The sequence below is a fragment of the Paraburkholderia rhizosphaerae genome (assembly GCF_004366595.1).
Lineage (GTDB): Bacteria > Pseudomonadota > Gammaproteobacteria > Burkholderiales > Burkholderiaceae > Paraburkholderia > Paraburkholderia rhizosphaerae.
On the sequence record NZ_SORE01000002.1, the window covers coordinates 114612 to 172282 of the forward strand.

General features: G+C 62.6%; 54 protein-coding genes (2 of these 54 cut by a window edge). 37 read left to right on the forward strand and 17 right to left on the reverse strand.

Features of this window, described 5'->3' with window-relative positions:
* The 3 genes in view from hpnJ to BX592_RS02645 are tightly spaced (each overlapping or abutting the next) and all read left to right on the forward strand, a layout consistent with a single transcriptional unit that may run on beyond the window.
* A protein-coding gene (gene hpnJ, locus BX592_RS02635; protein WP_377681603.1) for a hopanoid biosynthesis associated radical SAM protein HpnJ crosses the window boundary here: on the forward strand, positions 1–465 show its final stretch. The gene continues 999 nt to the left of window position 1, outside the view; the window shows 465 of its 1464 coding nt (coding positions 1000–1464); the start codon falls outside the window, past its left edge; it ends in the stop codon at positions 463–465.
* A complete protein-coding gene (gene hpnK, locus BX592_RS02640) occupies positions 462–1331 on the forward strand; it encodes a hopanoid biosynthesis-associated protein HpnK (RefSeq protein WP_134190104.1) in 870 nt (289 codons plus the stop codon). Before hpnJ ends, hpnK begins: the two co-directional genes overlap by 4 nt.
* Positions 1328–2371: a lysylphosphatidylglycerol synthase domain-containing protein gene (locus BX592_RS02645; protein ID WP_134190105.1), complete on the forward strand. Its 1044-nt coding sequence runs from the start codon at positions 1328–1330 to the stop codon at positions 2369–2371. Before hpnK ends, BX592_RS02645 begins: the two co-directional genes overlap by 4 nt.
* A 28-nt stretch (positions 2372–2399) precedes the next feature.
* Here BX592_RS02645 and BX592_RS02650 read toward each other — a convergent pair whose 3' ends face one another.
* Genes BX592_RS02650 through BX592_RS02660 form a run of 3 tightly spaced genes read right to left on the reverse strand, consistent with a single transcriptional unit; the run spans position 2400 to position 6870 of the window.
* Positions 2400–3566: a lipocalin-like domain-containing protein gene (locus tag BX592_RS02650; RefSeq protein ID WP_166676296.1), complete on the reverse strand. Its 1167-nt coding sequence runs from the start codon at positions 3564–3566 to the stop codon at positions 2400–2402.
* A gap of 12 nt (positions 3567–3578) precedes the next feature.
* Positions 3579–6170: an FtsX-like permease family protein gene (locus BX592_RS02655; RefSeq protein WP_134190106.1), complete on the reverse strand. Its 2592-nt coding sequence runs from the start codon at positions 6168–6170 to the stop codon at positions 3579–3581.
* A gap of 10 nt (positions 6171–6180) precedes the next feature.
* Positions 6181–6870 carry an ABC transporter ATP-binding protein gene (locus BX592_RS02660; protein WP_134190107.1) on the reverse strand — a complete coding sequence of 230 codons (690 nt, stop codon included), beginning with the start codon at positions 6868–6870 and terminating at the stop codon, positions 6181–6183.
* Positions 6871–7171: 301 nt separating this feature from the next.
* Here BX592_RS02660 and BX592_RS02665 point away from each other — a divergent pair, with 301 nt between their 5' ends.
* From BX592_RS02665 to glnA, 4 genes are all read left to right on the forward strand, one after another.
* Entirely contained in the window at positions 7172–7768 is a 597-nt protein-coding gene (locus tag BX592_RS02665) for a short chain dehydrogenase (protein WP_134190357.1), read from the forward strand.
* Positions 7769–7840: 72 nt separating this feature from the next.
* On the forward strand, positions 7841–8239 hold the full coding sequence (locus BX592_RS02670; protein ID WP_134190108.1) for a DUF2784 domain-containing protein: 399 nt from the start codon (positions 7841–7843) through the stop codon (positions 8237–8239).
* A gap of 108 nt (positions 8240–8347) precedes the next feature.
* Positions 8348–8554 carry a hypothetical protein gene (locus BX592_RS02675; protein WP_134190109.1) on the forward strand — a complete coding sequence of 69 codons (207 nt, stop codon included), beginning with the start codon at positions 8348–8350 and terminating at the stop codon, positions 8552–8554.
* 105 nt (positions 8555–8659) lie between these two features.
* Positions 8660–10165, forward strand: a complete 1506-nt coding sequence (gene glnA, locus BX592_RS02680) for a type I glutamate--ammonia ligase (RefSeq protein WP_134190110.1) — start codon at positions 8660–8662, stop codon at positions 10163–10165.
* A gap of 69 nt (positions 10166–10234) precedes the next feature.
* Here the strand turns inward: glnA and BX592_RS02685 are convergent, their stop codons facing one another.
* A complete protein-coding gene (locus BX592_RS02685) occupies positions 10235–10561 on the reverse strand; it encodes an acyl-CoA dehydrogenase family protein (protein ID WP_134190111.1) in 327 nt (108 codons plus the stop codon).
* 623 nt (positions 10562–11184) lie between these two features.
* Here BX592_RS02685 and BX592_RS02690 point away from each other — a divergent pair.
* Together BX592_RS02690 and BX592_RS33705 are read left to right on the forward strand one after the other, a co-directional pair.
* Positions 11185–12360, forward strand: a complete 1176-nt coding sequence (locus tag BX592_RS02690) for a porin (protein WP_134190112.1) — start codon at positions 11185–11187, stop codon at positions 12358–12360.
* A gap of 179 nt (positions 12361–12539) precedes the next feature.
* Positions 12540–12707 carry a hypothetical protein gene (locus tag BX592_RS33705; protein WP_166676297.1) on the forward strand — a complete coding sequence of 56 codons (168 nt, stop codon included), beginning with the start codon at positions 12540–12542 and terminating at the stop codon, positions 12705–12707.
* Positions 12708–12789: 82 nt separating this feature from the next.
* Here the strand turns inward: BX592_RS33705 and BX592_RS02695 are convergent, their stop codons facing one another.
* Together BX592_RS02695 and BX592_RS02700 are read right to left on the reverse strand one after the other, a co-directional pair.
* Positions 12790–13200 carry a DoxX family protein gene (locus tag BX592_RS02695; RefSeq protein ID WP_134190113.1) on the reverse strand — a complete coding sequence of 137 codons (411 nt, stop codon included), beginning with the start codon at positions 13198–13200 and terminating at the stop codon, positions 12790–12792.
* Positions 13201–13251: 51 nt separating this feature from the next.
* Positions 13252–13977, reverse strand: coding sequence for a pirin family protein (locus tag BX592_RS02700; RefSeq protein WP_134190114.1), 726 nt, complete (start codon positions 13975–13977; stop codon positions 13252–13254).
* A 159-nt stretch (positions 13978–14136) separates the two neighbouring features.
* Here BX592_RS02700 and BX592_RS02705 point away from each other — a divergent pair, with 159 nt between their 5' ends.
* Complete coding sequence (locus BX592_RS02705) at positions 14137–15027, forward strand: LysR family transcriptional regulator (RefSeq protein WP_134190115.1); 891 nt, start codon at positions 14137–14139, stop codon at positions 15025–15027.
* Here the strand turns inward: BX592_RS02705 and BX592_RS02710 are convergent.
* On the reverse strand, positions 15016–15954 hold the full coding sequence (locus tag BX592_RS02710) for a DUF72 domain-containing protein (RefSeq protein ID WP_134190116.1): 939 nt from the start codon (positions 15952–15954) through the stop codon (positions 15016–15018). The two genes, BX592_RS02705 and BX592_RS02710, sit on opposite strands and share 12 nt — an antisense overlap.
* Before the next feature lie 250 nt (positions 15955–16204).
* On the opposite strand from BX592_RS02710, the gene BX592_RS02715 reads away from it, so the two are divergent.
* The 4 genes from BX592_RS02715 to BX592_RS02730 all read left to right on the forward strand — a co-directional run bounded on the left by BX592_RS02715 (position 16205) and on the right by BX592_RS02730 (position 21456).
* Positions 16205–16702 carry a hemerythrin domain-containing protein gene (locus BX592_RS02715; RefSeq protein WP_134190117.1) on the forward strand — a complete coding sequence of 166 codons (498 nt, stop codon included), beginning with the start codon at positions 16205–16207 and terminating at the stop codon, positions 16700–16702.
* 232 nt (positions 16703–16934) lie between these two features.
* The gene (locus BX592_RS02720) at positions 16935–17132 is read left to right on the forward strand and encodes a DUF3311 domain-containing protein (protein ID WP_134190118.1); all 198 of its coding nucleotides are present in this window, start codon (positions 16935–16937) and stop codon (positions 17130–17132) included.
* On the forward strand, positions 17129–18616 hold the full coding sequence (mctP, locus tag BX592_RS02725; RefSeq protein WP_134190119.1) for a monocarboxylate uptake permease MctP: 1488 nt from the start codon (positions 17129–17131) through the stop codon (positions 18614–18616). The genes BX592_RS02720 and mctP overlap by 4 nt, the downstream gene beginning before the upstream one ends.
* A gap of 248 nt (positions 18617–18864) precedes the next feature.
* A complete protein-coding gene (locus BX592_RS02730; RefSeq protein ID WP_377681602.1) occupies positions 18865–21456 on the forward strand; it encodes a penicillin-binding protein 1A in 2592 nt (863 codons plus the stop codon).
* 66 nt (positions 21457–21522) lie between these two features.
* Here the strand turns inward: BX592_RS02730 and BX592_RS02735 are convergent, their stop codons facing one another.
* A complete protein-coding gene (locus BX592_RS02735) occupies positions 21523–22452 on the reverse strand; it encodes a DUF72 domain-containing protein (RefSeq protein WP_134190120.1) in 930 nt (309 codons plus the stop codon).
* Between the two features lie 202 nt (positions 22453–22654).
* Here BX592_RS02735 and BX592_RS02740 point away from each other — a divergent pair, with 202 nt between their 5' ends.
* The 3 genes from BX592_RS02740 to BX592_RS02750 all read left to right on the forward strand — a co-directional run bounded on the left by BX592_RS02740 (position 22655) and on the right by BX592_RS02750 (position 25468).
* The gene (locus BX592_RS02740; protein ID WP_134190121.1) at positions 22655–24061 is read left to right on the forward strand and encodes a DUF2252 domain-containing protein; all 1407 of its coding nucleotides are present in this window, start codon (positions 22655–22657) and stop codon (positions 24059–24061) included.
* Between the two features lie 108 nt (positions 24062–24169).
* Positions 24170–24421, forward strand: coding sequence for a GlsB/YeaQ/YmgE family stress response membrane protein (locus BX592_RS02745; RefSeq protein WP_134190122.1), 252 nt, complete (start codon positions 24170–24172; stop codon positions 24419–24421).
* Positions 24422–24673: 252 nt separating this feature from the next.
* On the forward strand, positions 24674–25468 hold the full coding sequence (locus tag BX592_RS02750; RefSeq protein ID WP_134190359.1) for an SDR family oxidoreductase: 795 nt from the start codon (positions 24674–24676) through the stop codon (positions 25466–25468).
* A gap of 106 nt (positions 25469–25574) precedes the next feature.
* On the opposite strand, the gene BX592_RS02755 is transcribed toward BX592_RS02750, so the two are convergent.
* The 5 genes from BX592_RS02755 to tssC are packed head-to-tail and all read right to left on the reverse strand — an operon-like array spanning position 25575 to position 29788.
* Positions 25575–25886, reverse strand: coding sequence for a PAAR domain-containing protein (locus BX592_RS02755; protein WP_341803111.1), 312 nt, complete (start codon positions 25884–25886; stop codon positions 25575–25577).
* Between the two features lie 3 nt (positions 25887–25889).
* Positions 25890–26321 (reverse strand): type VI secretion system baseplate subunit TssE, encoded by a 432-nt coding sequence (gene tssE / locus BX592_RS02760; protein ID WP_134190360.1) that lies wholly within the window; start codon positions 26319–26321, stop codon positions 25890–25892.
* 13 nt (positions 26322–26334) lie between these two features.
* Positions 26335–27012, reverse strand: coding sequence for a DotU family type IV/VI secretion system protein (locus BX592_RS02765; RefSeq protein ID WP_134190124.1), 678 nt, complete (start codon positions 27010–27012; stop codon positions 26335–26337).
* Positions 27009–28355 carry a type VI secretion system baseplate subunit TssK gene (tssK, locus tag BX592_RS02770; RefSeq protein WP_134190125.1) on the reverse strand — a complete coding sequence of 449 codons (1347 nt, stop codon included), beginning with the start codon at positions 28353–28355 and terminating at the stop codon, positions 27009–27011. Before tssK ends, BX592_RS02765 begins: the two co-directional genes overlap by 4 nt.
* A 41-nt stretch (positions 28356–28396) precedes the next feature.
* On the reverse strand, positions 28397–29788 hold the full coding sequence (tssC, locus tag BX592_RS02775; RefSeq protein WP_134190126.1) for a type VI secretion system contractile sheath large subunit: 1392 nt from the start codon (positions 29786–29788) through the stop codon (positions 28397–28399).
* 246 nt (positions 29789–30034) lie between these two features.
* On the opposite strand from tssC, the gene BX592_RS02780 reads away from it, so the two are divergent.
* The 16 genes from BX592_RS02780 (at position 30035) to BX592_RS02855 (ending at position 50634) form a co-directional block, all read left to right on the forward strand.
* Positions 30035–32359, forward strand: a complete 2325-nt coding sequence (locus tag BX592_RS02780; RefSeq protein WP_134190127.1) for a type VI secretion system Vgr family protein — start codon at positions 30035–30037, stop codon at positions 32357–32359.
* 17 nt (positions 32360–32376) lie between these two features.
* Complete coding sequence (locus BX592_RS02785; protein ID WP_134190128.1) at positions 32377–35163, forward strand: muramidase; 2787 nt, start codon at positions 32377–32379, stop codon at positions 35161–35163.
* The gene (locus BX592_RS02790) at positions 35117–35866 is read left to right on the forward strand and encodes a hypothetical protein (protein WP_134190129.1); all 750 of its coding nucleotides are present in this window, start codon (positions 35117–35119) and stop codon (positions 35864–35866) included. The genes BX592_RS02785 and BX592_RS02790 overlap by 47 nt, the downstream gene beginning before the upstream one ends.
* A gap of 274 nt (positions 35867–36140) precedes the next feature.
* Positions 36141–36494 carry a hypothetical protein gene (locus BX592_RS02795; protein ID WP_134190130.1) on the forward strand — a complete coding sequence of 118 codons (354 nt, stop codon included), beginning with the start codon at positions 36141–36143 and terminating at the stop codon, positions 36492–36494.
* A gap of 219 nt (positions 36495–36713) precedes the next feature.
* Positions 36714–37250, forward strand: a complete 537-nt coding sequence (locus tag BX592_RS02800) for a hypothetical protein (protein WP_134190131.1) — start codon at positions 36714–36716, stop codon at positions 37248–37250.
* Positions 37251–37520: 270 nt separating this feature from the next.
* Positions 37521–38615 (forward strand): hypothetical protein, encoded by a 1095-nt coding sequence (locus tag BX592_RS02805; protein WP_134190132.1) that lies wholly within the window; start codon positions 37521–37523, stop codon positions 38613–38615.
* Entirely contained in the window at positions 38612–42199 is a 3588-nt protein-coding gene (locus tag BX592_RS02810) for an ImcF-related family protein (protein ID WP_341803117.1), read from the forward strand. The genes BX592_RS02805 and BX592_RS02810 overlap by 4 nt, the downstream gene beginning before the upstream one ends.
* Before the next feature lie 73 nt (positions 42200–42272).
* Entirely contained in the window at positions 42273–44093 is a 1821-nt protein-coding gene (gene tssF, locus BX592_RS02815; RefSeq protein WP_134190133.1) for a type VI secretion system baseplate subunit TssF, read from the forward strand.
* 71 nt (positions 44094–44164) lie between these two features.
* On the forward strand, positions 44165–45151 hold the full coding sequence (tssG, locus tag BX592_RS02820) for a type VI secretion system baseplate subunit TssG (protein WP_134190362.1): 987 nt from the start codon (positions 44165–44167) through the stop codon (positions 45149–45151).
* A 64-nt stretch (positions 45152–45215) separates the two neighbouring features.
* Complete coding sequence (gene tssJ, locus BX592_RS02825) at positions 45216–45842, forward strand: type VI secretion system lipoprotein TssJ (protein ID WP_243849298.1); 627 nt, start codon at positions 45216–45218, stop codon at positions 45840–45842.
* Between the two features lie 216 nt (positions 45843–46058).
* Positions 46059–46214 (forward strand): oxidoreductase-like domain-containing protein, encoded by a 156-nt coding sequence (locus BX592_RS02830; RefSeq protein WP_243849266.1) that lies wholly within the window; start codon positions 46059–46061, stop codon positions 46212–46214.
* A gap of 45 nt (positions 46215–46259) precedes the next feature.
* Complete coding sequence (locus BX592_RS02835; protein WP_134190136.1) at positions 46260–47117, forward strand: NAD-dependent protein deacetylase; 858 nt, start codon at positions 46260–46262, stop codon at positions 47115–47117.
* 110 nt (positions 47118–47227) lie between these two features.
* Positions 47228–47833 (forward strand): pyridoxamine 5'-phosphate oxidase family protein, encoded by a 606-nt coding sequence (locus tag BX592_RS02840; RefSeq protein ID WP_134190363.1) that lies wholly within the window; start codon positions 47228–47230, stop codon positions 47831–47833.
* A gap of 24 nt (positions 47834–47857) precedes the next feature.
* On the forward strand, positions 47858–48472 hold the full coding sequence (locus BX592_RS02845) for a DUF938 domain-containing protein (protein WP_134190137.1): 615 nt from the start codon (positions 47858–47860) through the stop codon (positions 48470–48472).
* A 165-nt stretch (positions 48473–48637) separates the two neighbouring features.
* On the forward strand, positions 48638–50050 hold the full coding sequence (gndA, locus tag BX592_RS02850; RefSeq protein WP_134190138.1) for an NADP-dependent phosphogluconate dehydrogenase: 1413 nt from the start codon (positions 48638–48640) through the stop codon (positions 50048–50050).
* 245 nt (positions 50051–50295) lie between these two features.
* Complete coding sequence (locus tag BX592_RS02855) at positions 50296–50634, forward strand: DUF4148 domain-containing protein (protein ID WP_134190139.1); 339 nt, start codon at positions 50296–50298, stop codon at positions 50632–50634.
* Between the two features lie 132 nt (positions 50635–50766).
* Here BX592_RS02855 and BX592_RS02860 read toward each other — a convergent pair whose 3' ends face one another.
* Positions 50767–51507: a DUF2968 domain-containing protein gene (locus BX592_RS02860; RefSeq protein ID WP_134190140.1), complete on the reverse strand. Its 741-nt coding sequence runs from the start codon at positions 51505–51507 to the stop codon at positions 50767–50769.
* Between the two features lie 90 nt (positions 51508–51597).
* Positions 51598–51918: a hypothetical protein gene (locus BX592_RS02865; RefSeq protein WP_134190141.1), complete on the reverse strand. Its 321-nt coding sequence runs from the start codon at positions 51916–51918 to the stop codon at positions 51598–51600.
* Positions 51919–52104: 186 nt separating this feature from the next.
* Between BX592_RS02865 and BX592_RS02870 the strand changes: the two genes are divergently transcribed.
* From BX592_RS02870 to ltaE, 3 genes are all read left to right on the forward strand, one after another.
* Positions 52105–52416 (forward strand): cupin domain-containing protein, encoded by a 312-nt coding sequence (locus BX592_RS02870; protein ID WP_134190142.1) that lies wholly within the window; start codon positions 52105–52107, stop codon positions 52414–52416.
* A 290-nt stretch (positions 52417–52706) separates the two neighbouring features.
* Complete coding sequence (locus BX592_RS02875) at positions 52707–53453, forward strand: peptidoglycan DD-metalloendopeptidase family protein (RefSeq protein ID WP_134190364.1); 747 nt, start codon at positions 52707–52709, stop codon at positions 53451–53453.
* 135 nt (positions 53454–53588) lie between these two features.
* A complete protein-coding gene (gene ltaE, locus BX592_RS02880; RefSeq protein ID WP_134190143.1) occupies positions 53589–54593 on the forward strand; it encodes a low-specificity L-threonine aldolase in 1005 nt (334 codons plus the stop codon).
* Positions 54594–54697: 104 nt separating this feature from the next.
* Here ltaE and BX592_RS02885 read toward each other — a convergent pair whose 3' ends face one another.
* Both BX592_RS02885 and BX592_RS02890 read right to left on the reverse strand, forming a co-directional pair.
* Complete coding sequence (locus BX592_RS02885; RefSeq protein WP_134190144.1) at positions 54698–56116, reverse strand: MFS transporter; 1419 nt, start codon at positions 56114–56116, stop codon at positions 54698–54700.
* Positions 56117–56479: 363 nt separating this feature from the next.
* Entirely contained in the window at positions 56480–56707 is a 228-nt protein-coding gene (locus BX592_RS02890) for a hypothetical protein (protein WP_134190145.1), read from the reverse strand.
* Positions 56708–57012: 305 nt separating this feature from the next.
* Between BX592_RS02890 and BX592_RS02895 the strand changes: the two genes are divergently transcribed.
* A protein-coding gene (locus BX592_RS02895) for a glycogen/starch/alpha-glucan phosphorylase (protein WP_134190146.1) crosses the window boundary here: on the forward strand, positions 57013–57671 show its beginning. It continues 1795 nt past the right edge of the window; 659 of the gene's 2454 nt are visible here — the first part of the coding sequence; its start codon is at positions 57013–57015; its stop codon lies beyond the right edge, outside the window.

The following is a 57671-nucleotide window of genomic DNA, read 5'->3' on the forward strand; positions in this document are numbered from 1 at the left end:
GTTCGCACGGACTTCGCGCGCCGCTTCAGCGCGGACTGCAAGAAGCTCGGCATCAAGATCCACGGCACCTTCATTCTGGGTCTGCCGGGCGAGACGCAGGAAACCATCAGGAAGACCATCGAGTACGCGAAGGAAATCAATCCTCACACCATCCAGGTGTCGCTCGCGGCGCCGTATCCGGGCACGACGCTCTACAAGCAGGCGGTCGAGAACGGCTGGATGGAAGAGAACAAGGTGATCAACCTCGTCAGCAAGGAAGGCGTGCAGCTGGCGGCGATCGGCTATCCGCACCTGTCGCGCGAAGAGATTTATCACCATCTCGAGCAGTTCTACCGCCAGTTCTACTTCCGCCCGTCGAAGATCTGGGAAATCGTCCGCGAAATGCTGATGAGCTGGGACATGATGAAGCGGCGTCTGCGCGAAGGCGTCGAGTTCTTCCGTTTCCTGAGGGCGCACGAGGCGTGAGCGCCGCTACGCCGCCCTCCGGCCGCGCGCTGATCCTGACTGCCGACGATTTCGGCCTTCATCAGCGTGTCAACGACGCGGTCGAGCATGCGCATCTACACGGTGTGCTGACCGCGGCGAGCCTGATGGTGGGTGCGCCGGCCGCGCGCGACGCGGTCGAGCGCGCGCATCGTTTGCCGGGGTTGCGTGTGGGTCTGCATCTGGTGCTCGCGGACGGCGCGGCGACACTGCCGCGCGACCGGATTCCCGCACTCGTCGACGCGCATGGCCGTTTCGGCGACAACATGGTGCGCGACGGCTTTCGTTTCTTCTTCCTGCCTTACGTGCGCGCGCAACTCGCGCGGGAAATTCGCGCGCAGTTCGAAGCTTTCAAAGCGACGGGTTTGCCGCTCGATCACGTCAACACTCACAAGCATTTTCATCTGCATCCGACCGTGCTGTCGCTGATCCTCGAAATCGGACGCGACTATGGCATGCGCGCCATGCGGCTGCCGTACGAAGCGCATTCGCCCGCATGGATTCGTCCGTGGATGGCGAGCGTGCGCTCGCGGCTGCGGCGCGCGGGCATTGCGCACAACGACTACGTGGTCGGCATCGCGCACACCGGCGGCATGGATGAAGCGGTGCTGCTCGACACGATCGCGAACCTGCCGCACGGCGTCGGCGAAATTTATTGCCACCCGGCAACCGCGGGCGACGATGCGCTGTCCGACGGGATGCGCAGCTATCGCCATACCGATGAACTGAATGCGCTGTTATCGCCGCGTGTCGCGTCGGCGCTGCATGCGGCCGGCGCGCGGCGCGGCGGTTTCGGCGATGTGCTGCTTGCGATGCCGCGGATGCCGCACGAGGTGGCGCTGTCATGAAGTGGCTGCGCTTGCTCGGCTTGCCGGTCGGCATCGCGATCCTGATCGCGCTGACGCTGCATATGCAGGTCGGCGACGCGATCCGGATGATCCGGCAGGCCGGTTTCGCGTTGTTGCTGCTCGTGCCATTGCATCTGCTGCCGCTGCTGCTCGACGCGCAGGCGTGGCGGCTGCTGCTCGACCGGCGCGCGTCATTGGGCTTTCTGTTGTGGGTCGCGACGGTACGCGAAGCGGTGAACCGCTTGCTGCCGGTCGTCGGGATCGGCGGCGAAGTGATCGGTATCCGGCTTGCGCAATGGCGAGTCGCCGATGGCAGCGCGGTTAGCGCGACGGTGATCGTCGAAGTGCTGATTACGCTCGCGGTGCAGTATGCGTTCTCGGCGATCGGCGTCGTGCTGATCGTCGCGTCCGCGCAAACCGCGGGTTCATGGCACGCGGTCGCGCTCGGCCTGCTGCTGTCGATGCCGCTGCCGGCCGCGGCGATCGTCTTCGTGCGGCGCGGTGGCATTTTCCACGCAATCGAGCGCTGGTCGAAGAGACTGTTTGGCGACACGCATCCGCTCGTGCAACGGATCGACGGCAAGCGCCTCGATGCCGATATCGACGCGCTGATGGTGCGTACGGGGCTGCTATTCCGCGCGTTCCTGTGGCAACTGGCCGGCTATGTGCTCGGCGCGCTGGAAGCGTATGTGGCGCTTGCGCTGCTTGGACATCCGGTGTCGATCGGCGGTGCGATCGCGATCGAAGCGATTACGCAAGCGGTGCGGCACGCGGCATTCTTCGTGCCGTCCGGTCTCGGCGTGCAGGAGGCCGCTGTCGTGCTGCTCGCGCAGATGTTCGGCGTCGGCCACGATGCGGCGCTGTCGCTCGCGCTGGTCAAGCGGATGCGCGAGGTCATCTTCGGCTGCCTCGCGCTGGTGTCATGGCAAGGCGCGGAGTGGTACCGTCGCGATGCGGGAAAGCGGGTGCGCGTACTGGTGCCGGTGCGCGTTCCGAAAAAGCGCGTCGATACGCCCGATCCGGTGACGTCCGAAAGCTGAAGCAGGCGGATGCGCGTGACCGACGCGCTCACAGTTCGAGCCGCGCGACATAACCCGTCAATTCCAGATAGCCACGCGCGACTGGCGTCGCGACCTGGTCCGCGCGTGCGGCGTCATGCCGCGTTTGCGTGACGGTTACCGCGCCTTCCCAATAGACCGCTCCGGTGCTGGCGCGGCTGTCCACTTCCTGATCGTCGAACAGCGGCGTCAACGTCAGACGCAGGTCGCCAGCGTCGACCCGCATCGCGACTGGATAGCGCGCGTTGGTATGCGGCGATTGCCACCAGCGCAGCGGCGTGAATACGACGTCGTCCGGTGCAAACTCCTGCGTCGAATCGTCGTCGCGTCGCAGCGTGCCGCCCGCCCAGAACTTGCGGCCCGCTTTGTCGCGAATCTGGAACGCCATCAACGCACTGCCGTCGTCGAAGTTGATGCCGATCCAGTCCCAGCCGACTGCGTCATCGGCGAGGTACGCCGATGACCATTCATGATCGAGCCACGCGATGCCATGCACCGGCTCGGGCTTGCCGCCCGACGCGCGATTGCGCGTCAGCATGCCGGTCACGCGCAACGCCGGCTGGCTGTAGTAGTAGCTTGCCTCGCTTGCAAGCGGCCCTTTGCGGCTATAACCTTGCGCGCCGTTTAGCAGTACCGGCTGCGTCGGTTGCATCGCGAACGCCATCGCGAAGTCCGCGGCGCCGATGTCGACCTGATAGCGGCCGTCGTGCGCGTCGCGCGTCAGCGACCACGCGCCGATCTGCACGCTGGTATCCGTTTCGCTCGCTTGCGCGAGGCCAAAGCCGGTGCGGGCCGAACGTTGATCATGCTGCAATCTTCCCGCTTGCGGGTCGCTGATCGCGACGTTCGCGAACAGCAGTTGACGCGGCGCAAACCGGCTTGGGTTCGCGTCGTCGAGCTCGGGCCGTGAGCGAAAGAACGTGACCTGAAAACCGAGCGCGGTGTTACTTGCAGTGAAGAGCCAGCCGGTCGCATACCACCATTCGGTCCGGTATTGCGGATGCGAGCCGAAGTCGCGCGGAAAGTCCAGCGCGCGTCCCGGCGCGACCGGCGGATAGTCGGGCGGCTTCGCTTGTGCTCGCAGAGGCCGCATAAGCGACAGCAGCGGCGCTAGCGGCATCAACGGCAGCAACGAAGCGAGTGCGCGAGGCAACGCGAGAAAAGAGCGGCGTTTCATCGGTTCAGTGCGTTACCAGTCATCGCGCACGGCGCGCACCGCATCGACCGACAGTGCCGAACGCGCGCTCCACAAAGCAGTTACCGCCGCGGCGAGCACGACCGACGACGCGAGTATGCTCACGAGCGCCCAGGGCATATGCAAGCTCATGGTCCAGTGAAACGACTGCGGGTTCACCACGTAGACGAGCACAGCCGCAATTCCCGTGCCGATCACGAGCCCCGCCGCGACGCCAAGCAGTGCAACGAGTGCACCTTCAAGTACCAGTAGTGCCGCGATCTGACCACGGGTCACACCGAGATGACGCAGCACGCCGAATTCGCGCGTACGCGACAGCGCCTGCGCGCCAAAGCTCGCGCCGATGCCGAACAGGCCGATCAGCACCGCGACCGCTTCAAGCAGATAAGTGACCGCGAAGCTGCGATCGAAGATTTTCAGGCTTGCTGCGCGAATTTCGCCGGGTTCGGAAAACGACAGACGATCGCCGCCTGCGACGCGCTCGCGAATGCGCGCGGCTGCTTGCGCGGCTGTGACGCCGTGCGCGGGCCACAGTGCGGCGTCGGTTGCGCGCGTGTCGTTCGTGAGCTTGCGATAGTCCGCTTCGTCGATCACTACTGCGCCAAACTGGCGTGCGTAATCGCGCCATATGCCGGAGACCACGAACCTCACCGATTGCCCGCCGACCGGCAACGCGATGCGGTTTCCCACGTGCAGCCGGTATAAGTCCGCCATTGCTTCGCTGACCCATGCGGGCGGCGTGGTATCGCGACCCGGAACGCGCGGCGCGCCGGTTAGCGGCAAGCGCGCGGCGGGATTGCCCGGATCGATCGGGCGCGCAATCAGCGCAACGGGCGGCAGCCGCATATCGAGCGTAATTTGCGTCGAGCGCAGGAATTCGGCGCGCGCGATGCCAGGCGTTGCTGATATCGTCGCCTGGTCGCTTTCGGACAGGAAGCCGCTGTCGCCGGCGGGCGCCGCGCGCAGATAAAGCGGCGCGGGCAACAGTAACTGCAGCCAGTCGTCGACGGCAATCCGGAAGCTCGACACCATGATCGCCATCGCGACCATCAGACTGAAGCTGGCGACAATCCCGGCCGGCCCGATCGCGGCGCGCCCCGGCGCATGTGCCAGCTGCGCGAGCGCGAGCTGCGGCAACGCGTGTTGCGTGCGCGGCAACGCATCGAATACGGTGCGCGCGAGATACGGCATCGCGAGCACGCCGCCGATCAGCAGCAGCGCGACCGCCACATAACCGAACAGCGGCAGGCCATTCACGGCCGGCACGCGCGCGGCAGCGACCGCCAGCCCGATCGCCACCAGCGGGCCGAGCAGCGAGCGCGCTCGATGCAGATGCTTCAGATGCGTTTCCTCGTCACCGGCTTTCAGTGCCTGAGCCGGTTGTGCACGCGCCGCTTCGAGCGCCGGCGCAATGCTGCCGAGCACCGCGGCGGCGATGCCGAGCGCGACAAACAGACACGCTGCCGCTGCATCGAAATGGACGCGAGGGCGCACGCCTTCGAAATAGCCGCCGCCAAGATCGCCGCCGGCGAAATGCAGCACGGCCGCGGCCACCGCATACCCGAGCGCGACACCGGTCAGTGCGCCCAACACGCCGAGCAACGCGCCTTCGGCGACGATCAACGCGACCAGGCCCCGGCGCGTCACACCGAGCGCGCGCAGCAACGCAAATTGCGTACGGCGCCGCAGCGCGGCGAGCGCCTGAATCGTGAACACGAGGAATGCGCCGGTGAACAGCGCGACCAGTGCGAGCACATTCAGGTTCGCGCGATATGCCCGCGACAGTTGCGACGTACGGTGCGCATTGTCGCGCGGGTCGACCGCGGTGACGCCGGCCGGCAACTGAGCCGCGATCTGCCGCGCGAACGCGTCTGCATCGACGCCGGCTTTCAGCTTGATGTCGATGCGTTGCAACGTGCCGAGACGTTCGAGCTGCCATTGCGCAGCGCCGATATCCATCACGCCGACACGTACGCTGGTGCCGGACGCGGGCAGCGTGCCGGCGACGTGAAGCGCGACCTGCCGTAGGCCGACTTGCACGGTCAGCGTGTCGCCCACCTTGAGGCCAGTCCATGCGAGCGCCGCGGGCGACAGAAACACCGTGTCCGGCGCGAGCAGATTGAGCCGGTCCGCGGACGCATTGTCGACGCGCCCAACCAGATCCGGTGTGACCCGTCCCGCATGGAACACGTCGACGCCGAGCAGTTTCAGCACGTCGCCGCGTCCCGCAATGCGCGCATCGACTTCGACGACCGGGCTTGCCGCCGCGACGTCCGCCAACCGCGCGATGCGCGGATACAGCGATTCGTCGAAACCAGTGCGCGGGCCGCGTATTTCGAGGTCGGCGTTGCCCATCAGCGAATTGACGGTCGATGCGAGCTCGGTCAGCGCGGCGCCGTTGATCAACTGCACCGCGTAACCCATCGCGACGCCGGCCGCGATTGCCAGCACGGCGACCAATGCGCGCAGCGGGTGGCTGCGGCTTTCGCCGGCGATCAGCGCGGCCGCGGTCGACAGGATCGCGCGCGCGGAAGAGGACCGGGCAGTAGACGCGCGCACACCATGCCGAAGATCGCCGCTGATCATTGCGTGTGCCTCATAGCGTGCGCTCGACCGGCGGCGCGTACGGCGCCAGACCGTCGCGCGTCAGCCGCAGCACGCGATCCGCGCTGGCCGCGGCCGCTGTCGAATGCGTGACCAGCAGCACAGCAGCACGCGACTGGCGCGTCATATCGCGCAGTAGCTGCAGAATGCGCGTCGCGGTGTCGTGATCGAGATTGCCGGTAGGCTCGTCGGCGAGCACAAGACCCGGACGATGCACGAGCGCGCGAGCGATCGCGATGCGCTGCAGTTCGCCGCCCGACAGTTCGCGCGGCAGGGTGTCCGCGCGATCCGCGAGTCCGACTGACGCGAGCACCGACGCAACACGCGCGGTCACGTCCGCCGCGGACACACCGTTTAGCCGCAACGGCAACGCGACGTTCTGCGCGGCGCTGAGGTTCGGCAGCACATGGAACGCCTGGAACACGAAGCCCATCCGCGCGCGGCGCAGAAGCGTCCGGCGATCGTCGTCGAGTGTGGCGAGATCGTGACCGTCGAATTCGATGCGCCCGTTGTCCGGCATGTCGAGCCCGGCCGCGAGATTAAGCAGCGTCGATTTGCCGGTGCCCGACTCGCCCATGATCGCGACGCACTCGCCTTCGCGCAGTTCGAGTGATACGCGATTGAGCACGGTGCGCGGCGGATTGCCCGGATAGCGCTTGGTGACATCCGACAGAGTCAGCATGGGGCCTCAGCGTGAACAGCTTGAGTGCGCTGCGTCGAAGCGTTCGTCATGCATCGGGTTGCGCGCGCGTTGCTCGCGGCTGGCAAGTGCGGTGCAAGTGCGTGCAAACGCGTTGCAAGCAGGTTGCACTGAGCCAATGAGCGGAACAGAATGATTGGGCTCCCTTCCGGCGGCCGCGCGCATTATCCGGCATAGCCGCACGAACCATGCGGAATCGGGCACGGCGCGGTCGTCGCGCAGTTCTCGCGCGGGTGCCGCACACATCGCGATGCATCGTGAGTATGTGGACATGGGAGGCGGTATGCGCGTACTGGTGGTCGGGGCGACAGGGCTCCTCGGCAAGGAAATCATCCAGCAGTTGTCTCCGAAGCATGATGTGATCGGCGCGAGCCGCAACGGCTCCGCACTTAAGGTGGACCTGTCCGACAAACAATCCATCATGGCAATGTACAACGAAGCGGGCCCGCTCGATGCAGTGATCTGCGTTGGCGGCACAGCAAAATTCGCACCGCTCGATGCACTTCAGGATAGCGATTTTGCATTCAGTCTCGACAACAAGCTGATGGGTCAGGTGAATCTGGTGCGCTGCGGCGCGCAGAAGATCAACCCGGGCGGCTCGGTCACGTTGACGAGCGGCATACTCGCGCAGCATCCGATGCCAGGCAGCGCGGCAGTCAGCATCGTCAATGCGGGCGTCGAAGCGTTTTGCCGCGCGGCCGCGCTTGAGTTGAAAGGGATGCTGCGCGTCAACGTGGTGAGTCCCGGATGGGTCGCGGAGACGTTGCAGCAGATGGGACGCGATCCGTCGGATGGCGTGCGTGCGTCGGTGGTCGCGCAGGCGTATCGCAAATGCGTCGACGAAGAGTTCACCGGGCAGATTGTGTCGGCCGCGCGCTGACCACGCGTCGGACCGGTCCCGTGGCGGAGGGGGGCGGATGGCCTGCGTCGAATGCCGACGCGCGAGGCGCCGATGACAGGCCTCGCGGATACCGTGCTGGTCGTCCATGCGGCGATCGTGCTGTTTATTGTCGGCGGACTTGTCGCGATCTGGCTTGGCGCGCTGTTCAACTGGCCGTGGGTGCGCGGCCGCGTGTTTCGCGGTGTGCATCTCGCGGCGATCGGCGTGGTCGCGCTGCTCGCGCTGTCCGGCATTGCTTGTCCGCTGACCGTGCTCGAAGACTGCCTGCGCAATGACGCCGGCGCGACGGAAGGTTTTATTCAACGCTGGGTCGGCCGCATGTTGTATTACGAATTGCCCGCCTGGGTGTTTACGGTCGCGTATGTCGCGTTCGCTGCGCTCGTTGCGTTGACGTGGCGGCTCGTTCCTCCCGCGCGACGCGTTCGTCGCGCATCGGCGCGCTCGCAGTGAGCCTGTCTCGATCGTGCGGCAGTTCGTTACGCGCGGGCAGGAACGCGGTGTGCGTCGCGGCATCGTCAGGATGCGTTCTGTGAACGCAACGCTTATCAGGAGGTCGTGATGAAATCGGAGCAGAGCAGTGCCAATCTGCGCGCGTTTGTGCAAACCGCGGAACATGCCGGTGGATTCGTCTGGGTGATTTCGCTGGTCGATTTCGATGCGCGAAACGTCCGGCGTGCGCTGGTTTCCGACGATACGTTCAGCACCGCGGCGGCTGCGAAAGATGCAGGCGAAGCGAGTCTGGCTGCGATGAGCGCGGACCGCTGACGCAACGTATTCCGCACGCGCGTTTCATGCCTCCCCGGCCCTTGTTTTCGCCTGTGGACGTACTAAGGTGGACTGTAGGACATAGGGCCGGAAGAGGAGGCGATCATGACAGCCACTCACACTGATGGCGGCTTGCCGTCGCCGGTATCGGTCGAAGCGGGCAGCTACCGCGTGTCCCGTCCGCAAAGCGCGAGCGACGTGATCGATCTGATCCGCCAGCATGACATTGTCATCGTCGACCTGAAGTTCACCGATCTGCCGGGCCTTTGGCAGCACTTTTCGATCATGCTGCCCGAAGTGCATGAAGACCTGTTCGATGCGGGTGTCGGTTTCGACGGCTCGTCGATCCGCGGCTTTCAGGAAATTCACGAATCGGACATGCTGCTGCGGCCGGACCCGGCCACTGCGTTTGTCGACCCGGTCTGCGAGACGCCGACGCTATCGCTGATCTGCGACGTCATCGATCCGGTTCTGCATCAGCCTTATTCACGCGATCCTCGCTATATCGCGAAGAAGGCCGAGACGTATCTGCGCCAGACGGGAATTGCGACGACCTGTTACTTCGGCCCCGAACTCGAATTCTTCGTGTTCGATTCGATCCGCTTCGGGCAGGACCCACATTGCGGGTATTACTTTGTTGAATCGGCCGAAGGCGACTGGACGACCGGGCGCGATGAAGGCGCGTACGGCGGCGGCAATCTCGGTTACAAGCAGCGCTATAAGGAAGGCTATTTCCCGACGCCGCCGCACGATACGCTGCAGGAAATCCGCTCGGAAATCGCGCTGACGCTGCAGCAGGCCGGCGTTCGTGTCGAAGTGCATCATCATGAAGTCGCAACCGCGGGACAAAACGAAATCGATCTGCGTTTTTCGACGCTGACGCGGATGGCCGACAACGTGATGGTCTACAAGTACGTGTGCAAGAATGTCGCGCGCCGGCATGGCAAGGTGGCGACCTTCATGCCGAAACCGCTGTTCGCGGACAACGCGAGCGGCATGCATTGCCATCAGAGCTTGTGGGACGACGAGCGCAATCTGTTTTACGACGCGAACGGCTGGGCGCTGACCTCGGAAATGTGCCGCTGGTATATCGGCGGATTGCTGCATCACGCGCCGGCGCTGATGGCATTCTGCGCGCCGACCACCAACTCGTATAAGCGCCTTGTGCCCGGTTACGAGGCGCCGGTGAATCTGGCGATGTCGCAACGCAATCGTTCGGCCGCGGCGCGCATTCCGATGTATTCGGATTCGCCGAGTGCGCGGCGTGTCGAGTTTCGTTGTCCGGATCCGTCAGCGAATGCGTATCTCGCGTTCGCGGCGATGTTGATGGCGGGCCTCGATGGGATCGAGAACCGGATCGATCCCGGCGACCCGCTCGACCGGAATATCTACGATTTACCGCCTGAAGAAGCGAGTGGAATCCGGCAGGTGCCTGGCTCGCTTGAAGCGGCGTTGGATGCGCTGGAGGCCGATCACGCTTTTCTGCGCAAAGGCGATGTGTTTACCGACGATGTGATTCAGACGTGGATTGACTTTAAGCGCCGGCATGAGGTCGATCCGATTCGCTTGCGGCCGCATCCGTGGGAGTTTTATCTGTATTTCGATGTGTGATGGGGCACCGCCGCATGCCATCGGCGGTTTCCTCGAGCGTGACGGTCGGCTGCACGCCGCCTGCGATGATCACATCGGGGCTGTTGCCGTACATCGCGCCGAACACGTTGCGCGGCAAGCGGGTTGCGAAAGCGGCGCCGTCGAACCGATGCCGGCGAGCCAGCCAATCGAGCTATCGATGCGACTCAGTGCAGTGACGATCTTCATCGCACTCGCGATATCGAACTCCAGGCCTGCGTGGCTGCGCGGCACGTACATACGGAACACGCCGATCGAACGCAGTGTGTGTACGAGATCGGTGGGCAGGCGCCGCTGCGCTTCAATCTGCGCCGCACACGCTTCCTGTCGCCACGGCATCGCAACCGACACGACGATGCGCGCGATGGTCAACCGCACGCAGTACGCGTGGGCGCTGCGAAAGACGAGCTGCTCGAATTCACGAAGGTGAAGAACATCAACGTGATGTTCGGGAATTGACTGGGCGTAGGCGGGCTGCGAGTTGGCCTGTGGCAAAGCGGGCTTTAAACGATGCCAATGGATGCTTTAAAGCCCGCTTTAAAGCGGGATTGCGGCTGACTGAAACCAAGTTGTCAGCTATATCAAAGCTTCGCCGCGCAAGTACAGGAAACTGTCACACAAAAAAAGCGCGGCGTGAGCCGCGCAATGCGTGGATATCCGCTGTCTACACGGATATTGTGAGGCGTTCCGACTCTAGCCGGGACAGTATTGTTCGGCTATTCACTCTGCGAAATTACTTATTCTGTTTTTCGCAATTATTGTTGCAGCGGTGAAATGAGGATCGGTGTGAATGTCCGTTTGCGCCTGGTTTATGGTGAATATTAGCGAAAACGACCTCTATTGTTTCATATATCGCCGTTCTCAATTGTTTGTATAGAAATAATGCATGATTTGCGCGTGTCGCACATCCGAGACGGCTCTTTTTGCCATTTTTTACATTAATTCTTTGCGCGGGTAGTCTCCGCTTCGCGTCCATTCAACTACAAGCGCAAGGAGCAATAATGAATCGCAAGACCTCCCTTACGGTCATGTCACTGGCGATGCTAGGAGCCGTCGGGACCGCACACGCGCAAAGCAGTGTCACTCTTTACGGCACGATCGACACGTCGCTGACCTATGTCAACCATGCGCAAGGCAGCGCGAATCTGTGGGCGCTGGGCAACTCCAGTGCCGGCAACCTGTCCGGCACGCGTTGGGGCCTCAAGGGCAGTGAAGACCTCGGTGGCGGTCTCGCGACGGTCTTCCAGCTGGAAAGCGGTTTTGATCCGTCGACGGGCAAATCGGGCCAGGGCGGACGCCTGTTCGGCCGTCAGGCGTTTGTCGGCCTGTCGAGCGGTGCGTACGGTACGGTTACGCTCGGCCGCCAGTACGATCCGCTGATCGACCTCGTTCAAGGCATCACCGCCGACAACTATTTCGGAAGCGCGTTCGCGACCGCGGGCGACGTCGACAACTACGACAACAGCTTCCGCGTGAACAACGCTGTCAAGTATGCGTCGCCGGTCTGGTCGGGCTTCCAGTTCGAAACGATGTACGCGTTCGGCGGCGTGGCCGGCACGGTCGGCTCGCAGCAGTCGTGGGCACTCGCGGCCGCGTATAACACTGGTCCGCTGTCGTTGGCAGCCGGCTACTTCTACGCGTCGAACAGCCCTGCTTCGGCTGGCGATCGCACTAGCTTCACGAGCACGTCGGACGGCACGTTCGACGGCCCGATCAACATCGGCTATCAGTCCGCTCACTCGCTTGCGATCGCACGCGTGGCTGGCCAGTATGTGTTCGGCCCGTTCACGGTCGGCGCCGGTTACAGCAACGCGCAATATCGTCGCGATGGTGCGTCGCAGTTCACCGAAAACCAGAAGTACAACACGGGCCAGGGCTTCTTCAACTGGCAGGCGACGCCGGCGATGCTGCTCGGCCTGGGTTATAGCTACACGAAGTCGAGCGGCGATACGTCGGCAAGCTATCACCAGGTGTCGATCGGCGCGGACTACTCGCTGTCGAAGCGCACGGACGTGTACATGACCGCCGCTTACCAGCACGCAAGCGGCGAAACCCGCCTCGTCAACGAAGACGGCACCACCTCGATCGCGGCGGCACAGGCGTCGATCGGTTCGTACGGCTACGCGGGCACCGGCACGCAGTCGATGGTGAACCTCGGTCTGCGCCACAAGTTCTAAGCATCGCTTCATGCAATACGGCGAACCGGCGTAGCGCCGTTCGCCGATAGAGCGGGCGAACTGCCTCTTTGGGCGGTCGTCCGCTTTTTTGTTTTCGTCCGTCGACCTCGCGAGTTAACTTTTGCGTGTGCGTAATGCCGGTAGAATGGCCGCGTCTGAAAGTGACGCGAGGTGCGGCGATGCGAACGGTCAAGGTTCAGCAGTTCACCGAAGAAGACGAAGAGTTCTTTGAACTCGGCGACGAAGCCGAAGTGATGGTGACCGACGAAGAATGGCGCCAGCTCGAAGAGGCGCAGGAAATCATCTGGATCGATCGGTTAGGCGGCTTTTACTGCGTCGTCGAATAGCTTTTGGAATTCGAGCGCATGACCTGAACAAAAACGACAGGGCGGCTTATGAGCCGCCCTGTTTCGTTCGTCTGATCGCGCTTCAGTGCCGGTCGAACGAGTACCGGCCGGGGCCCGTCACGGCCAGCAACAGCAGCCCGCCTATGATGCTGACGTTCTTGTAGAAGTTGACCATATTCACGTATTGCTCCGTGCCGGTTTGCGTCCAGAAGTGATGGCCGATCAGCGCGGTGCCGAGCGTATAGAGCGCGAGCAGTATCGCAAGCGGCCGCGTGAACAGCCCGACGGCGAGCAGAACGCCGACCCCCAGTTCCATCACGACAGCAATCGCGGCGGCCACCGCCGGAAGCGGCGCGCCGGTTGACGCCATATACGCTTGCGCCGCCGCGAAGCCGGTCAGCTTGCTCCAGCCGAACACGACGAACAGCACCATCAGCAGCACGCGAGCGACAAGCAGGATGGCATCGCGACGTTGGTCGATCAGATTTTGCATGGTTATTCCTCTCTTATAAAAATCGTGGGTTTGGGGGTGCGGCGTTGCCGCTTACGACCACAGTTCCGATACTTCGTTATTGCGCAAATCGAAAACGAGCACTTCCGCGTCGTCGCCTTCGCTGAAGCTCAGCGTGCGCTCGTTGCGAATCCGCGCGCCGTCGCCTTCGGTGAGCCGTACGCCGTTCACGGTCACCGCGCCGCGTGCGACATGCACATACGCGTAACGGTCCGCGTCGAGCTCGACGCTCGCCTGTTCAGCGCCATCGAGCAGGCCCGCATACACACGCGCGTCCTGGCGCAGTTCAAGCGATCCATCGGTGCCTTCCGGCGACAGCACGAGCCGCAACTTGCCGCGCTTCTCGTCCGCGGAGAAGTGCTGCTGCTGGTAGCGCGGCGTCGCGTTTTTCACCGACGGCGCGATCCAGATCTGCAGGAAGTGCACGAGCTCGTTGGCCGAGTGGTTGTACTCGCTGTGCGCGACACCGGTGCCGGCGCTCATCAGCTGTACGTCGCCAGGCACGATCACCGAGCCGGTGCCCATCGAGTCCTTGTGCTCGAGCGCGCCTTCCAGCACGTACGAAAAAATCTCCATGTCGCGGTGCGGATGCTTGCCGAAGCCACGGCCCGCGGCGACGCGGTCGTCATTAATCACGAGCAGGTCGGAGAAGCCGATTTGGTTCGGATCGTAGTAGTTCGCAAACGAAAACGTGTGACGCGAGCTGAGCCAGCCGTGCTCGGCGTGGCCGCGTTCATTGGCGTGTCTGATTTCAATCATTTTCGATCTCCGTTAGTGGGTCCGGCTTCGACTCGAGGCGTCGTTGCCTGACTCGGTGACGAAAGTTTAGGTCAATTCGGGAGGCTATAATCACGATGATATGAGATTAACTGTCACGCGTGAGTGGACAATAGCCGATTAAGGGCCGGATAAACGTCAATGCACCTCGATGATCTGAGAATCTTTGTCGCGACGGTCGACGCGCGCAGTTTCACGGCCGCGGCGGACCGCTTGCAGCTGTCGAAGCAGTTCGTCAGCCGCCGCGTGATGGCGCTCGAGGCGAGCCTCGGCGTGCGCTTGCTGGTGCGCAATACGCGCAAGCTCGCGGTCACCGATCTCGGCTACGAGTTCTACGAGCGGGCGACGCGCATCCTCGCGGATGTGGCCGACGCCGAGCAGGCGATGTCGTCGCGGCGCGCCTATCCGCGCGGGCTGCTGCGCGTCAGCGCGCCGCTGTCGTTCGGCATGGTCCATTTGTCGCCGCTGGTCGGCGCGTTTCTGAGCTCGAACCCGGAAGTGCGGATCGACATCGAACTGAGCGATCGGGTGGTCGATCTGGTCGGCGAGGGGTACGACATGGCGCTGCGTATCGGCACACTGGCCGATTCGACGCTGATCGCGCAAAAGCTCGCCGAATTCCGCATGATCGTCTGTTGCAGCCCCGTGTATCGCAACACGCGGCGGCCACCGGCGACGCCGGCTGAACTCGCGCGTCATCCGTGCCTGCTGTATGGCGAGGAAGCGCGCACCGGGTGGTCGTTCGTGACCGACGAGGCAGTGCAGACCTTCGAAGTGCATGGGCCGTTGCGCGCGAACAATGGCGAGGTGATTCGCGATGCGGCGATTGCGGGCGCGGGCGTCGCGTGGCTGCCGGAATTTATCGTTGCCGACGCGCTTGCGAGCGGCCAGCTGGTCACGCTACTCGAATCGTTCGAGTCGCCGCCCATCACGCTGTATGCGGTCTATCCGCAGCACCGTCAAAGCTCGGTGACGATACGCGCGTTCACGCAGTTTCTGCGCGAGCGGTTTGCGAAGGCGCTAGGTGGCTGATAACGCGCGCGTGGCGCGTCGGACGCGTGGCGCGGAAGGCCGCGCGGCGACGCGCGCCATCAGCCGTTGTGCATCGAATGGCGCGTCGCTTTTGCGGTCGTTGTCGAAGTAGCAGAACACATCGCGCGTCGCGCGTTTGCGCGGTTGCGTATCAGGTGCAATCAACCGCGCATCGGCCGGCTGTGCGCCGTGTGCCCATGCCCCGATGCGCTGCGCCCATTGGTCGAGCGCATCATCACTATAGGAACCTGCATAGCGCGCGTCTGTGCCATGCAACCGTAAATACACGAAATCAGCGGTCACATCGTCGACGTGCGGCCAGTCCTCCTTCGAATCGGAAACGACCAGCGCTGCGCCGTGCTTGCGCAGCAGCGCGACGAACCCAGCGTCGAGAAAACTGCGATCGCGAATCTCGATCGCATGCCGCAGGCGGCGCGGCCGGTCGATCGCGAGGTACGGTTCCCGCACGCGCTGATCGTGTTGCGTGGCAATGCGCAGCGCGTCTTCGGTGTTGCCGGGCAGCATCGCGAGAAAACGTTCGATGCGCGCCGGCTCGAAGCGGAAAGAAGGTGGGAATTGCCACAAGATGGGCCCCAGCTTGTCGTTGAGCGCAAGCAGCCCCTGTGCGAAAAAGTTCGCAAGACCCGCGTGCGCGGTCTCGTCGCGAAAGCGCAGCATGTGCGTCAGATAGCGCGCGCCCTTCACGCTGAACACAAAACCGTCGGGCGTCTGGTCGTACCACTGTCGATAACTCGCGGGCGATTGCAGGCTGTAGTGCGTGCCATTGATCTCGATCGTCCGCACCGCATGGGACGCGAAACGCAACTCGTCCGTCTGACGTAAGCCCTCAGGGTAGAAGTTGCCGCGCCATCCTTCGTATCGCCAGCCTGATATGCCAATGCGTATCCGTGCAGTCTGCTGCGTCACGATTGACTCCGGAAGTCGTGCTGTCGTCGGGAAGGCCGCAGCAGGCCTTGTTCCCGACGTTGCGCCGGGCTGCGCTTACTGCCGAGGCGGCGCTTCGCGCCGACATGGAACACGCATTGCGCATTGGCGATATGCGGCGACATATGGCGTCTATGCGGCGTCTACTGGACGCACGCGCGCCACGTTCTCCATGCAGCCGCCGCACGCATCCCGGGCATGCCGCTCGGCTACGACCCCCACAGGAGCCACGATGAGTACCGCAAACCAAGACGCAATCGCCCTTCTGACGGAAGACCATCGCTCGGTCGACAAGCTATTCGACGCGTTCGAGCGAGCCGCCGCCGACGACCTCGATGCCAAGGGCACATTGGCGCAACGCGCGTGCGAGAAGCTGACCGTCCATACGATCATCGAAGAGGAAATTCTTTATCCCGCAGCGCACGATGCACTTCGCGACCGTGACGTGATCGACGTCGATGAAGCGTATGTCGAGCATTTCCTCGTGAAAACGCTGATCGCGCGCTTCGATACGCTCAAGCCCGGACAGCGCGGCTTCGACGCAACTTTCAAAGTGCTAACGGAGATGGTGCGGCATCACGTCGAAGAGGAAGAGACGAGCCTGTTTCCGGAACTGCGTGACAGCGGCGTCGATCTCGCCGCGCTCGGCAGGAAACTCGCGGCAAAGAAGACACAACTGGAGGAGAAGCTGGAGGCGGCCGGCAGCCGGATGGTCGGCGACAAGACGTAGCGTTGCACGGCGGCATTGTCGTTCGTGCCTGTTCGACGCGCTCGCGGACCACGCCGCGGGCGCGTCCTGCACTCCTATAAATGTGCTGTGCGCAATACGTTAGAACAGTAAGCACTTTTCGAGAAATTCCTGGATAATGCGCGTACCTTGCGCGGGGGTGACCGAACGGCACGGCGCTAGCCTTGCCGCCGACGCGGGGTTGTTTTTCCAATACAAATCATGAGGGACAATCGTGGAACCAACCGATCGGGCCGGCCGTTCATGGCTCTGGCTTATCTTGCTGATCCCCTACGTCGCGTTGTTGTGGCTGCCTTTCTATAACGACATGCATCCAACGCTCGCCGGATTTCCGTTCTTTTACTGGTATCAGTTCCTGTGGGTTCCGCTCACGTCGCTGCTGATCTACATCGTCTACCGAGGCATCCGATGAGCGACCTGAACCCCGTCAATCCGGTTGCGATGACCGTCTTCATCGCTTTCTTCCTGCTCGTCACCGTAATGGGCTTCCTCGCGTCGCGGTGGAAGCGCGGCGATCTGAATCAACTGCACGAGTGGGGTCTCGGCGGTCGCCAGTTCGGCACGATCATTACGTGGTTCCTCGTCGGCGGCGACTTCTACACCGCCTATACCGTGATCGCAGTGCCGGCACTCGTCTATTCGGTCGGCGCGTACGGCTTCTTTGCATTGCCGTATACGATCATCGTGTATCCGTTCGTGTTCGCCGTGATGCCGAAGCTGTGGAAAGTCGCGCACGCGAAGAATCACATCACCGCGGCCGACTACGTGCACGGCGAGTATGGCGGCAAGTGGTTCCCGGCGGCGGTCGCGCTGACCGGTATCGTCGCGACGATGCCGTATATCGCGCTGCAACTGGTCGGCATGCAGGTCGTGATCAAGGGCCTTGGCGTGTCCGGCGAACTGCCGCTCGTGATCGCGTTCGTGATTCTCGCGCTGTATACGTACACGAGCGGCCTGCGCGCGCCCGCGATGATCGCGTTCGTCAAGGACATCATGATCTACATCGTGGTGATCGCGGCGGTGTGGCTGATTCCGCTGAAACTCGGCGGCTACGCGCATGTGTTCGAGGCGGCCGACCTGCACTTCCAGGCGAAAGGCGGCGCGACCGGCATTCTGCTGAAGCCGACGCAATACACCGCGTTCGCATCGCTCGCGCTCGGCTCGGCTCTCGCGGCCTTCATGTACCCACATACGATGACCGCGGTGCTGTCGTCGGCGTCGCCGCAGACGGTGCGCAAGAACGCGATCTTCCTGCCGGCGTATACGCTTCTGCTCGGCCTGATCGCGCTGCTCGGCTATATGGCGATTGCCGCTGGCGTGAACGTGAAGTCGGCTTCGGATGTCGTGCCGACGCTGTTCGGCAAGCTGTTCCCGTCGTGGTTCGTCGGCTTCGCCGCGGCCGCGATCGCGATCAGCGCACTGGTGCCGGCCGCGATCATGTCTATTGGCGCAGCGAACCTGTTCACGCGCAACCTGTGGCGTCCGCTGGTTTCGCCGAACATGAGCGGGCCGCAGGAAGCATCGACCGCGAAGTTCGTGTCGCTGGCCGTGAAGTTCGGCGCGCTGCTGTTTATCGTGTTCCTGCCGACGCAATACGCAATCGACCTGCAACTGCTCGGTGGCGTGTGGATTCTGCAGATCTTCCCGGCCATCGTGTTTACGCTGTACACGCGACGCCTGAACACGGCGGGGCTGTTCCTCGGCTGGCTGGTCGGCATCGTGCTCGGCACCGGGCTCGCAATCGAGCAGGGGCTCAAGCCGGTGTTTACCGTGCATGTCGGCGACGCGAGCTGGCCGTTGTATATCGGCCTGATCGCGCTCGCGGCGAATATCGTCGTCACGTTCGTTGTGTCGGTGGTGACGCCGAAGCGCGCGGTGGTGAGCGCGCGCGCTTAAGCGAGCACGGCGTTCGCGGCGTACCGGCTGATCTCTCGCGGCCGGCGCGCTACGTTCCCGCTAGTGCTTTGAATCGCAGCCGCCTTCGGGCGGCTGCTTGCATTTTGGCGCGACGGCTTTCGCGTGTCGGCGCGGCTGTCGCGTCGGGTGCGTTGCGCGCTGCGATGACCCGACCGTTCACGTCAAAACGCGGCCCTATGGGGGCTGGTTTGGTACGATGCAGCCTTTTCTGCCGACGGTAAGCCCGCGTGAAACGATCCATCGCGCCATTCGTCCGCAATCTGTGCGCGACGACGGGCGCTTTCCTCAAGCCCTATGCAATGCGCGCGCTCGAGCGCGTGCGTCATCCGACGCGGCGTGGTGTCGCGCTGACGCTCGCCGCCGTGCCCGCGCTGGTGCTGTTGTACGTGCTGGTGCTGATTCCGTTTACGCCGGGCATCGGCGACATTCGCAAGGCGAAGCTCGAGCAGCCGGCCCAGGTGATATCCGCGGACGGCAAGCTGCTCGCGACGTTCAAGCCGTCGAACCGCGAGTGGGTCAAGCTGACCGACATTTCGCCGCATGTGATCGACGCGCTGATTTCGACCGAAGACCATCGCTTCTACGAACATCACGGGATCGACTGGAAGCGCACGGCGTCCGCTGCGCTGCAAACGTTTTCCGGCGACCGCCAGGGCGGCTCGACGATCACGCAGCAACTGGCGCGCAATCTGTATCCCGACGAAATCGGCCGCGCGCCGACGCTCACACGCAAGATCAAGGAAGCGATCACCGCATTCAAGATCGAAGCGGTCTATACGAAGAGCGAGATTCTCGAAACCTATCTGAACACGGTGCCGTTCCTGTACAACGCGTATGGGATCGAAATGGCCGCCCGCACGTACTTCGATAAATCGGCTCATGACTTGACGGTGCTCGAAAGCGCGACGCTGATCGGCATGCTGAAGGGCAATAGCTACTACAACCCGGTGATCAACCCGGACCGCGCGTTGCAGCGCCGCAATATCGTGCTCGCGCAGATGGTGAAGTACCAGCGGCTCGCGCCGGCGACGTATCAGACGCTGCAACGGCGGTCGCTGGCGATCGATTTCGAGCGGCAGACCGAGCCGCCGGGTCCGGCGCCGCATTTCGCGCAGCAGTTGCGCAAGTGGCTGATCGGGTGGGCCGACGCGAACGACTACAACATCTATTCGGATGGCCTCGTCGTGCGCACCACGATCGATTCGCGTCTGCAGACGATGGCGACCCAGGCGCTCAGCTGGCAAGGCAACCAGTTGCAGTCGATCGCGAATTCGGTCTGGGGCACGCGCAACGCGTGTGCCGCGCACAAGGACGTATTCAATGCATTCGTGCGCGAAACGCCCGAGTATCGCGACGCAAAGCAATCGGGTCTCGCCGACGATGCGGCGCTGAAACAGGTCGAATCCGACCGGCATCTGATGCAGAAGCTGTGCGACGACAAAACGCGCGTGCAGGCCGCGTTTGTCGCGATCGATCCGCGCAATGGACAGATCAAGGCGTGGGTGGGCAGCCGCGACTTCGGCGACGATCCGTACGACCATGTATCGCAGGCGCGGCGCCAGCCGGGCTCGACGTTCAAGCCATTCGTGTACGGCGCCGCGTTCGAAAACGGCGCGAAGCCCGACGATACGTTCGTCGATCAGCCGGTCGAGATCACGCTCGCCGGTGGGGAAATCTGGAAGCCAACCGACGACACGCCGCCCAGCGGCCGGCCGGTGACGCTGCGCGATGCGCTCGCGTATTCGAAGAACCGGATTACCGCGCAATTGATGGAGGAGGTCGGCCCGTCGAAGGTCGCGCGTCTCGCGTATGCGATGGGCGTGCGCGATAGCCGGCTCGACGCGGTGCCGTCGCTCGCGCTTGGCACGAGCCCGGTGACGCTGAAGGAAATGGTGTCTTCATACGGCACGATCGCGGATCGCGGCGCGTATGTCGCGCCGATGTTCGCTACCCGGATCGAAGATCGCGCGGGCAACGTGCTGGCCGAATTCCAGCCCGCGCGTGCCGAACAGACGCTGCCGCCGATCGCCGCGCAAACGCTGCTCGATGTGATGCGCGACGTGGTCGACAAAGGGACGGGCTCGGCGATTCGCACGCGCTTCGGGATTCGTGCGGACGTCGCAGGAAAAACCGGCACCACGCAGGACGATGCGGACGGCTGGTTCATCCTGATGCATCCGCAACTGGTGGCGGGCGCGTGGGTCGGCTTCAACGATAGCCGCGTGACGCTGCGCAGCGACTATTGGGGGCAGGGCGCGCATAGTGCGTTGCCGATCGTCGGCGATTTCTTCCAGCGGGCGCTGCGCTCGCGGCTTGTCGATCCGCGCGCGAAGTTCGTCGAGGAACCGGAAACGAGCGTGTTTGCTTCATTGCGCGCGACGTTGGATGGGTGGTGGACGCGTCTGTTCGGTGAGCAGAAGAAACCGGCGTCGCTGAAGGAAAAGGAAGGTTCACGTACGCCAAGGCGCACGACAGCGCAGGCGCTTGCACCGTCACCGGCACCATCGCCCGCGCCTGCGCTTGCGGAGCCGCGCGATGGCGAACCCGCGCAGATCGTCACGCCACACGGCGCTTCGATGCCGCCGCTGTTGTCGCCGCCGGGTAGCCATGGCGCGCAGGGTGCGGCGTCCGCGAGCGGCACGGCCGTGGCGGGAGCGCCGCCCGGATCGCAGTCCACTTCGGCGCTGCAGGCTGGCGCCGCGCCGGGCACGCCGCCCACCCCGCAGACGTCGCTCGATCAATGGATCGATCAGCGCATGAATACACCGGACGCAGGCGCGTCGCGGACGCCCGCAAGCGGCCCTGTCGCACCTCAATGAGCCGTCGCAAAGCGACGCCGCCTCGTGGGCGGGTTCGCCACGTGGCCAGGGCTGGCCGGGGCTGACTTATGTGAGCTCGAACCCGCCTCCGGAACTGGCGGACCCAGGATCGTGGCGGTTGAGCAGACGAATCATCGTTAGCGCATTGCGTTGCGCGGAGTCTTCGAAACAGTTATTGAACACCACATCCGTGCGATCGACCCGTTTGGCGATTTCGCGAATCGGAAGGGTCAACTGCTCGAGCTCTTCGTCGCTGTAGTCGTAGTTAAAACGCCCGGCCGCCGTGGTGCTGCCAGACCACGTTTCCGCGTTGCGGCCGTGCAACCGTACGATCGCGAGGCGCGCCGACGTAGCTTCCCACACCGTATGCGCGCGCGTCGTCACATCCGGCGCATCCATCACGACGTGAACCAGCCCGCGCTCGCGTTCGAACGCGAGTGTCCACGCGCGGTGGCGATCGTCGAACCAGCTCGCGTTGCGAAACTCGAATGCGGTCAGATAAGGCGCCATCCGGTCCGCGCAATGCGCGACGTGCGCGTGATCGCGACGCGCGGTGGTGACCCACGGCGCGAACTGGAACAGCACCGCGCCGAGCTTGCCGGCCACGCGCAGCGGCTCGAGCGCCTCAAAAAAGCGCCGCCAGAGTTCGTCGACGATGTCGGGTGGCAGGTCGCGGTAGTACAGGTTCTTCTTGCCGGTTTGCGGCAGCGCCTGCTGGATATCCGGCGGAAAGAACTTCGGCTCGGTTTGATGCCCGGTAAACAGCCGGAATGCCTTCATGTTGAACGTGAAGCCCGGCGGCGTGCGCTGCGCCCACAGCGCGCTGTTGGCCGCGCTGGGCATCGCGTAGTACGACGCATCGACTTCGACCATCGGAAAATGTTCGGCGTAGAAGCGCAGCCGCGCCTCGGCGCTCGTGCAGCCCTTCGGATAAAACCGGCCGGATTTGATCAGCGTGGCGTCGGTCCACGACGCGGTACCGACTTCGATCGACATGTTGCAGCGCTCCATGGGCCCGAAAATCGTCTTTGCATGGTACTGCGCCGCGTGCCCGTGCGGGCGACGCAGGTTTGCCGGCAGGGAGGCCTGGCCAACGCCGCGGCCGCAAGCCGATGATTCGCGTGCACAGGCCCTATAATCACACAGGTCATTTCAATGGCTATCCGCTGCACGACGACCAACAACAACGGAGAAGCGCATGAAGGGCAGCACCATCGCGGAACGGGAAGCCGTCGGCCGGGCCGCGCGCGAGCGATCGAAGCGCTCGAGCCATCGCGCGGTCGGCGAGATTCGCCGCGACCCGCTCGAACTGATCCGGCAAAGCAGCGAGGGCCGCATCCGCAAGCTGGTCGCGCTGCGCTATGGCCGCATGGCCGCCTCGCCGCTCGCCTTCCTGCGCGGCAGCGCCATCCTGCAGGCGCACGATCTGGGCCAGGTGCCGCATACAGACCTTGTACTGCCGATCTGCGGCGATAGCCATCTGCTGAATTTCGGCGGCTTCTCGACGCCCGACCGTCAGCTGGTCTTCGATGTCAACGATTTCGACGAAGTCTCGCATGGCCCGTTCGAGTGGGACCTGAAGCGGTTGGTCGCAAGCTTCGCGGTGACCGCGCGGCAACTGGGCTTTAGCCGCGGCGCCGCGCACGATGCGGTGATGTCGGCGGTGCTGCAGTATCGCGACCGGGTCGCGCAATACGCGCAAAGCGGCACGCTCGAGCTCTGGTACGAGCGCATCACATTCGACCGGATGATCGAAGCGGTGCTGGCGCCCGAGGGCCGCCGCCGGATCCGGCGCGGCATGGAAAAGGCGGCCGGCCGCATCCACGAAGGCATGCTCGACAAGGTCGTGGAGCGCGTCGACGACCGCCTGGTCATGCGCGACCTGCCGGGTCTTTTCCACGTGCATGTCGGCGATACGCTATTTACGTCTGAAGATGACGGCGTCCGTATCGGCGACGGGCACAAGCTGATCGACGGCGCGTATGCCGACTATCTGCAGACGCTGCCGCCGGACCGGCGCGAACTGCTCGCGCAGTTCACGATTCAGGATTTCTCCTTTAAGGTGGCCGGAATCGGCAGTCTCGGCGCGCGCTGCTTCGTGCTGCTAGCCACCGATCCTTCCGGCAAGCCGCTGTTCCTGCAACTGAAGGAGGCGCTGCCTTCGGTGGTCGCGCGCTTCTTCAAGTCGAAGGAGCCGCGCCACGAAGGCGAGCGCGTGGTGCGCGCGCAGCAGATGCTGCAGGCGACCAGCGATATTTTTCTCGGCTGGGCAACCGGGCCAGGCGGCCGTCCGTTTTATGTGCGGCAACTGTTCGATATGAAGATGTCACCGAATCTCGAACACGTCGACACCGAACTGCTCAATGGCTATGCGCGTGTATGCGGCTGGGCGCTGGCGCGCGCGCATGCGCGGGCGAGCGGCAAGGCGATCGAAATTGCCGCCTACATCGGACGCAACGATCAATTCGCCGAGGCGCTGGCCGACTACGCGTTCGCATATGCGGACCAGGTCGAGCGCGACTACGATGCGTTTCTGAAAGCATGCCGCAGCGGCGCGCTCGACGCGCGTACTGACGAAGACATGGCCGCCGACTTCCGCGTGTAGGGATCGACGTACGGATCACATACGGAACGCAAGGCGCGAACCGGGGGAGCCACGGCACGCTGTGCCGTTCAGCCACGACACGTGGCATCACTGACGAGGGAGGTGCATATGCTTTCGTTCATCGGTACGTTGATCGTTGGTTTGGTGGTCGGCCTGATCGCGCGCGCGATCAAACCCGGCGACGACAACATGGGCATCATCATGACCGTCGTGCTCGGTATCGCGGGCTCGCTGATCGCGGGTTACGTCGGGCGGGCGGCCGGCTGGTACCACCCGGGGCAAGGGGCAGGATGGATTGCGTCGGTGATCGGCGCGATCGTGCTGCTGGTGATTGTCGGGTTGATCCGCAAGCGCACGTAGTCGCGTCGGCGGCACGCGATGCGCGGAGCAAGCGTGGTTGCCCGCGAGACTGCGCCGCGCACGCGATTCGGTCATCATGCCGTGTGGATAATGCGCTCGGCTCGCGGCTGAACGGCCGCGATGCGCGAGCGCGCAAGCGTGAGCGATGCGTATGCGTATGCCTCTGCGTGAAACGCGCGCGCACGGTGTCCATCCCTACTCAAGGAGCGCACGGTGGCTGAACATAGCGCGGACGATGTCCGCGAAGCACAGATGGCATTCGGCGAACAGGAAGCTCCGAAAGCGCGGCGTACGTCGCTCGGCAAGGTCGCGCTGGTGACCGGCGCGGGCAGCGGCATCGGCCGCGCGACCGCGCGCAAGTTGTTCGAGCACGGCTACAGCGTGGTGCTGACCGGCCGCCGGCCGCAGCCGCTCGACGAACTCGCGGCAGAGGCGCTCACCAGCGGTTTCGACGCCTTCGCGCACGCTTGCGACGTCGTGGATCCGGCCGGTGTCGCCGCGCTATTCGATGCGATTCGCGCGCGCTATGGGCGCCTCGACGTGCTGTTCAACAACGCGGGACGCAATGCGCCGGCCGTCGAGATCGATGCGCTCGCGCTGGAAGACTGGCGCGCGGTGGTCGATACGAATCTGACCGGCGTATTCCTTTGCACGCAGGCTGCCTTTGCGATGATGAAAGCGCAGACGCCGCGCGGCGGGCGCATTATCAACAACGGGTCGATCTCCGCGCATGCGCCACGTCCGTACAGCATTGCTTACACGGCGACGAAGCATGCGATTACCGGCCTCACGAAATCCGTTTCGCTCGATGGGCGTCCGTACGATATCGTTTGCGGGCAGATCGACATCGGCAATGCGTCGACCGAGATGGCCGCGCGTATGGCGAAGGGCGTGCCGCAGGCGAACGGCGAAATCGCGGTCGAGCCGTTGATGGATGTCGAGCATGTCGCGGATGCGGTGCTGCATATGGCGGGTTTACCGCTGTCGGCGAACGTGCAATTCATGACAATCATGGCAAGCAAGATGCCGTTTGTCGGGCGGGGGTGAGGCGGCGGGCGATACGGATGCCGTAGCGAGGGGCGCGGTAGTCAGATTGCGCGCTCGCGCATGCACAGTGACTGCGACGGTGAGCCGCCGACCCGCCACCGCGGGGCTATTCGTCGAAAAATGTCGAGCGCGCAATAACGCGGTTTGTACCGCGTGGGCACTCGCATGCCACGATATCGCCGTCGCGCACGGCGGTCGCACTGGTCAGACTCCAGCCGGTTGCCGTGCCCAGCATCGGGCCGGTCTTGCCGCAGCGCCCGCAGGATGCCAGTCCCATGTTTGTCGCCAGCGCGGCACTCTGGTCCGAAAAAGACTCGTCACCGTCGAGTACCTGTCCGCCGGTCGTGGTCCGGTTTCCTTTGATTGCCAGCATCGTTGCCATCCTGACTTTCCTCTGGTGCCATGCAAAGCGGTTCAACGGTCAATACCGGTCCGGGGCCGCCTGTAGCATTCGAAGCCGCGTCCTGCCGTTCGGCGTGAACACCGTGTCGAAGCGCACCAGGCCTTCGCGGCGCAGATGGCACGCCATCGTGAAACCGAGTGTCATACCCGGCTCCTCGCTATGCACTTCGATCTCGACTGCCTTCAGGCGCGGCTCGAACTTCAGCAGCGTCGTTTCGATCGCATGTCTGAGCTTGTGGGTTGAGGCGGGCAGGTGTCGATAGATTTCGGACAGGTCGTCGAGTCCGCAATCGGGCAGATGGGCGAGCGATCGACGCCGGCTGTTCAGGATTCGCTCGATGTTGTCCCGCACGGAAAGGAAGGTTTGCTCTTCCGGCGAGAAGTCTCTGATGGCCGAGCCGTCGGCGAAGTGCCCGGTAATTCGCTCGAAAAGTCCAGCGCCTGTTCGTATCATCCTGCATTCCTCAGCCGGCCATTCGGGCGATCGACGCGAGCAGCCACCGGTCGATTGCAGACCACGCCAGTCCTGCCGCGATGCAGGCTGCGAAGACCCACGCCAGCGGCGACAGCGGCCGCGTGCGTGGCCGCGACGCGTTCACTACCACCGGGCCTGACGTATCCTCCGCGACGTGATTCGCCGTGCCGTCCGTAGTCCGCCCAAGACGCAGGTCGATCTCATGCATCAGCGACGCACGTGCTTCCCCTCCGTGCACCGCGAAGCGCCCGGTAAAGCCGAGATCCAATATCGCGGCGAAGATCGCCAGCAGCGGCAGCACCGGCTGCCGCTCGCGCAGGCGCTGGTCGATGCGCCGCAGCAGTTCGTCGCCCGCGTCGTTGCGACCGAACACGCGAACCTGTAACGGCTCGCGTTCCCACGCGTCGCGCGCATCGTCAGTCAGCCCCTTTAGCGCTGCCTCGTCCAGCAGCGCGCACTGCGCGTAGAGTGCATCGTCAATGACGTCGAGCGGCAGGCCCCGCATCTGAAGTTCTTCGCGCAGGCTTGCGATCTGCGTATCGCATTGATGACGCAACACCGGCAGCAGCGGCGGGCTATCGCTTGCAAGTTCCGCGACCGTGTACGCGCTATCGCGCAGCGCGACGGGCAGTAGACCTGGCTCCGGTTGTGCTGTTGCGGTGTTCATGATGGCAGCACCGCATACAGTTCAAGCTTGGGATCCGGAATCGAGGCCGGCAGATAGATCTGGCACGCACGCGCGTCGATCATTCGACCGAATGCCGGATCCGAAGCATCCAGCGCGAAATACTGGTTCTCGATGCGCAGGGGAATCGCCGCCGGTAACCGTGACACCGGATGCAACCTGATGCCGGCGAGAGCTGAATTGACGACCTGCTCGACCTCATCGGGCGCCCCGGTCTTGCACAGCGACGGCAACTGCTCAAGAAGTGCGTGCGCAGGCATCGCCGCACGCACGGACAGATAGTAGTCGGCTCCTTCGGTGAGTCGGTCGTCGTTGATGCGGCCAAGCCACATCGAGCCGCGCAGGCGCTCGAGCGCAATCGGTACGACCCGCGACGGAATCACGGCATCCAGCAAGGTTCGGATCAGCGATTCGAGTTCCGCGAACACGGGCTCGGGTGCGCGATGGTCATAGGCGGGAATCGCCTGCAGCGTTTCAGTGGTCGAGAATGTAAGGAGCGATCCGGCCAGTCGCGCGAGCGCTGCGTACAGCCGCTCGGGGTGCTGGTCCGGTGCCTGGGCGAGACGCGCCAGTTCGGGCCACGCGCTGTTCACCGTATGCAGCAGCCAGAAAAGCGCGACGTCGGACACCGCGAAATCAGCAATCTGGTCCGAGCGCTCCTTGCGGCGAACCGCGAGACTCGCGCTCTTGGCGGTCAGAATCTCGGACAGGCGCCGCATGCGCTGTGTGAGGCGCGTGCTTGCCGAGACGAACAGGCATGGCGGCACGAACGCATCGTCGGCTTCGAAGCGGCCGTTTTGCGTGCGGACCAGACGGGCGACCGGGCACGTGACGTAGTCGCCCGTCTGCTCAAAATCGAACAGCAGCGCGACGATATGTCGTTCGACGCTGATTTCCTCATGACCGTCGCCGATCAGGTCGGCAACCTGGCGGTATTCGCGGGTAACGCGCCGTGGACGCGCAGGTTTTTCGCCAGGCTCCGCACAGTTGCCGCCCTGTGGGTCGGCCAGCGCCACGCCGGCCAGCACCGTGACCGTACCGGCTTGGGCCGGCACATCGGCGAGGTTGCGCGCCGCAGGTAGCCAGTCGGCTGTTTCGCTATCGATCAACGTGCCATCGGGCAGGCGCAGGTCCAGCTTCGAGAGTTGCAGTCGATCGACGGCGAGCGCCTGCGAGTCAAGCGTAACGTCGATCACGCCCCACGCATCGGGACTCGCGATGCGGGCAATCCTGTCGTTGGCGCACTGCTCCCAAAGCGCTTGCTGCTGGAAGTGCTGCGGTGTCATGAAAACGCCGCGCGCCCATAGGGGTCTTGTTATCTTCATCGTAACGGGAGTTCGGGAACCGGTTAGTTGATTGGCGTGGATCAACGCTTCGCCTTAGGCATCTGCGAGACGAGCGACAGGCTCACTTCCATGCCCTCGATCTGGAAGTGCGGGACGATGATCAGCCGGATACGAAAGAAGCCCGGGTTGTCTTCGATGTCCTCTACCACGACCGTGGCTTCGCGCAGCGGATGAGAAGCTTGCAGATCGTCGCCAGGCGTGGTCATGACCGTTACGAGCGAGCGGATCCAGCTGTTCAGCTCGAGCTCGAGCAGCCTGCGATCCTTGGTGGTGCCGATGTTCTCGCGCTGGATGAGCTTCAGGTAGTGCGCGATGCGCGACAGCAGGAAGACATAGGGCAGGCGTGCATTGATGCGGCTGTTTGCAGCCGTGTCTCTTGCGTTGAAGGCGGGCGGCTTCTGTGTCGAATGCGCAGAGTAAAAGCATGCGTAATCGTGATTGCTGGTGTACGACAGCGGGATGAGGCCGAGATCCGCGAATTCGAACTCGCGAGTCTCGGGGATTAGCGCGTCGGTTGCGATCTTGCCGAGGTGCCCGGTGCCCAGGTCGTAGAGCTGCGTGGGCAGATCCTGGATCAGCCCTCCTGCCTGCGGTCCGCGGATTTGCAGACACCAGCCATTACGCACGAAACTTCTGACAAGGTTCACGGCAAAGGCGAATGCGGCGTTCGTCCACAAAAACGCATCACGCCCGCCGTTGCGGACATCTTCGGTGTAGTTGAAGTCACCTCGCGGAACTGTATCGAGGTTATATGGCAGACGCGCCAGAAAGCGCGGCAGCGTGAGTCCGACATAGCGCGCGTCCTCGGTTTCGCGGAATGCCTTCCATTTGACGTAACCGGCGCGCTCGAAGTAACCGGGCAAGTCATGAATGGCCGCCACTTCCTCCATCGATGCCTTGCCGAAGAACGCCGGCGAGACCGCGCCGATAAACGGCACATGGGCGGCCGCCGACACGTTCGAGAGATTACGTAACAGCGCAATATCCTGAGCGCTATTGTCAAATTCGAAGTTTCCGATGATCGCGGCAATGGGCTCGCCGCCAGGTGTGTCGTACTCGCCCACATAGGTGTGGATAAAGAGGCCGCTCTGGGTGAGTTCCGGTGAATCGTCGAAGTCCTGCTGCAACGCCTCCTTCGATACATCGAGAAGCTCGATTCGGACATTGCAGCGGAAGTTGACCCGGTCAACGAGGAACTGCAGACCTCGCCAGCTGGATTCCAGCGCCTGGAACTCGGGGTGATGAAGGATGGTGTCGAGCCGGCGTCCGAGTAGTTCATCGATTGCGGCCAGGTGTCGATCGATCTGCAGCGGATCCATGCGCGCTGGTCGATATGCCGCCGCTTCCTCGGGAGCCGCGGGTATCGCTGTCTGCACGCGTCGCTCCGTGACGTGTTCGAAACTTGATCTCATCGTTATGGGTTTGATCCGGCGTGGCTGATGATAGGCCGAGATGTTTAGCATGCCTACTGTCTCAAAAACAGGGTAAGACGTGAACGACTGTCAGGAATGCGTGAAAAACAACACGCCGGGAACGTGATGGATCACTGATGCTTCACACGTCGTGTCGGGCGGCGTATTGTTCGCCACCGGATGCGAGTCCGCGCTGTGCATCACGTCATGATAAGCATTGCTGATCAGGTCAGGAGATGAACAAGAATGGCAAGCCTGTTTGATGAAGCGAAGCAGTTCGTATCCGGCCTGACCGCAATCCCGGGGCGCCAGGCGTATTTCCTGGATGTGCCGGGTGCGAATAGCGCTGCGGGCCTGTCCGTTGTTTCGTTCGAGGCCGCGGAGAAGATGGGCTCGCCGAGCGAGGTGCGCGTGGTGCTGACGCATCCGCTGCCGCTTGCGCGTGCCGACTACCTGAACCGCGATGCAGCGCTGACGGTTGTGCCCGCTGACGGCGTGCCGCGGCGATTCTCGGGGTTCATCGAGCGCTTCTCGACGATCGGCACCAGCCATGACTTCACGAAGTTCGAGATTGTTCTCCGGTCGCATTTCGCGCGGCTCGAGGCCGTTACCGACACGCGAATCTACCAGCGGCAGAGCACACCGGACATCATCGAAGCGGTACTGCGCAGACACGGGATGATGGACCATCAGTACGCGTTTCGTCTGCGGCGTGAGTACCCGAACCATCCATTCAGGATGCAGTACCGGGTCAATGACCTGCAGTATGTGCAGATGCTGATGCAGAAGGCGGGCATCTACAGCTACATCGTCGAGACCGAATATGGCGACCAGGTGGTGTTCGGCGACGATATCGACCACTATCTGTACGACCCTCCGCTGATCGTGCCGTACCGCGAGGCGGCGGGACTCGAATCGGCGGGCGCCGAGGCGGTCACGTCGATAAGGACGCACACCGTCACGGTGCCGCAGTCGTTCATGGTGGCCGACTACAACCCTGAACAGGCGTGGGAGCGCTTGCGCGACGAGGCCAATGTCGCGCCGCAGGACGCGACCACCTACGGCCAGCCGTATATCTACGGCACGCATCCTGTGGACCAGGCGGGCGCGCAGTGGGAAGCGCAGCTTCGCCACGAAGCGGCCATCGCGTGGCAGGTGACGTATGAGGGCGACAGCAACGTGCTGGCGTTGCAGTGCGCGCGCGTGCTGGAGATGGACGTCGCATTACCGGATGCGCCGCGGGGCCAGGTGGTGGTCTCGATTGTGCACAGCGGTTCGCGCGACAAGCCGTATACGAACCGCTACACCGCGATTCCCGCCCACCGGCGCTTCAGGTTGACGCTGGAGGCGCACACGTGGCCTAAGGTTACCGGAACGCTCAGCGCCAGGGTCACCAGCCCTGATAAATACAGATATGCGTACCTGAGCGCGGCGGGGTACTACACGGTGCGCTTCGATGCGGACTTCGCGGACTGGCCCAACGGTGGCGAGAGCGTGCCGCTGCGGCTGGCGAAGCCGTTCGCCGGAAAGCTGCAGACGGGGATGCATTTCCCTGCGCTGGACGGTGACGAGGCGGTGATTACATGCCGTGACGGAGACCCGGACAAGCCGGAGATCATCGCGTTCCATCACCATAGCCAGGCGCGCGATCTGGTGACGAACGACCGTCGCTGGCTGTCGCGCAACGTGATCCGCACGCAGAGCAACAACAAGCTGCGCATGGAGGACTGGGCGGGGCAGGAGGGGATCAAGCTCAGTACGGAACACTCGGGCAAGTCGCAACTGAATCTCGGCTATCTGGTGAACAGCAGGCTGGAACAGCGCGGCGAGGGGTATGAACTGAGGACCTCCGCGTACGGCGTTGAGCGCGCGGGCAAGGGGCTGCACTTCACGGCCTACGACCGTCCGGGGGCGAGCGGCAAACAGCTCGACATGCAGGAAACCATCGCACAGCTTGAAAGTGCGTTGGAACTGGCGAAGGCGCTGGCGGAGTCGGCGCGCAGTGCGAAGGCGGTTCCGGCTGATACCGACGCGCAGCAGCAGGTCAAGGATGACCTTGACGGGCTGAAGAAGCCGGGGCTGCTGATGAGCGCGCCGGCGTCGGTGGGTGTTGTTGCGGGACATGGTGTGCAGGTCGCGGCAGGGGACAGCATTTCGGCGGTGGCGGGGAAGAACGGCGACTTTAGCGTCATGAAGCGGCTGACCGTGGCCGCGGGTGAGCTCATTTCGATGTTTGCGCAGAGGCTTGGCGTCAAGGTCATCGCAGCGAAAGGGCCCGTTGAAATCCAGGCGCAGAGTGATGTGATGTCGTTGCTGGCTGATCGGGACGTGACGGTGGCGAGCGTGAACGGCACGGCACGCATCAGTGCGATGAAGGAACTCGTGCTGCAGTGCGGTGGCGCATTCATCCGGCTCAAGGACGGCAATATCACGCTGGGTGGTCCCGGTGATCTGATCCTGAAGGTGATCACGGTCCAGAAGAAGGGGGCTCAGTCGATGAATACGAATCCCACGCTACCGCGGGGCGACGGGCCGATGTCCCAGGGCCGGGCGGACAACTTTTCTAACTGATGGCGGCGGACGATTCAATGGTTACACCTCAAGGTCGATCGCGTCGTCCGGTCGCACCCGCCGCACCGGCAACTCCGCCGCCGCAGTGGCAGCCGCTGAACTGGAGCTTCCCGTTCGCGCCGGCCAGCGGTAACGCTGCCGATCCGCAAACCTGGCTGGATGCGTTGGCCTGCGCCGACGGCGGGTTCTACCCGCTGGGCGCGAACGGCATGTTTCACGGTGGCATTCATTTCGATGCAGCCACGGGCGGCAAGCTCCAGCAGGCCGACGGCGTCAGGGTGATCGCCGACGGCGAGGTCATCGCATACCGTCTCGATTCCACGTATCCCGAGTTGACCTACCCGACCACACCGCCTCGCTATGCGCTGTACTCGACGGGGTTCGTGCTGGTGCGCCACAGGCTTGTGTTGCCGCCCGCACCCAGGGCTCCGGGGGCGACGGCAGCCCCTGCTTCCGGTGCGTCGAGCGCGAGTGCCGACGGCACAACCTCGTATCAGCCGCCGGCCGGCGAGGTACTGGAGTTCTACAGCCTGTACATGCACCAGCTCGACCGGGCAGGTTATCAGGCTGCCGCGCAGGCGAATGACAGGAGCTCCCAGTCTGTCCCGTCGACTGGTTCTTTGCCTTTCTGGCAAGGAGACAAATACTTCCGCGTAGGCAGCAACGCAAAGGATAGCCAGGCACTGCCGCCCTCGCTCAGGACACCGTTCCGCTTCGACCTGGACGCAGCAGGTTCGGACGCTTGCACGCCGGCGAACGATCCGCTGCTGGCCGGCGTCGCCTCAGGCCAGGCAGCCGGAAACACGGGTTCGCTCGCCACGCTAACCGACGGGACACTACGGTACGCGGCGCCAGCGGCCGGGCTGACTGAGGCGTCGCGCGATGGCGATGCGCCCCAGGTGGGAATCCGTATTCGCGACCGCGCGAACGGAACGGTCATTGGTCTGTTGCCGCGCGGGGGCGAGCTCAGCGTGGCAGGCAATGCGACCACCGGGTGGGCGCAGATCACCGTTATCAGGAACGGCACACCGGTCGCCCCCGTTGCGGGCGGCGTGCCGGATCCACGTGCCGCCACCGGTTGGGTGTATCTCGGCGAACTCGATGTGGTCGTTGATCCGGATCCGCTCGATACGGTGGTTGTGCTCGATACACCGTATCCGGTCAGGGCGGGCGATGTGGTGGGTTATCTGGGGGAGTACCAGCGGTATCGCGATTCGAATCCACTGCCGCCAAAGCCGGGGTATCCGCTGATGCACGTCGAGGTGTTCGCAGGCACAGAACTGGAGGATTTCATCAGCAGGAGCCGGGCGCGTGCGAAAGAACTGGCGCAAAGCGCGAAGACATTGCTGGTGATCCGGCAGGGGGCGAAGCTCGTGAAGGTCGCTGAACCGGATAGCAACAGCCGGATAGCGGGCCTCACGCTCGCCACAGCAAAGGACGATCCGGGCAAGGGAAAGTGGGCGAAGGTGCAGCCAACCCGGCTAGCGCCGCAGCCCGCGGCACGAGGGCGATTGCATGGCCGCGGAGATCACGGCAGCGCTACCCCGGTCGGTAGTGCGTTATGGGTTGAGCGCAGCGTTGCCGGCAAGGTGGCGCGCGCAATCGAACATACATGGACGGCCTTTCCGCTCCAGCCTGCCAACGCAGAGGCGCCCGCAGTGGGCTACCAGCAGGTGCTATCACGCGCGCAGCTCGAGGGAATGCCCGATTTCAGCAAGGCAACGGGCGACAAGGATGCGGGGGGAGCGCAGTGGTGGTCGATTGCAGCTGGAGACGAGGACGGCAGGACCATCCTGGGCTGGGTGTGCGAGAAGGACCATTCCAATACGCAGTGGGAAAGCCCGTGGTCGTGGCCGGGCTTTGATACCGTCGATACGACGGCCATTGCGCTGCTGGACCTGTACCGGCGCAATCTGTTTGAAACGAAGCAGTTGCTGGATGGCGAGGAAGAGGAGTTCAGCACAGTCGCAGCGACGGTAAACGCGGGGCTGCTGGTTGGGAAGCTGGAGAACGCGGCCAGGCGCCAGGGCGAACGCGAGGGGAACCTGATCCCGGCGGACCTGAAACATGCATTGACGGTGCCGTGGCTGGCCGGCGCACTCTCGCACCTGATTGTTCGCTATCGCAGCGAATGGGGTGGAGACATGAGCCGCTGGAATCAGCTATCGAAGTTGATGGGCAGCGGAAAACACATATGGCAGACCGAGCTGGAGCGGATCGGAGAACTGCAGTGGTGGGACGAGGTGAAGGCCCTCAAGGGCTTCCCGGCTGATCCTGCGGTTTGGCATATCCATCCGGTTGGACTGATTGGTAATTTTTTACAGATGCCGATACGGACAGAAAACGATTTTACGGAAGAGAATGCACGACGCGCTTTGCGCTACATTTTTGATAAATATGGGCGGAGTATTGCAGAAACGATCGAGCGTATGTACCGAACGGAGACGAGCCATTTCCGGTCAATGCAGTATCGAAGATGTGGCACAGGTGGAATGGAGGTTTTTGGCTTGCCGCCATCCTATGGCTGGAGGCCAGAGTTCTTTACGGAGCCGCCCATTGGAACGTGGAGTGCTTTTGAAGGTGCTGGTTTAAGCGCTGCAGGAGGAAATATCCAGGTCACCAGTCAACCTAAGACGTTTGTCGTCGTGTCGTCAGTGGAGGTGGGTATGGAATACAAGGCTCTCTATATTATTAATTATGGTGGGAATTATGCTCGCTGGTATTCAACCGATTTTAATGCGCAAACGCTTTATAGGAATGAACTGGGGAGAGTCATTCCGAGGATTGTTAATTCCTTTAATTGAATTGTATCAGATTAATACAAAAATTGTGGCTTTCCTAATATTTCTGGTGACGTCCAATGCGGCCCATGCTTTTTCAAATTCTCAAGACTGTAGGGTGGATCTGAAGAATTTGATTGTGCCATCACTCACACGCGTCGTAATGGACCGGGCGCTCATTCGGGCAGAGATCATAGAAGTAGATGGCAATACATACAGTGCTCGATTGTTTGTGCCAGCGGATAGTCCTGATAACTTGAATGGGCAGGTTTCAATTGGATGGGTTGACCTGGATATCGAATTGATGAAGGCATATGATGTCACGGATGACTTGAGTAATAAAAAAATACTTGATGTTAATATAAATAAGTTCTCGGATTATATCAATAAATGTATTCATGCCGAAGCCGAAAAAAGTAAGGATGCTATCCGTTGTATTGATCTTCGAAATAAAGCTATGAAATCTGGTGTTTATATTTATGCTGCTGATTCTAGTCGGGTTGTGTCGGGGGTGGGGCGGTTAAAATTCAATTTTGCGCCTGACAAGGAATGTGAAGTGGCTGGTGTGTTTATTATTCCCGGAGAAATAGTAACCGCGAACGTTGAGTATGGTGGCTACACATCGATTAATTACTGGAATGTGAAAAGGGGTTCCAGTATAAGCGGATGGGTGGATTCGAGTCGCCTCAGGCATTTTGATGCGGGGCATCGTGTCACGGAAAAGTAATTTGAAACTCGCAATTCTGATTGAGGCGCATTGAAAAAGCCGAGTATTTTATTTCTTTATTGCTGCGTTCAATGAATGAATTGGGTGGCGAGAACGGAAGGGCCATCCTTGGTCGGTGCACGAGAAGGATCTATCGTTGGGGGGGAGAAGGCGCAGCCCGATGCTTTAATTGATTGGTGGATATATAAATCCTGGTAATTTTGCTAAATACGATGATTTTTAGAGATTTGATATGTTCCACTGCTTGCGCACTAAAAAGTATGGGCGGGTTGTCTTGTATCTGATGTCTTCGCCGTATGCCTTACTTTATTTACGTCAACCAGCTGAAGCAGCGGACTGTGCTGCCATCAATGCTTTTGCAGAGCGACAAGGCGTCTATATTCTGGCAAGCGATTCGGAGAGACAGGTTATCGGGAAAGGACGGTCGCAGTTTTATTCCGCGCCGGATGAAAATTGTAAGATAACGGGTGTTTTTATTGTTCCGAAAGAGAGAGTCGATGCTTACTACGAATATGGAGGCTATATATCCGTTATCTACATAAATGTAAAATCAGATTCCAGCGTGAGTGAGTGGGTGAAGTCCGGTCGACTTAGAACTACAGATTTAGGCAGCGCGCCGCACCGGTGAGATATTATCGTTTTTTGCCTGAAATCAATCGCTGATGGCAATGGTTTGGGGCGGTTTTCGCTACCGTCATGGCTATTGGTTTTTTTATTTTCCTATTCCTGAGCGGATTTCAATGAAATTGTGACTGAGGCGACCTTGTATTGGTTGCTTATCGACCGAAATACGGAATTATCGGCTTCACTGCGGGTTGACAGGATAGGTGCTGAGACGGAAATTGCAATGAAAATCATGTATTCAATTTTGACGTTTTTCTTTGTCTGTGCATGCGTGGTTGTTCGCGCGGCCGACAATGGCCTGTCGCCGGAATTTTCGGATTATCGAGTCAATGTTTATCGTGGTCGATTGAAAGTTCCAGTCTACTATGTAAAAATTGGCAATAAATGGCGCGACGACATGGGAAAAATGGTGTCTCCTCCGGTGATTAATTTTTCAGGTAAATACCACATCGGAATCCATAGTTGTGGGGCAGATTGCAGATATTACACTCTTTCAAACTTGATGAGTGGCGCTGATTCGGGTGCGCTCGACCCCTTTTCCAACGCAGGCGAACAGCCGAATAAGACTTCTGATGGACGAATTTACATAACCAACCTCATCAGTCGGCCTGATAGCAAAATGTTAATCGCGCAATACTATATTGATCGTGACGTGGATTCTGAAGGGAAGTGTCGGGAGCAGATTTTCACCCTGAACGATGATGGGAAGAGAGTGATGCCGATAACCAAAACTATCGACTCGTGCCGGCAATTCCCATGAATCATCGATCATGATGAATTTTTAAATTATGTGAATAAATGTATTTATGTTGGGGCTTGAAGAATGAATGAAGCTGTCAGCTATGTTGATGTGCTGGATAAAGGCCAATAGATTGAGCTCTTATATGCATGGTGCTGACGTCGGTCCGCCTGTTGTCGGTTGCCGCCCGACTGTCGTGATCTACAAGCGTTGATCAGCATGCCTTGGCCAGTTCCCGTGTTTACACCAGTCAGTCATCCTAAGTCAGTTTCGCTGCGGGTATGGTTGCCGGTGCTTCTTGCCATCGCATCGGGCGTGGCTGGCGCGGTTCTATTGCTATGGCCGCGTGACATGCCAACACAGACGCTTCAGTTCTGGAGCGCGCTGATTGGGACACCGCTGGTCGCATGCGCGCTCTCTTGCGGCATACGGGTGAATCACTGGGAGGTGCAGCAAACTGTCGCTGAGGAATTGGAACTGGAGCAGCGGCGCCTTACGGGGCTGTGGCGTGGCTGGTGCCGCCGTCATCTGCGCATCGTTCAGGTCGCGGCACTCCTTCCGGTAACAGTCCGGATTGATTCGCTATCCGATGCAAAGGTTGAACTCCCGATGAATATGAATCGAACCGTCGGCTTTCCATGGAATAGGGGACGCTCGGCCGCATTCCGACGTGCGAGACTGCTGCGCCTGATCGCCGTGCGTTTCGCGGATGCGCTTAAGTCCCGTCGTCAGGTCGTCGTCACGCTAATGCTGGATGACGCGTCACTCAAAGATGCGCAAGTGTGGGCGGCGCAAGCACACCACATTTTCGGCGGTCTGGTCGCAGGGGCCGCTTTCAAGGTCGAAACGCGGCCCGCAGCGGATGGCGCACGGTGGCTCACGCAGCAGGTTGACGCTATTGACGTCGGGCCTAGGCTTGTCATTGCCGCCCAACTCTGGCCGGATGATGAAACCAAGCGGGCTTTCAGCGAAGGCGCTGCTGCGTTCCTGATCGATTCGGCGGCCAGCAAAACAGGATCGATCTTTCGACCGATGACCGCTTCAAGCGATACCCTGGAAACCGCTCTTGAACAGCTTATGCAGATGCAAGTAGCCCCTGATTGTCCGGCGCATTTGTGGTCCACGGCGTGCGATGACGAATCGGTCGCGATTCGCTCGGCGCTCACGTCCAATTCCGAGTCTGCCGTGATGGAGCGTCGGTTCGACAACATCGTTGGCAAGCCAGGACCGGCCAGCGGGTGGATTTTATTCGCGACAGCAATGGAAGCGACGCACGATTCTGAGCCACGGTTGGTTGCCTGGCGAGAGCCGGGATCTAAAGCCGTGGATCTGTGCATGGTCGCGCCTGTGCCATCGCCTTCACCTCACAGGGAAACAGCCGTTTGAAGAACGACAAAAAATATATGTGGGGCCGCTCGCTGCTTGCCGCGTCGATTCTTGCCGTGCTAGCCGGTGTGATTCTGTACACGGTGGATCTGAAGGCACTTGCGGCTTGGTCTGTCAGATACCCGGTCATTCTGCCCGGCGCGGCGTTGCTTTCGTTGGCGGCCCTGGCGCTTGTGCTGCCAAGGCGCAGGCAGATACGTCTTGCCCTGCAGCAGGATTCGAAGGAGCGGGGCGCCGAACCGCCCGAAATGCCGGATTCGGCCTCAGTAGCGGCCAAAGATAGGATGGAGACGGCTATCGCACGCGCGCAAGATCTCAGATTTCACTTGAAGCAACGACGCTGGTTTCGCTGGTCGTATGCCCAGCAGTGGCTGCTCGTTGCAGGCGACAACACAGCCATCATACGGCTAGTGCCGGAGTTGCACGCACGCGGCTGGCTAGTCACCGAGGACGTCGTGTTGCTGTTGGGTGGGACGACGCCGGACTGCCGACTGGACGAACCATGGCTACGCCAGGTCCGCCGTCTGAGGTGGTGCCGCCCGCTCGATGCAATCGTGCTGCTGGTCGATGACACGACCTCGCTGACCGGAAGCGGACGCAGCAGAAGCCCGTGGGACTTCCACCTCGCGCGCATCACTAACCTCCTGCGCTGGTCCGCTCCAATCTACGTGCTCGACGTCGCCGGTACCGATCCCGTTCACCGTGAAAACACCGCCGTCACCGGCTGCGAGTTCCCCCGTTCAACGGACGCCTCCGCCATCGAAGCCGCCCTGCTCGACTTGCGCGACAGGCTGGCCGACAGGAGCGTCCATCAACTCATCAACAACCGCGATGACCGTTACGTCTCGGAGCTATCGGCCCGACTCGACACCCGCGGCCAGCAGCTTGCCAGCTGGATCGCCAGCCTTTCCAGCTGGCAGCGTCGCCCACTGCCTGTGGCCGGCGCTTTCTTCGCACCGTGGCCCGTCGTCGGAACATCAAAGGCGGATTCGGACACTGTCCACCTGCCGTTGTGGCGCTATCTTGCCGATGCGGTGAAACGCACCCCGGGCCGCCGCACGTTTTCGCATCCGGTCACGGTGATATCACTTATCGCGCTGACGTTCATCGGCATCTGGAGCGCCGGCATGATCGTCTCCGGCATCACCAACGCACACGAATTGACGCTAACGAACGACGCGCTACATACCCTCGACCGCGCAGGCGACACACCCACGCGCCTTCGAGCACTACTCGCGCTCCAGCAGCGCATCGGCCTGCACGAAGCACGCGTCGACGTACACACGCCGCTCCTCGCACGGTTCGGCCTCAATCATGATCGCGCAGTGCTCAATGCACTATGGACACCCTATGCACGCGCGGCCCGTCCGCTGCTCGTCGCGCCTGTGCAACGCGACATCGAAGGCCAACTGGCGGATCTCAGCCAGATATCAATCGCGAGCCTCGACACCCAGGTCAACCGCATCGCACAGAACGGCCATCAGGCACTCAAGACCTACCTGATGCTAGCCGACCCACGCCGCGCCGACGCGGACTTCATGACGCCGCAACTCGAGCATCACTGGAACCTCGACACCGGCCTGCGCGCAGGCGAAAAAGCAAACCTGTCCACTCAACTACTGAGCTTCTGGGCACAGCACTTCCCGTCGCATCCCGACTGGCGCATCCAGCCGCGCGAAGATCTCGTCGGCAACGCGCGCCAGACACTGCTGGCCATCATCGGCGTGAAGAACTCCGAGGACACGATCTACCAGAACATCATCGATTCAGTGGGCCACAAGTACCCCGACCAGACGCTTGCCTCCCTCACCATGGGAACCGATCCGCGCGGCCTGTTCTCGACGGCGACAACGGTGCCGGGCGCTTTCAGCCGCGAGGCCTGGGAAGGCTCGATCGAGGCCGCTATCGACGAAGCCGCAAACCACAACGGTGTAACGCGCGACTGGGTGCTCGATAGTCCCGCCGGCGCGCAGCCGGATAAGCCGGCAGCCGGCCCAGCCCCCGATGCGCTGCGCGCAACCCTGCGCGCCCATTACTTCTCCGACTACGCCGAACATTGGCAGGCTTTCATGAACAGCGTGCGCTGCGAGGCTACCCCGACGCTGCCTGCGGCCGTTAGCCGGCTCAAGCTGATTGCCGACGCACGGCAGTCGCCGCTCATCGCGCTGATGAAGTCGCTGGCGTGGCAAGGTAGTGCGGGTGTGCAACGGGCGTCGCTCTCCGACGCGCTGGTGACTCGCGCGCAGAATCTCTTCGCCAAAAAGGACGATGTCCCACAAGCCGCACAAGTCGATCCAGCCGGCCCGTTGGGTGCCTCTTTCGGCCCGGTACTGCGACTCGTCGCGCAAGGCAGCGGCAAAGCGGCGCCAGCAGGCGGCGACCTGAGTCTCGACCGGTTCACGGAACGGGTGATGGCGCTGCGCCTGAAGCTGCAACAGATCAGCGACAGCGCCGACCCGAACGCAGAGGCACGTCAGGTTGCGCAGTCGCTCTTTCGTGGCAAGGGCTCTGAACTGTCCGATACGCTCGCCTATGCGCATCTCGTTGCCGCAAGTCTGGGTGAGCAGTGGGCGCCGATGGGTGACGCACTGTTCGTGCAGTCCATCGAGCAGGCAACGCAGACCGTGCTCATGCCTGCCGAGGCAAGCCTGAACGATGCATGGCGGACCTCCATTTTCGCTGCATGGAACCGCTCGTTCGCGGGACGCTATCCGTTCGCCAGCACGGCGAATGACGCATCGCTACCGGAGCTTGCGCGCTTCGTGCGCGTTCAGGGAGGGCTGATCGACGTGTTCCTCTCCACCGAGCTAGCCGGCGTGCTGGAGCGGCAGGGTGATCAGTGGGTGCCGGCATCCGGCGCCGGGACACGCGCGGGCGGTAGCGCGCGCGCCTTCGATCCGGCCTTCCTGAAAGCGATCAACACGCTGCAGCAGATTTCCGCCCACCTGCTTCCACAGGGTGAGCCGCAGTATACGTTCGCGCTAAAACCGGTTCCTTCTGCCGATGTGACCGACACGCTACTGACACTCGACGGCCAGACGCTGCATTACTACAACCAGCAGGAAACCTGGCACACGATGACATGGCCGTCGAGCACCCCGCAGGTTTCCGGCACGCGACTCGACTGGCAGACCGATACCGCCGGCACGAATCAAAACTTCGAATTCACTGGGCGCTGGGCACTGGTGCGCATGCTCGAACATGCGAAGGTCGAGCCGGTGGACAGCGCGACGTATCAACTGACCTGGCAGGCTAGCGCTGCCGGTCCGGATCCAGCGACGGTCGCGCCAAAGGCGGACCGCGTAGAAGACACCGCCGCGCTGACGGTACAAGGCCCGCTCGTGCCCGCGCCTTCGACGATTACGCATCCACTGCGCTATCTGATCCGCACGGACGTCGGCAAGGGACCACTCGAGTTGCTCGCGTTAAGAGGCTTTGCGCTGCCGTCGCGCATCTTCGTCGATCGCACCAGGCCGGTTGCAAAGCAGCCGTCGTCAAACGGGCCGCCACCGTTGCCAAAGACAGCGCGAGAGGCGGCGAGGCGCGCGGCGGTGCCGATTCCGCCAGGCCGTGTGCCGTCATGACCTTGGACCATCCAGGCAGTCAGCAATGGCCCGCAACGCGTATTGCCGCACCCGCCCGAACCGATAACCGGACATGACAGATCCCACCAAAGATAACGAGATCCTCCGCTATTACGAGGCGGAAATGCGCTACCTGCATGAGGCAGGAAAGGAGTTCGCGCGTGCGTTTCCGGACCGCGCACGCGAGCTCGATCTTGATCGGGTCGGCGAGCGCGATCCGCACGTCGAGCGGTTGTTCGAAGGCTTCGCATTCCTGATGGGACGTCTGCGTCACAAGCTCGACGACGAGCTGCCTGAACTCACCGAAGGCCTTGTTAGCATGCTGTGGCCACACTACCTGCGCATGATTCCGTCGCTGGCCATTCTTGAACTCGTTCCGGAAGCCGGCGCACTGCAAAAGCATGAAACACTCGACGCGGGACTCGAGGCCACGTCCGACCCTGTTGCGACCCGCGCTAACGGCGGGGCCGAAGGCGACGCTTCAATCGAGTGTGTGTACCGCTCCACGCAGGCGGTCGATCTATATCCGCTTTCGCTGACTGAAGCGGGGGTCTATGCACGCGAGGATGGCCGCTCGGTCATCCGTTTTCGGCTGGCGATCCAGACCCAGGCACAGCGCGAGCGTCTGCAGGTGCCGCGCCTGCGCCTGTATCTGAACGCGGACCGGCCCGTCGCACTCACGCTCCATGCGGCACTCGCCGCCCCGCCGGTTGCAGTTCAGATACGCGCGCCAGGCTGGCCCGAGGATCGTCCCGGCGCGCCGCTGGCGATGCCGGACCTGCGTCTCGCGCCCGCCGGCTTCGCTCCGGATGAGCGCCTGTGGCCGAAGGCCGATAACGCGTTCGGCGGATACCAGCTGCTGCTCGAGTACTTCACCTTCCCCGAGAAGTTCATGTTTATCGACCTGCTCGGACTCGACCTGCGGGCAATCCCGGCGTCGGCAGCGTGGGTCGATGTCGAGGTCGTGCTCGCCCGACCGTACCCTGACGACATGCGCTTCAATGCGGACAATGTGCGGCTGTACTGCACCCCCGTCATCAACCTGTTCGCAGTCAAGGCAGATCCGGTATCGGTGACGCAGCACGAGACCGAATATCGCGTAACCGCAAAAGGACAGAGCGGCACGCCTGTAGACGTCTATTCGGTCGATACGGTCAGTGGCTTCGATCGCGGACGGCGCTTCGAATATGTGCCGTTCGCCGCCTTCCGCCATCGCGGCGGGATGCTGCGTCACGAGCTGCCGGAACGGTACTACCACACCCGCATGCGGCGGGCGCCGTCCGGGCGCTTCGATACATGGATCGTGCTCGGTGGTCATGCGTGGGAGCACGCGAATCTGCTGCCCGCCGAAACGCTGTCGCTATCGGTAACCGGCACCAACGGCATGCTGCCGCGCAAGGCGCTGCGCGAAGCGGGCATCACACGCATGCGCGGAGGCTTCAACAACATCGGCGCCGTGCGCAACCTCACAGCGCCGACTTTGCCGGTCTATCCGCCGACCGGCGATCGTTTCCAGTGGCGTGTACTGTCGCATCTCGCGCCGAACTATCTGTCGCTGCTCGATGCGGAGATCCTGCGTGGGTCGCTAGCGCTTTACGACTGGACCGAAGGGGAGCTGAACCGCAGACGTATCGAGGCGATCATCGATGTGCGGCACCGGCCGCTGCACAAGCTCGTCAAGGGCGGCCTGATGCGTGGGGTGGAGATCACGGTGATGCTTGATAGCGGGCGTTTCGCGGGCGACGGGGATCTCGAACTGTTCGGCGGCATGCTCAACCGGTTTCTCGGCCTTTATGCAACACTGAATCTCTACACGAAGCTCGTGATCGTGACGCAGCCCGCAGCGCGGCGTATCGAATGGCCGGAGACCAAAGGTGAGGGGGCGCCGTTTTGAACGAGCCCGCAACGCCCGTGACCGCCGCCGCGCCACCGCTGTTACCTGCGCTGCTCGATGCGGCAACGCGGATGAACTTCCTCCGCTTCTGCGAGCTTATTGAGCTGGCCGCGCCCGACGCGGCCCCTCTCGGTACAACGGATTCTCCGGCAGCCGAGCCGGTACGGTTCCGCTCTCGTGCACAACTGGGCTTTCCGGGACGTGAGATCGACGCGGTCCGCTACGACGCGGACAACGCGACGGCGCCGCCATCGATCATCACGACGTTCCTGGGCCTATATGGCGTCGATGCGCGCATGCCCGCGTATTTCGTTGACGAGGTGGCACGGAACCGCGACGGGGCAGAGCCGTTGTCCGCGTTTCTCGACCTGTTTCATCACCGTGTGATCACGCAGTACTATCGCGTCGCTCGCAAGTACCGTTACCCGGTCGGCTTCAGGCACGACGGCACGGACCCGGTGTCGCGCTATCTGCTCAGTCTTGCGGGACTCGGCTTCCGTGCGCCGAAGCGAACAGCCATCGACGCGTCCGGATTGTCGACCGCCGTCGACAAGCGCCGTCTGCTGTCGATGCTCGGGCTTGCGATGCAGAAGACCCGCACGGCGGAGGGACTGGCCGGCGTGCTACGGCATGCCGTGCCGGATGCGCGGATCGCAGTCGAGGAATTTCAGCCGGTATGGCGGGAAGTCGACGCAGTCGAGCCTGCGGCACTCGGCGAACAGTGCTTGCTAGGTCGAGGCTTTTACGATAGGGCGAACACAGTACGCGTGGTCATCACGCCCGCAACACGTGAAGCAGTACTGGCGCTGGTTCCTGGACAGTCGGCGCATTGCGAGATTCTGGCGCTGCTGCGGTTCTATCTGGGCTATGCAAGCGACGCGCGTATCGAGATGCACGTGCGAGCCGACTTGATGCCCGCCCCCGTGCTGCTGCCGCAACCGGTGCGGCTGGGGTTGACTGCCCAATTGTCGGCAGTGGGACCGCCGTTCGATGCCGCGCCGCGTGTGACGCGCGTGCAACTCGATTGCTGGAACGGTCCGGTGGCGGTACACGCATGAAAAACGTCAAAACGAACAGGGGCACCTCGCGATGAACGGAACGCTGAAACGTGTCGCGAACAGGATGGCGCGTTGCGCTGGTCTCACGATCGCGATATCGGCGATGCTTGCCTGCGGCGGTTGCGGCGTCGGCCAGGCGGTGAAGGATGGAACCGTGGACGCCGCAGCGTGGGCGTTCACGACGCAGGTGAAGACAATGAACGTGGACCTGATGGCTCGTGCATCGCTTAACGCCGATGTCGGCGGACAATCATTTTCGACGGTGGTGCGGTTCTATCAGTTGAAGGACGACAGGACGTTCCAGAAGCTCGGCTACGCGCAACTGCAGACGAACGATCTAGGAGAACTCAAGGCTGACCTGCTTGCGACCAAAGACGTCGTGTTGCGGCCCGGCGCGAGCGCCAGTATTTCCGAGCCGATGAACGGGGCCGCGCGGTTCGTCGGAGTGGTCGCATTCTTCCGCGAGCCGGGACAGGACGCGGAGTGGAAACTCGCGATCCCCAAGAAGCAGTGGAAAAAGACCGACCCGGTGAAAATCGAGGTGCGTGGCAGTGCGCTCGTGCTGGTTGGCGCCGAAGCGCATCCGGTTACGCGCCCGGCGCCGCTGCAAAGCACACCGGTGGACCGGAAGCCGGCGCCGGCGGCGACGCGCGGGACAGCGGCTCAGTCCGACGCCGGCGAGGACGGCTGAGCCGGCACGTCCGATTTCACCGCAGTGGCGCACTTCGCGCCGCGGCTGATGCGAAGAGGATGCTGATCGAGGCAGCCGGATCATGCGCTGACGCGCACGCCATTTGCGCGATCCCCCTATACTGACTGCTTGCTACGCCTTTCTTACTGAAGGCTAACCGACGTGCGCAAGTCCCGACGCAACGAAGATCCGGCTGCGCGGGACGACCCGCCTCCCGTGCCTCCCATACGCCCATCCGCAGACGACTGCTGCCGTAGCGGCTGCGATCCGTGTGTATTCGATCTGTACAATGAGGCGCTGGAACGCTATCACGTCGCGTTGGCCGAGTGGGAAACACGGCACAGCCGCGCGTCCAGGCGGTTGTTGTCATAGCCGCCGCCCTATCCGCTAGCCGTCTTCGCGCGATGACCGCACTTCATGACCGAACTTGCCGCCCCGCTGACCGAGCCCGAAGCGCTTCACGCACTGCATGACTTTGTAGTGCGTTATCCGCGCCTGTTCGTGCTGACCGGCGCGGGCATCAGCACCGATTCCGGCATTCCTGGCTATCGCGACGAGAACGGCGAATGGAAGCGCTCGCCACCGATCACGCTGCAGGAGTTTCTCGCCGCAGATGCGTCGCGGCGCCGCTATTGGGCGCGCAGCATGGTCGGCTGGCCGGTCGTCGCCGACGCGCAGCCGAACGCGGCGCACCGCGCGCTTGCGCAACTCGAGGCTGCGGGGCACGTGGGGACGCTGGTCACGCAAAATGTCGACGGTTTGCACCAGCGTGCCGGCAGCGCCAACGTGATCGAACTGCATGGCAGTATCGGCGCGGTGACGTGTCTCGATTGCGGTGCGCAGCACACGCGCGCATCGGTTCAGCGTGTGCTCGAGGCAGAAAATCCGGCTCTGCTGCTGGCGGACGCCGAACCGGCCGCGGATGGCGACGCGCACCTCGAATGGCACGCGCTCGATACGTTTTGTGTGCCGGCGTGCACGCACTGCGGTGGCTTGCTGAAACCGTCGGTCGTGTTCTTCGGCGAGAGCGTGCCGCGCACCACGGTCGATGCGGCGTCGCGCGCGCTCGACGCAGCGGATGCGCTGCTGGTGGTCGGTTCGTCGCTGATGGTTTATTCGGGTTATCGCTTTTGCGTATGGGCACAGAAGATGGGCAAGCCGGTCGTTGCCATCAATCTGGGCCGTACGCGTGCGGACCCGATGCTGTCGTTGAAAATTGCGGCGCCGTGCGCCGATACGTTGACCGCGCTGGCCGCGCGTCTCGCGGTCGACTGATTCGCTTGATCCGCTTTGTTCGCTTTATTCGCTTTATTCGCAATAGGCGGCCGTGCGCGCTGCTGTGCGAATCGCCTGCTTGGCACCCACACCGGAGACACACGATGTCGATGCTGACGACGATAGACGCCCTCGAAGCGCTATACGGTACACCGCATGAACGCTCGGTGCGCAAGGAAATAACGTTTATCAATGAAGACTATCGCGCGTTTATCGAACATGCGCCGCTCGTTGTGCTCGCAACCAGCGGGCCGGAAGGGATCGACTGTTCGCCGCGCGGCGATGCGCCGGGTTTCGTGCGGATCGTCGACGAGCGCACGCTTGCGATTCCGGACCGCATCGGCAATAACCGCATCGATAGCTTGCGCAATATCATCGTCAATCCGCATGTCGGCCTGCTGTTTATCGTGCCGGGCGTCGGCGAGACCTTGCGCGTGAACGGCCGCGGCCGCATCAGCGCCGACGCCGCGCTGCTCGACAGTTTCGCGGTGAACGGCAAGCGGCCGCGCACGGTGCTGATCGTCGATATCGATGCGGTCTACTACCACTGCTCGAAGGCGTTCGCCCGTTCAAAACTGTGGGATCCGTCGCACCACGTCGAACGTTCGCGTCTACCGACCGCGGGCGAGATCCATCGCCGGCTGAACGGCCCATCGTTCGATGCGCTCGCGTACGATCTGGATCTCGCCGAACGGATGCGCACGAGCCTCTACTGATACTGATCAACCGATCGACCCACCATGACCCCAACGAATCCCGATGCACGCGAACATGCGCCGGCAGCCGAGCGCAATCGCGATCCGATCCTGACGGTGCTGCGCGGCGTGCTGCCGCCAAGCGGTACCGTGCTCGAAATCGCGAGCGGCACTGGCCAGCATGCGATTCATTTCGCGGCCGCGTTTCCCGGCCTGATCTGGCAGCCGAGCGATGCCGACGCCGGCGCGCGCGCATCGATCGCCGCGTGGACCGCGCACGCAGGGCTGACGAATGTCCGGCCGCCGCTCGATCTCGACGTCTGCCGCCAACCGTGGGGCGTCGGTGCCGCGGACGCGGTGGTGTGCATCAACATGATCCATATTTCGCCGTGGGCCGCGAGCGAGGCGTTGATCGACGGCGCGGCGCGCGCGCTGAAAAGCGGCGGCGTGCTGGTTCTGTACGGACCTTATCGGCGCGGCGGCGCGCATACGGCGCCGAGCAACGAAGCGTTCGACCAGCAGTTGCGCAGCCGCAACCCCGCATGGGGCGTTCGCGACATGGAAGCCATCGTGCGGCTGGCCGACGCGGCCGGCTTCGTATCCGGCGAGCCGATCGCGATGCCTGCGAACAACTTCAGCATCGTGTTCCGCAAACGCTGATGCTGACGCTGGACGCGCGCAGCATGCATGGCTTCCACGCTGCCGGAAACGATCTTGCGAGCAGTGCTGCGCTGTTTCTTTTATCCTTTGATCCTTGACGCCGCACGAACCGACGGCAACGCGGATTTGATGCGGCATCAGTCACTCGAATTCTGGAGAACTCACATGGGCAAACAGGCAATCGGCGTCGTGGGGCTAGCGGTCATGGGCCGCAATCTGGCGCTCAACATCGAAAGCCGCGGTCACGCGGTCTCCGTGTTCAACCGCACGCGCGAGAAAACCGACGAACTGATCGCCGAGTTTCCCGATCGCAAGCTGGTGGCGACGTTCACGATGGAAGAATTCGTCGCGTCGCTCGAAAAGCCGCGGCGCATTTTGCTGATGGTCAAGGCCGGCGCGGCAACCGACGCGACCATCGCCGCGCTGCAACCGCTGCTGGAAAAAGGCGACATTCTGATCGATGGCGGCAATACGCACTTCACCGACACGATTCGCCGCAATCAGGATCTCGCGAAAGCGGGGCTGCATTTCATCGGCACCGGCGTGTCGGGCGGCGAGGAAGGTGCGTTGAAGGGGCCGTCGATCATGCCGGGCGGCCAGCGCGATGCGTATGAGCTCGTTGCGCCGATCCTCACGGAAATCGCCGCGAAGGCGCCGGATGACGGTGAGCCGTGCGTTGCGTACATGGGCCCGGATGGTGCGGGGCACTTCGTGAAAATGGTGCACAACGGCATCGAATACGGCGATATGCAACTGATCGCCGAAAGTTATGCGGTGCTCAAGCAGGTGCTTGGCCTGTCGAACGAGGAACTCGGCCGTGTGTACACCGAATGGAACACAGGCGAGCTCGATAGCTACCTGATGGAGATCACGTCGAAGATCTTCAGCAAGAAAGATGACGAAACCGGCAAGGACCTCGTTGACATCATTCTCGACCGCGCCGCGCAGAAGGGCACCGGAAAATGGACGAGTCAGAACGCGCTGGACATCGGCGTGCCGCTGCCGCTCATTACGGAATCGGTGTTCGCGCGGGTGCTGTCGTCGTTGAAAGATCAGCGCGTGGCCGCGAGCAAGGTGCTCGAAGGACCGGCGACGAAGCCGTTCAGCGGGAATCGCAATGCGTTCGTCGAGTCGGTGCGGCGCGCGTTGTACTTCAGCAAGGTGATTTCGTACGCACAGGGTTTCGCGCAATTGCGCGCGGCGTCGGAAGAGTACAAGTGGAATCTCGACTACGGCACGATCGCGAAGATTTTCCGTGCGGGCTGCATTATTCGTGCGCGCTTTCTGCAGAAAATTACCGACGCCTATACGAAAGACAAGGCGTTGGCGAACCTGTTGCTCGATCCGTACTTCCGCGATATTGCCGCGAACTATCAGGGCGCGCTGCGCGAGGTCGTGATCGCGGCGGTGGCGGCTGGGGTGCCGGTGCCGGCGTTCGCATCGGCGATCGCGTACTTCGACGGCTATCGCTCCGCGCGGCTGCCGGCAAACCTGGTCCAGGCGCAGCGCGATTTCTTTGGCGCGCATACGTTCGAGCGGGTCGACAAGCCGGGCAGCTTCCACGCGAACTGGGCATAAGCGCGTTTAGGTATAGCAATGCGGCGGCGTCTTACGGCGTCGCCTTTTTTTGCGCCTTCATTATTGCATCCCATATTGTGAGATTCCGGGATTCGGCAATTTCTTCGCCGATTGTTGCGTTAACTGGAATGGTGTATCGCGAGCGTAAGTATTTACCCTAATCAGACCCTTCCGTAGACTTCCATCAACGCCTCGAACAACAGGTTCCCGGCAACCCAAAAACAAGGTCTCGGAGGTTACAAGTCATGAAAAAGCTCATCCCCGCAGTTCTCGTCGCGACGCTTCTGGCCGCTCCGGTTATTTCGTTTGCGCAGGCGTCGCAGTCCAATCAGCCGCTGACCCGCGCGCAGGTTCGCGAAGAACTGGTGCAACTGGAAAAGGCTGGCTACGATCCGCTGAGCGACCGCCAGGAATATCCGCGCAACATTCAGGCTGCCGAAGCTCGCCTGCAAGCTCAAAAGGCGCAGAACCCAGTCGCGCAGGGCGATACCAGCGGTTATGGCCCGCAAGTCGGCGGGACGTCCCAGACCGGCCACGCGGCGGCTGACGAAACTGGCCCGCAGTCGGTGTTTTTTGGCCACTGATCGATTGATGCACAGCACGGCGGCAGTCGATGCCGCTGGCGGAACAGCAAAACCGTAGAAGGGCAGAACACAAAGCCGCCGGCCAGCTCACGCTGGCCGGCGGCTTTTTTGCGCTCTTCTTGCGCATCCCCGTCAACGATTCGTCATATGCGGCACGCCGTCATGCGCGGCAAGATCCAGTTGATGAATCTGCCGGTGCACCTTGTTCAACTGGGCCTGCGCAGCGACACGCTGGGCTTCCAGTAACGCGACTTCCCGGCGCACCTGATGCTGGCGGCTCGTCACCGTCTGTTCCTGCGTCGCCGATCGCTGCAACGCCTTGCGCAATTGCTCGGCCTGGGCTTCCGATTGCGCAATCATCTTCGTCAACTGGTCGTTCTGCGCTTCGAGTTGTACGCGGCGCGTCTGACCGTCGGCGAGACGTATCGCCTGCATTTCGAACTGGTGGAAGATGCCTTGCGCCGCATCGAGATCGCTCGCTTTCAACGCGCGCCATGGCGTACCGTCCTGATACAGCGCGACGTAGTACTTCAACTCGCGCGCGTGAAATAGCAGGCTCACCGAATAATCGAATGCGCGAAACACGCGAAACGGCGTCAGCGCGCCTTCTTCGACCATCCATTCGACGTCCGCCGGATCGGCGAAGTGCGCGGCGCGGCCATTCGATTGCGATGGCATCGCGGGCATCGGATGCAGCGTCGCGACGGGCCGCACCGCGCGTTCGGCCGGATGCCCGGGCGACAGGGATGCGACATCTTGCGCGGAGTCATCGACGCTCGCATCGGTGGACGACAGGGCGTCCTGATCGACGCGAACCAGATGGGTGATGCCATCGGCGGGCATCGTGCGGCGGCGGTTGGGAAGAATCTTCATCGCAGCATCTCCAGATTCATGCGGATAGCTAACTATCTGGTTGTCGTCGCAACGTAAGTAGACGTCCCCGGCGTCCGCGAGAAGTGAGTGCTAGTGCAGTGTGCGCTGCGGGCGTGTGATCTCTTCGAAAAGCGCGTGGCTTGGCTCGAGCGCGAACAGCCACGATTCGTCATAGCCGCTCAGCGTATCGAGCGCGTCGCGCAGACGTTCGATCGCGACGGCCGGAATCTCGACGGTGGCCTCGACCCCGCTCGACAGGCCGGCGATGCTGGCAAGCTGCATCAGCTCGTCCGCGGCCTCGGCGACATCCGCTGCAAACACGAGATGCGTGTTCAACAATTCAACGAGACTGCGCGACGACGCAACTTCGTCGACGCTGAGCTGCACGGCCAGAAACATGGCTTTGTTCATGCTCGGACTCCTCATGGACAGGACATCGCGGCGGCTCGCTCGCCCGCTGTGCTTTGCGTCAGCTTGATCCAGTATAGGCGAGCAGTGTATGGAAGCAATGGTCGCACGAATCGGCGCGTGGTGGGCGCGGCGCTTTGCGGCCCTATAATGACCCGGCCTGCAACTTCATTGCCAACTTTTGCAGCCATGAAAATTATTCGCAGCCGAAGCTTTACCGCTGAACGCCCATGGGGCGCACTCGATATCGCGAACATGCGTGGCATCACGACGCGCCTGCACTGGACCGATCAGCCATACAGGTGGCATATCAACGACGGCGAAGAGGTGTTCGCGGTGCTCGATGGTCGGGTGGAGATGCGCTACCGGGAAAACGGTGTCGAACAGTCGACAATCCTCGAAACAGGGGACGTGTTTCATGCGTCGGTGGGTACCGAGCATGTCGCCCATCCGGTTGGCGAAGCCCGTATTCTTGTCGTTGAATCGGAAGGCAGCGTGTAGACCGATCGACGCGGCAGATAAGGGCCAACGAAGCGGCCGGCCAATCGATCTGCAATGCCAACGATGTGCGCGACGACAACTCTCGCTCGATGAACGACAGACGCCCATCCGGTGTTTCGCGGACGTGTGAAGTGAAAACGTGCACGACACATGCAAGCGGCGTCCGGCAGATGCGCATGCAAGCGCTGTACAAGCTTGCGACGGATGTGCGCTCGCGCGTGACGGCGGCCGTCGAGCAACGGCATAATGGTTATTCAACGTTTCGTTCGGACCGTGTCGAGGATCGCAAGATGACCGGTAAGTGGCATACCGCACATAAGCACGCGTGGGTTTACGTTTCGGTTGCGACGATGCTGAGCGCATGCGCGTTCACGCCGCCGTGGGACAGCACGCCGCCGCCGCCCACCACAATCGGCACGCGCGCGCCGGGCGGCGCCGCGTCGAACGGCGTGCCGGCAGGCTTCTATCGCGTGAACCCGGGGGACACGCTGCAAAGCATCGCGGGGGCGTTCGGCCAGCGCGCACAGGATATCGCAGTCTGGAACGGAATGAGCCCCGGCACCCCCGTTGCGGTCGGGCAGGTGCTGCGCGTCGCGCCCCCGTCGCTCACGCCGGGCGCCACGGCGGTGCCGACCCCCGGTGCGCCGCAGCCGCCTTCGACCGCGGCCGCGCAGTCCGGCGTCCTTGCATGGCCGCTGCGCGGGCCGGTACTGAAGACCTTCGTGCCCGGCAAGACAAATGGCATTGTGATCGGCGGGCGCGTCGGCGAAACCGTGCGGGCGGCGGCTGCGGGCCGCGTAGTCTACGCGGGCACGGGTATTCCGGCCTATGGCCCGCTCGTCATCATCAAGCACAGCGATTCGCTGATCACCGCGTACGGTCAAAACAGCAAGCTGCTGGTCCAGGAAGGGGAGGCGGTCACGCAAGGGCAGCCGATCGGCGAGGTCGGCCAGGACAGCAACGGCGTCGGGTCGATCCAGTTCGAAGTGCGTCAGGACGGTCGTCCGGCCGATCCGCTTGCATGGCTGCCGCGCTAGGCGCGCAGCCGTCGCATCCTTGCCCGAGGTTCGCGTCCGGTTCGTAGCGGCCGGAGTTGATACACTCGCGCATTCAGTCACGATCGCGACGCACGATGTGCGCCGCGTTCCCCGCCCTCGTTACAGGAAATGCTCATGATCGATTTACGCAGCGATACCGTTACCCGGCCGAGCCAGGCCATGCTGGCCGCGATGGCGTCAGCCGAAGTCGGCGACGATGTGTGGGGCGATGACCCGACCGTGCTGCGTTTGCAAGCAACGCTCGCCGAGCGCGCCGGCAAGGAAGCGGGTCTGTTTTTTCCGAGTGGCACGCAAAGCAATCTCGCGGCGCTGATGGCGCATTGCGGACGCGGCGACGAATACATCGTTGGGCAAGCCGCTCACACGTACAAGTATGAAGGCGGCGGTGCAGCCGTGCTCGGTAGTATCCAGCCGCAGCCGATCGAGAACGCGCTCGATGGGTCGCTGCCGATCGACAAGATCGCCGCGGCGATCAAGCCGATCGACGATCACTTCGCGCGTACCCGTTTGCTCGCGCTGGAAAACACGATTGGCGGCAAGGTGCTGCTGGCCGGGTACGTCGCGGAGGCGACACAGTTCGCGCGTGAGCGCGGTCTCGCGACCCATCTCGACGGCGCACGCGTCTGCAATGCGGCGGTCGCGTCGCAACAACCGCTTGCGGCGCTGTGCGCGCCGTTCGACTCGGTGTCGATCTGTTTTTCGAAAGGACTGGGTGCGCCGGTGGGTTCAGTGCTGGTCGGCAGCAAGGCGCTGCTCGAGAATGCGCATCGCTGGCGCAAGGTGCTCGGCGGCGGGATGCGGCAAGCGGGCGTGCTCGCGGCCGCTTGCCTGTATGCGCTCGAGCATAACGTCGAGCGTCTTGCCGAAGATCACGATAACGCCGCGCATCTGGCCGCCGGGCTAGCGCAGATCGACGGACTGAAGGTGCAATCGCAGGCGACCAACATGGTGTTCGTGCAAGTGCCGCAAGCGCATTGCGTGCCGCTCGAAGCGTGGCTGAAAGAGCGCGGCATCCTCACGCAAATGCTCTATGCGTCGCGCTTTGTCACGCACATGGATGTGTCGCGCGCGGACATCGACACGTTTATCGCGGCCGTGAAGGGCTACTTCGCGCACTGATTCAGCGGGTCTGATTCGGGCTGCCTTGACTTGGGCCGCGGCGGTTCAGCGGCTTTAATTCAATGACTTTGATCCAGCGGCTCTGATCCAGCAGCCTTTGAGATTCACTGGTTTCGTCCCAGCGGCTTCTGACCGATCTCCGCGGCCGCGGCCGGCGCCTGAAGCTCACTGGCTTCACGCCGTGCCGCGTGGGGCGACGGCGCAAACAGGCGCAGGCCGCTGACGATACTGGCGGCGCCCGCGAACACAGCGCCGAGTACCAGTGCGAGCGTCGGTCCGTGGTGGCCGGCAATGCCGAAGCTCAATGCGACGAGCGCGGCGCCGGTGGTCTGCCCGAGCAGACGCGCGGTCGCGATGATGCCGCTCGCGCCGCCACTGCGTTCACGCGGCGCGCTTGCCATGATCGCCTTCAGATTGGGCGACTGGAAAAAGCCGAAGCCCGCGCCGCATATCGACATTCTGATCGTGATATCGAGCACTGACGGGTGAGCAGGCAGCAACGCGAGCGAAATCATCCCGACGCACAGCACCGCAAGTCCAATTGCGCCGAGCAGGCCCGGCGCATAGCGATCGGACATCCGGCCCGCGAATGGCGCCGCGAGCGCGACCACCACCGACCATGGCGTCATCAGAAAGCCGGTTTCAACCTGGCTGCGGTGCAGAACGGTTTCGAAATAGAACGGCAGCGACACGAACGCGAGCCCTTGGGCCGCGAACGAACAGACCGCGGTCACCGCCGACAGCGCGAACACGGGCAGCTTGAACAGATCGACCGGCAGCATCGGCGCCGGATGGCCCGCTTCACGCTTGATCATCAGCACGCCGAACACCAGCGCGATGATCGCGGCCACCAGCCAGATCTGCGCGGGAGCGCGCTGCGCGGCTTCCGCGAGCGCGAAGATCAGCGCGGCGAACATGATCACGTTGAGGATCGCCGCGACGCGGTCGAAATGGTGCTTGCCGCGCGGGGTATGCGGTATTGCGGGCAGTGCGAATGAAATCGCGAGAATGCCGAGCGGCACGTTGACCGCGAACAGCCACGGCCAGTTCGCGACCGAAAGAATCAGCGACGCGACGGTCGGGCCCGCGGCAAACGCGGTGCCGACCACCAGGGCATTGAGCCCAAGGCCGCGCCCGAGCCGATGCGGCGGATAAAGACTCTGGATGATCGCCGAATTGACCCCCATGATCGCCGCGCCGCCGACGCCTTGCGCAACGCGCGCAATCGCCAGCAGCGTCAGGCTCGGCGACAGCGCGCAGCCTAGCGAAGCCGCGGTAAACAGTGCAATGCCGCTGATATAGACGCGTCTATGGCCGATGATGTCGCCGAGCGCGGCCAGCGGCAGCAGCGTCGACACCATCGCGAGCTGATAGGCGTTGATGATCCACACCGACGCGGCAGGCTTCGCGTGCAGATCGGCGCCGATGGCGGGAAGGGCGGTGTTCGCAATCGCGGTGTCGAGCGACGCGAGCGCGACGGACAGCATGATCGCCACGAGCGCGAAGCGGTGGCCGGAGGACATCGGTACATCAGCGACGCGGGTGGAATCGGAGGCGGGGCGGTGTTCTGACAAAACCGGGGCTCTGCATGAATGGGCATGGTGCGGCAAACCGGCGCGAAATGGCGGGTTTGGGCGAGATTCGCAATTGTTGCAGACGCCGAAAATTCTTGCTGAATCACGCACAGCGCGCTGACAGATCTGTCATGACAGTGAAAGGTAAGCGAAACCGAATGGGGTGATGCGTAAGGACGCGCACCGACGCGTATCAAGCGCGAGGATGGTCTAGATGTTTGCTAACAAAATGCAACTAACGGTCTGTCCCGCCGTGCGCCCACCCGCACATCGGCAAACGGCCGAAATACGCGAATGTGCGCAAAATCGCCTTCAACTAAGGGAGGCCAGCAGGATAGACAATTTGCGTATGTGCGCCCTGAACGCATCGGCGACTTCGCGATCGTGCCCGGAGCTCAAATGCGGCGCTTCGGCAAGCTCGACCTGCTGCTGGAATTCGTCGGCGACCTTGCGGCGGTCATCGGGCGGCATCGCGCGGATTAGCGACACCATCAGCAGTTCCTGCGCGTGAATGACCCCGAGCATCGCTTGCGCGTTCATGTCGACCTCCGTTAAGCGCTGTCGCCGATATGTCTTCTTTCAATTCCATACTAGTGCAAGCCGGATTACAGGTTGTACCGCATCGGTGCGCGACCGCGGTGGTCAGCGCTCGGCCGCCATTGCTCGCCCGCGACCACAAGGGCCGACCTCGGCGCGGCATGTTCATTGCGTGACAGTGCCGTCGCCGATGACGCGATATCGCAAAATGTCCTAATCTGCTTATTTGTCCACCAGACCGGCTCGCGCCGCCTGCGCGTTACCGCTTGCGTTCAGGCGCGTGCCGCGTCGCTTTACCGGAGGCTTCGATGACAGCGGTGGATCTGGAATTCGACCAGCTCAACAGCACCGTCGATGCGCTGCGGCGCTCGATTTCAAATCGCATGATGTACGGCGTCGGTAAGGATGCCGTCACTGCGCGTCCGCAAGACTGGCTGCACGCCGCCGCGCTCGCGGTGCGCGACCGGCTCGTCGCGCGCTGGATGAAGACCACACGTCTGCAATACGAGCAGGACGTGAAGCGCGTCTATTACCTGTCGATGGAGTTTCTGATCGGCCGCACGTTTACGAACGCGCTGCTCGCGCTCGGCATCTACGATCAGATGAAGGAGGCGCTCGCGGGTCTCGGCGTCGATATGGAAGCGCTGACCGATCTCGAACCGGATGCGGCGCTCGGTAATGGCGGTTTAGGCCGTCTTGCCGCGTGTTTTCTCGATTCGATGGCGACGCTCGGCATCCCTGGGTTTGGCTATGGCATCCGTTACGAATACGGGATGTTCCGGCAGCAGATCGTCGATGGTGAGCAGGTCGAAACACCGGATTACTGGCTACGCGCGGGCAATCCGTGGGAATTTCCGCGGCCTGAAGTGCAATACATCGTGCACTTCGGCGGCCGTACCGTGCAGCGTAACGACCATATCGAATGGATTGAAACGCAGCATGTGAATGCGATGGCGTACGACACGGT

What these genes read in the sequence shown, in the direction of transcription:
- BX592_RS02645 (WP_134190105.1), top strand. Translation starts at nt 1,328, where the DNA reads ATGAAGTGGCTGCGCTTGCTCGGCTTGCCGGTCGGCATCGCGATCCTG.
- BX592_RS02650 (WP_166676296.1), bottom strand. Translation starts at nt 3,566, where the DNA reads ATGAAACGCCGCTCTTTTCTCGCGTTGCCTCGCGCACTCGCTTCGTTG.
- BX592_RS02655 (WP_134190106.1), bottom strand. Translation starts at nt 6,170, where the DNA reads ATGATCAGCGGCGATCTTCGGCATGGTGTGCGCGCGTCTACTGCCCGG.
- BX592_RS02660 (WP_134190107.1), bottom strand. Translation starts at nt 6,870, where the DNA reads ATGCTGACTCTGTCGGATGTCACCAAGCGCTATCCGGGCAATCCGCCG.
- BX592_RS02665 (WP_134190357.1), top strand. Translation starts at nt 7,172, where the DNA reads ATGCGCGTACTGGTGGTCGGGGCGACAGGGCTCCTCGGCAAGGAAATC.
- BX592_RS02670 (WP_134190108.1), top strand. Translation starts at nt 7,841, where the DNA reads ATGACAGGCCTCGCGGATACCGTGCTGGTCGTCCATGCGGCGATCGTG.
- BX592_RS02675 (WP_134190109.1), top strand. Translation starts at nt 8,348, where the DNA reads ATGAAATCGGAGCAGAGCAGTGCCAATCTGCGCGCGTTTGTGCAAACC.
- glnA (WP_134190110.1), top strand. Translation starts at nt 8,660, where the DNA reads ATGACAGCCACTCACACTGATGGCGGCTTGCCGTCGCCGGTATCGGTC.
- BX592_RS02690 (WP_134190112.1), top strand. Translation starts at nt 11,185, where the DNA reads ATGAATCGCAAGACCTCCCTTACGGTCATGTCACTGGCGATGCTAGGA.
- BX592_RS33705 (WP_166676297.1), top strand. Translation starts at nt 12,540, where the DNA reads ATGCGAACGGTCAAGGTTCAGCAGTTCACCGAAGAAGACGAAGAGTTC.
- BX592_RS02695 (WP_134190113.1), bottom strand. Translation starts at nt 13,200, where the DNA reads ATGCAAAATCTGATCGACCAACGTCGCGATGCCATCCTGCTTGTCGCT.
- BX592_RS02700 (WP_134190114.1), bottom strand. Translation starts at nt 13,977, where the DNA reads ATGATTGAAATCAGACACGCCAATGAACGCGGCCACGCCGAGCACGGC.
- BX592_RS02705 (WP_134190115.1), top strand. Translation starts at nt 14,137, where the DNA reads ATGCACCTCGATGATCTGAGAATCTTTGTCGCGACGGTCGACGCGCGC.
- BX592_RS02715 (WP_134190117.1), top strand. Translation starts at nt 16,205, where the DNA reads ATGAGTACCGCAAACCAAGACGCAATCGCCCTTCTGACGGAAGACCAT.
- mctP (WP_134190119.1), top strand. Translation starts at nt 17,129, where the DNA reads ATGAGCGACCTGAACCCCGTCAATCCGGTTGCGATGACCGTCTTCATC.
- BX592_RS02735 (WP_134190120.1), bottom strand. Translation starts at nt 22,452, where the DNA reads ATGTCGATCGAAGTCGGTACCGCGTCGTGGACCGACGCCACGCTGATC.
- BX592_RS02740 (WP_134190121.1), top strand. Translation starts at nt 22,655, where the DNA reads ATGAAGGGCAGCACCATCGCGGAACGGGAAGCCGTCGGCCGGGCCGCG.
- BX592_RS02745 (WP_134190122.1), top strand. Translation starts at nt 24,170, where the DNA reads ATGCTTTCGTTCATCGGTACGTTGATCGTTGGTTTGGTGGTCGGCCTG.
- BX592_RS02750 (WP_134190359.1), top strand. Translation starts at nt 24,674, where the DNA reads ATGGCATTCGGCGAACAGGAAGCTCCGAAAGCGCGGCGTACGTCGCTC.
- BX592_RS02765 (WP_134190124.1), bottom strand. Translation starts at nt 27,012, where the DNA reads ATGAACACCGCAACAGCACAACCGGAGCCAGGTCTACTGCCCGTCGCG.
- tssK (WP_134190125.1), bottom strand. Translation starts at nt 28,355, where the DNA reads ATGAAGATAACAAGACCCCTATGGGCGCGCGGCGTTTTCATGACACCG.
- tssC (WP_134190126.1), bottom strand. Translation starts at nt 29,788, where the DNA reads ATGAGATCAAGTTTCGAACACGTCACGGAGCGACGCGTGCAGACAGCG.
- BX592_RS02780 (WP_134190127.1), top strand. Translation starts at nt 30,035, where the DNA reads ATGGCAAGCCTGTTTGATGAAGCGAAGCAGTTCGTATCCGGCCTGACC.
- BX592_RS02785 (WP_134190128.1), top strand. Translation starts at nt 32,377, where the DNA reads ATGGTTACACCTCAAGGTCGATCGCGTCGTCCGGTCGCACCCGCCGCA.
- BX592_RS02790 (WP_134190129.1), top strand. Translation starts at nt 35,117, where the DNA reads ATGAACTGGGGAGAGTCATTCCGAGGATTGTTAATTCCTTTAATTGAA.
- BX592_RS02800 (WP_134190131.1), top strand. Translation starts at nt 36,714, where the DNA reads ATGAAAATCATGTATTCAATTTTGACGTTTTTCTTTGTCTGTGCATGC.
- tssF (WP_134190133.1), top strand. Translation starts at nt 42,273, where the DNA reads ATGACAGATCCCACCAAAGATAACGAGATCCTCCGCTATTACGAGGCG.
- tssG (WP_134190362.1), top strand. Translation starts at nt 44,165, where the DNA reads ATGAACTTCCTCCGCTTCTGCGAGCTTATTGAGCTGGCCGCGCCCGAC.
- tssJ (WP_243849298.1), top strand. Translation starts at nt 45,216, where the DNA reads ATGGCGCGTTGCGCTGGTCTCACGATCGCGATATCGGCGATGCTTGCC.
- BX592_RS02835 (WP_134190136.1), top strand. Translation starts at nt 46,260, where the DNA reads ATGACCGAACTTGCCGCCCCGCTGACCGAGCCCGAAGCGCTTCACGCA.
- BX592_RS02840 (WP_134190363.1), top strand. Translation starts at nt 47,228, where the DNA reads ATGCTGACGACGATAGACGCCCTCGAAGCGCTATACGGTACACCGCAT.
- BX592_RS02845 (WP_134190137.1), top strand. Translation starts at nt 47,858, where the DNA reads ATGACCCCAACGAATCCCGATGCACGCGAACATGCGCCGGCAGCCGAG.
- gndA (WP_134190138.1), top strand. Translation starts at nt 48,638, where the DNA reads ATGGGCAAACAGGCAATCGGCGTCGTGGGGCTAGCGGTCATGGGCCGC.
- BX592_RS02855 (WP_134190139.1), top strand. Translation starts at nt 50,296, where the DNA reads ATGAAAAAGCTCATCCCCGCAGTTCTCGTCGCGACGCTTCTGGCCGCT.
- BX592_RS02860 (WP_134190140.1), bottom strand. Translation starts at nt 51,507, where the DNA reads ATGAAGATTCTTCCCAACCGCCGCCGCACGATGCCCGCCGATGGCATC.
- BX592_RS02865 (WP_134190141.1), bottom strand. Translation starts at nt 51,918, where the DNA reads ATGAACAAAGCCATGTTTCTGGCCGTGCAGCTCAGCGTCGACGAAGTT.
- BX592_RS02870 (WP_134190142.1), top strand. Translation starts at nt 52,105, where the DNA reads ATGAAAATTATTCGCAGCCGAAGCTTTACCGCTGAACGCCCATGGGGC.
- BX592_RS02875 (WP_134190364.1), top strand. Translation starts at nt 52,707, where the DNA reads ATGACCGGTAAGTGGCATACCGCACATAAGCACGCGTGGGTTTACGTT.
- ltaE (WP_134190143.1), top strand. Translation starts at nt 53,589, where the DNA reads ATGATCGATTTACGCAGCGATACCGTTACCCGGCCGAGCCAGGCCATG.
- BX592_RS02885 (WP_134190144.1), bottom strand. Translation starts at nt 56,116, where the DNA reads ATGTCCTCCGGCCACCGCTTCGCGCTCGTGGCGATCATGCTGTCCGTC.
- BX592_RS02890 (WP_134190145.1), bottom strand. Translation starts at nt 56,707, where the DNA reads ATGAACGCGCAAGCGATGCTCGGGGTCATTCACGCGCAGGAACTGCTG.